The following is a 57,671-nucleotide window of genomic DNA, read 5'->3' on the forward strand; positions in this document are numbered from 1 at the left end:
CTCCAGGATGCACAGACTGTAGCGCCATAACGCTGCCCGCGCATCCCTTCCTACTGATCAACAATGTCAAAGAACTTAAAGGACCGAAGCCCCGTCCCGACCGCCCCGCGTCGCCGTCTCGTTGGCGCCGCACTGCGTCGGTGGAGGCGGGTTATAGGGCCCACTCCCAAAACTGTCAAACACCTTTTTGCAAAAAAATGACAGAAATGTTGTTACGCAAAATTTTTGCGCAAAACCATATATAGGTTGCACTTTTATGACCTGCAAGGGTGCCTTTGACCCAAAATTCAGGCCGATGATGATTGCTGTACGCGATATGGGCGCTAAGATGTTCGCGCCCACCCGCCGTAAATCAATGACGAGGCCCCATGCCCAAGATCAATTCCGCCCCATTTTGCCCAGATGATTCGCAAATCCCCCCTCAGTATCCCGACCGGTCAGCACCGATTGAGGTGATCGACATGCATACCGGCGGTGAACCGCTGCGAATCATCACGGCAGGCTATCCTGATATTCCAGGCGATAACATCCTGTCCAAGCGCCGATATGCCAAAAACCATCTTGATCATCTCAGACGGTTTTTGATGTTCGAGCCGCGCGGGCATTACGACATGTATGGCGCGATCCTGGTTCCCCCCAGCCTGCCAGATGCGGATCTGGCCGTGCTGTTCATTCATAACGAGGGTTATTCGACCATGTGCGGCCATGCGATCATGGCCCTTGGGCGGTATGCGATTGATTATGGTTTGGTCAAAGCCATGGAACCCACCACGCCGGTCAATATTGAATGTCCGTGCGGATTGGTGCGCGCCGAGGTCGAAGTTACCAATGGCCAAACCGGCAAGGTCCGGTTTTCATCCGTGCCATCCTTTATGTTTGCCGATGACCTTGAGTTAACCTTGCCTGATGGCCGGGGGTTTAAAACCGATATTGGATATGGCGGCGCATTTTATGCGGTTCTTGATGCCGGGCAATTTGATACGGAGGTCACGCCAGATAATGTCCCCAAGCTGACCGCCCTTTCACAAGAGATCTGTCAGGTGGTGAATGACAGCATCACGCTTGCCCATCCTGATCATGATGATCTGGCGTTTCTGTATGGCGCGATCCTGACCGACGGGCGGGATGCCTATGGTACGGTACCGACCCGTAATATATGTGTGTTTGCCAAAAATCAGGTCGACCGCAGCCCGACCGGATCGGGTGTGAGTGCCCGCCTTGCCATCCAACACGCCAAGGGCCTGATCAAAAAGGGCCAGACACGCCCGTTTGAAAGCGTCATCGGTTCAGGATTTGACGGCGCGGTTAAAGAGGTTACCACCTGCGGGCCACACCCGGCCATTATCGCATCGGTCACAGGTCAGGCCCATTACAGCGGCACAGCCCGTTTTTGGCATGAAGACGGTGACGATGTCGGGCGAGGCTTTACTGTCGGTTCGGTCTGACGCAGAAACACCCGGCGGAAACCACAAAGGGATGCAAACCGCATCCCTTTGTTCTTTTCGGCTTTATATATATAACGCCGAACTATTCGCGGGCCTTGCGCAGACATTCCATCAGACTGTCGGCCGAGCTTTGAATGTGCTGGCCGAGAAGTTCAACCGCTTCGTCAACATTGCCGGCCTTGCAGGCTTCGAAGATCTGGTGATGTTCGCGTTCGGCACGGTCGGTCGCCCCGGACAGGGCAAGCTGCGCCTGGGTAAAGCGTACCGTGTTATTCCCGATCATGCGCACAATTTCCAACGTCTTGGGACGGTTCGAGGCGCGGTAAAGCCGATCATGGAATTCGCGGTTCAGCTCCCCCCATTTGGAAATATCGCCCGACCGGAAAGCTTCATCATAGACCAGCAGGATATCTTCGACCGATTTAAGGTCTTCGGCGGTCAGGCGCGGCACCGCATGACGCAACAAATCACATTCAAGGAGCTTGCGAACTTCAAACAGTTCCTCGATCTCATCGAGCGACAGGTGAGAGACAATCGCGCCCTTGTGCGGCTGAAAGGATACCAGCCCTTCGGCATCCAGACGCTGCAGCGCTTCGCGGACCGGAATGCGCGAGACATTATATTCACCGGCAATGGCATCCTGTCGCAATTGAAAACCGGCAGGGAAATCGCCTGTCAGAATGCGTGCCCGAAGATCTTCGGTCACCTGATCGGTGATGGTGCGGCGGGTAAAGCGCGGTGATGCGGTCATTTCAGCTCTTTTGTAATGTTACCCGACAGAATGGCGTTTGCGGTTTGCATTGCTGTGATCACAAGGGCAGCAGATCTTTAATTTAACAAGAGTCATACCCTTGCGACCAGCAAGTCGCAATACAATTGCATACTGTATAATCCACCCCCAATACCCGATATACGACAAAGGGGGCATAAAGCCCCCTTTTCACAGACTTTCGGTAATGTGACCTATTTTACAATGAAGCCATGCGCGTAAGGGTCACGGTCATCAATGAAGATCGTGTTGTATCCATGCTTGCGCGCCCAGCCTTCAATGCCCGGTACAACCGCATCAAAACCACCGACCTTTGTCTTTTCAACCACCGAGACGCGGAATTGCGAGCCGATGATGCTTTCATGAACCAGCTCGTCCTTGGGGTTCCATTGACCTTTGGCAACCAACTGGGCCAAACGTGCGGAAGACCCGGTGCCACACGGAGAGCGATCAATTCCCTTATCCCCATAAAACACAGCATTGCGATGGGTGCTGTCGGCCTGCGTTGGTTTGCCAGTCCACTGAATGTGTGAAAGCCCCTTGATGTCGGGGTGAAGCGGGTGAACAAAGTCGTTTTCCGCATTCAGACGACGCCGGAGTTCCGGGCTGATACGTTGCAGGTCACCGGCAGAGAAATCTGCCATGTCGTTATAATTTTCCTGCGGTTCGACAATCGCATAGAAATTGCCGCCATAGGCAACATCGACCCTGATCAAACCAATATCCGGACAATCGACTTCGATATCGGTTTTATACAGGAATGAGGGCACATTGGTGAGCTTGACCGATTCAACATAATCGCCAACCTGATTATATTCGGCAATGACGAGGCCCGCCGGTGTTTCAAGGCGCAGACGACCGGGTATTTTGGGCTTCACCAAGCCTTCTTCGATCGCCATGGTCACCGTGCCGATGGTGCCATGCCCACACATTGGCAAGCAGCCCGACGTTTCAATAAACAGCACAGCAACATCATAGTCATCGGACGTCGGATCATACAGAATTGATCCCGACATAACGTCATGGCCGCGCGGCTCGAACATCAGTCCGGTACGGATCCAGTCAAATTCACGCAGAAAATGCGCACGCTTTTCAAGCATGGTCGCACCTTCAAGCTTGGGACCACCGCCCGCCACCAGGCGTACCGGATTGCCGCAAGTATGACCGTCAACGCAAAAGAAACTGCTTTTCGCCATGGATGGGAGCCCTTAGAAGCCGGTGAAATCAGAGAAACGATTGATGCGATACGGGGTCATGTCGACCGGCGGCTGGTTCCCGGCGACAAGGTCTGAAATCAGGCGCCCTGTGGTTGCGGCCATGGTCAGACCAAGATGGCCGTGACCAAAGGCAAAGAATGTATTGGAATGCCTTGGGCTTTTGGAGATCACCGGCTTTGAGTCCGGCATTGAGGGCCGAAAGCCCATCCATTCGGTGCCGCCTTCGGCGTTTAGTTTCGGCAAAATTTCCTTGCCCTTTGCAAACAGGGCCTTTGCACGTTCGTAGTTCGGCGCCGCAACGAGACCACCTAGCTCCACCGCACCGCCGACACGAATACCGTGCTCAAGCGGGGTCAGAACAAAACCGTCATCGGCACAGATCAACATCCGCGACAGTTTGGCATCATGGTAGGGTACGGTCGTGTTGTAACCGCGTTCCGTATCGAGCGGAACAGGAGATCCCAGCCGCTTGGCCAGCGATTTTGACCATGCGCCGCAGGCAACCACAACCACATCAAAAGTGATTTGATCGCCTGTACTTGTCATGGCAGCACGGGGTTTGCCATCACGATAGACAAAGTCCGTGACATCGGCCGTTTTGAATTCACCCCCACGATCAAGAAAATGCTGATAGATGCCCTTCACGATCTTGTAGGGATCAAGCACGCGTCCCCAGTCTTCGTCCAAGACACCGCAAGAAAAGATCGGTGCAATGCCCGGTTCGAGGTCAAGAACCTCGTCTTTGGTCAAATCGCGAATTTTGATACCGTTGCGACGGTTGAGATCAATTTCATATTCGGCGTCCCGGCGCGAGGCTTCTGACCGATAGACGGCGATTGCGCCTTCTTTTTTAAACACAGCATCAGAAAGACCGGCACGTGCGATGACGGGATCGTAATCTTCCCACGCGCGATTGAGCAAAACAGCAATTTCTGTTGCGATCTGCTCAACACGACTTTTGGAGCTGGCGGCAACAAATCGCAACAACCAAGGAAGCATTTTGGGCAAGTAGGACCATCGCACAGAAAGAGGACCGAGAGGGTCCATCAGCCAGCCCGGGACATTCATGAGTGTTCCGGGCATTGCGATGGGGGCACATTTGCTAACAGCAATCCCGCCAGCATTGCCAAAGGACGCCCCCATACCGGGCTCCCCGCGATCAAGAATGGTAACGTCATACCCCTTGTCTTGAAGGGCAAGAGCAATATTCACACCGACAATACCCGCCCCGATGACAACGGCTTTTTGTCCGTTCTTTTTTTGCGACTGGGTTTCAGCTCTCGACTTCGTCATTTCGGTGTCTCGCCTGTCTGGGATGCGCAAATGGCTTTTTAAACAACCACTTAGATGGCCTTAGGCTTCCCTCGTGACAATCACAAGGGAAGCCCACTGTTCCATCAAATATGCCGCCAATGCAATGCCCGTTTTACTGTGCAAGCACCGAACATTACAGGCAATCAGGCAGCACTCAAAGCGATGGGCGCGTATCAATTGCTTTTTGAATGGTGGCCTTGATGGTTTCAAGTTCCTCGCCCACCAGCGGCAGACGCGGTGCGCGAACATGAGGTTTGCCAACACCGGTCATTTCCTGGGCCAGTTTGATGTATTGCACCAGCTTGGCATGTACATCCATGTGCAGAACCGGGGTAAACCAGCGATAGATATCAAGGGCTTCCTTGTACTTGCCCTCGGAAAGCAACTTCCAAAGTGCGACCGATTCTTTCGGGAAAGCATCGGTGAAGCCCGAAATCCATCCAACTGCGCCCAGAACCTGCGTTTCCATGACAAGGTCATCCATGCCGCAGAACAGAACGAAACGATCACCGCATGCGTTATAGATATCGGTAATGCGACGCGGGTCTCCCGAGCTTTCCTTGATCGCAACCAGATTTTCAACGTCTGCAAGCTGATTGAATTCATCCGGCTTGATGTCGATGCGATAAGCACCCGGATTGTTGTAAATCATGATCGGCAGCTTGGTCGTGCCAGCAACAGTGCGGAAATGTTCGATGTTTTCACGCGGATCGGCAGTATAGACCATGCCCGGCAGCAGCATCAGGCCATCTGCACCAAGTTTTTCGCATTCCTGAACATAGCGAATGGCCGCACGGGTCGAGCTTTCGGCAACACCGGACAGAACCGGGATGCGGCCCTTGGTCACTTCGACTGCAAGCTTGAGAACGGCGATTTTCTCTTCCGGGTCGAGGGCTGTGTTTTCACCGACAGACCCCAACATAACAAGACCATCAACGCCGGCATCAATCAGCGCTTCGATCTGTTCTGCGGTCATATCGAAATCAATCGAACCGTCTTCGTTCATCTGGGTTGCAACGGCGGGGAAAACGCCAGTCCAGTTTACCTGCATGGGAAAGAAACCTCCTGATGGGGCGCAGCGACATTGATGCGCCTTTACGCTCTGGCAGCCCGCTTTGTATCGGGCCACGTGCAATATATGTATATTGTATACAAAACTTAAAATGGCGATGCAACGGGTTTCTTTTGGACAAGAAAAAGGGCCCGAAACCGGGCCCCTGGAAGATTATCTGAAAGACGATTCTGCTGAGTGACAGGCGGAGACCGCAACGACACAGTCATGCAGGTACTGTGCGTGGTCGTAATTTTGGCTCTCCCCCTTCGGTCACCGGATCCCCCGTCACAACAGACAATGTCTTGGCGATGATGACAGCGTCGCATAGCTCGCGCTCCACCAAACTGCGGGCTGCCTTGCCATAGGCATCGCGTTTTGGGTCATCCTCAAGAAGGTTTTCGATGGCATCCGCAAGCGCCTTGCTGTCGCGCAAAGGCACCAACAGGCCATTTTCATCAGGACGGACAATTTCGCGGCATCCCGGAACGTCTGTTGCGACCATCGCCAGACCACATGATGCGGCTTCAAGCAACGCCTTGGGCAGACCTTCGCGCCAAGACGGCAAAACAGCCAAATCAGCCTTTGTCATCAGATCGGGAATATCGGCCCGCTTGCCAAGCCAGTCGATCAATCCTTCCTGCTGCCAAGCACGAAGATCTTCTTCGGTTGCGCTATCAGGATTGGCAAGATCCACATCCCCGACCAGCAAAAGCCGGTATTCCCGCCCGCGCGCCTTTAACAGGCGTGATGCTTCAATCAACTCGCCCAGTCCCTTGGACCACAACATGCGCGCAACGAATATTGCTGTTTTCGGTTGGGATGATGTTTTTTCGGACGGTGCAAATACAGAGGCATCAACACCCGACCCACGGATCAACGCCAAGCGGCTTTGGTTAAAGCCAAGCTTGGCCATCAAGGCATAATCATCTGAATTTTGCACGATTACGCGGAGTGAAGGGCACCGGGCATACCACCGCAACACCATCAAAACCACACTACGTACAAAACGCACTTTTGCACCGCCTGATACAAACAGGAAGCCAAGCCCCGTCACCATATTGACCGAATGCCTTGCCCCAACCAGCAAACCGGCAAAGGCCGATAAAACCACACACTGTATCGCGACATTCACGATCACATCGGGGTTTTCACGCCGGATCACACAAGCCAATGCCATGATTGTCTTAAGGGACTTCATCGGGCTAAGGCCGCCACGCGCTATGGGCACATCGACAACACGAAAGCCTTCACGGCGAAGTTCCTCTGTCGCCGCACCCGTGTTACAGGCAACAACAACCTCATCCCCGCGCACCAGTGCGGCACGCCCAAGCCCAATGCGGTGAGATACGAAAGACCAGTCTTCCGCACAAACAATCATGTTTTTTCGGCGTTTGGGCCCCGCCTGTTTGGCGATCATTTTCTCGCGCCGTAAAAAGGCCAGTGCGAACGTCAACATGACGACACCAAACCACCAGGACGTCCAGAACGAATAGTTAAACAGCCCAGCAAACCAGTAGGCTGCAGGCATCATCAAGGTCAGGCCAGCCGCAACAATCCCCTTATGGCGCACATCCTTCACCGCCGTCAGGCCGATCAGCAAAGATAAGGGGACAACCGTCACCAACCCCAAAATGCCGGCTTCAAGCCAGATTTCCATGAACCAGCTATGCGGGTGACCTGGAAGGACGGATTGCGTTGACCCCCCTGCAAGGTCATTGGCGCCTGGAACCCAAGGTGCAGCATTGATCCCATAGCCAATCAAGGGATGATCAAAGACGTGACTGAAAGTAAACTGCCAAATGATTTGACGGTGGATATCCACAAGCCAGATCGGCAAGTAAGCTTCGAAACCACGCAAACTGCCCGAGTTACTCGTAACGAAACTGAGCCAAACCAAAACGCAAATGCAAAACACCCCCACCCCGGCAAGCACAGTAAACTTCAATGCCCTAGATTTTATCAGTAGGATGCCACCGATACCCACTGCGCAGGCAGCTGCCATCAAGGCAGCAACATTTGCCCGGCCTTCAGACACCTCAAGGATTGGAAGAACGCCAAGGGCCAAAGCAATCGAGAAAAACCGGGTAAATCCTTTGCGATCAATCCCGTCAAAAACAAGGATCATCGCACCAAAGATAAGAAAACTCCCCGTGGGTTTCAGACGGCGCGTGATGTCAAATCGGAAATCGGGCTCCATCATTGCCTTGAGCGACAAAATTTCTGGCTGAAACACGATGGCAATCAGGCAGTATGCCACCAGTATCCAGGTCGCATAAACGCAGGCGTCCCACGCCCATTTTGCCTTGGGAGCGATCAGACGCATCAGATACCAGATCCCGGCAAGCATCGAAAAGCGCGCCGCCCAGGTCCCAAGTGATTTCTCTGGCACAACAGAAAAAATCGCCGAAATCAGAAAGACCACCAATGTTGCGACGATCAACAGACCAATGGGCGTTGCAACATCACGCCGCATCTTGCGCCAGGCATCGCCATGATCGGCGGAAACCACCGCGCATATCAGCGACAAACCAAGTCCGATCCCGAGTGCGGCACGCCCCAGAAAGAACAAAGGGGCCGAAATACCAAACAAAATGGCGGCGATACCAAGCACGTTGTCGCGCCAATGCCGGGTCGAGACGGTTTGTTGCATGATGGGCGTTCCAAATTGAAGTCTGTCGTCTTGCTAAACGGGTGCAGCCCGCACGTCAATCGTCATTGACAATAACGGTTCGACCAAAAGCTGCGACATATGATTTAATCATACCCCACACCTTTCAACTTATCAGGGTTATGAGGGCAACGATGACGGAGATGAAAGCACTGCTGCGTTTTCCCGGCGCGCGAAAACTTGTCCTGACGGACTGCCCTATCCCAACCCCAGACAATAACGCATTACTGATCAAAACCAATTTTTCGGTAATCAGCCCCGGAACAGAGTTTACACAGGTTAGTCAAACCCGTGCGTCTTTGCTTAAGAAAGCCTGGCAACGCCCGGACCTTGTTGCCCTTACCCTGCGACATTTGGCAAACGAAGGCGTTTCGCGAACACTCACGCGGGTTGATAACCGTCTCTCGCGCCCCATGCCGATGGGCTATTGTGCAATGGGAACTGTTGAGGCCACCGGCAGTCTGGTAACTGGCTTCGCGACCGGGCAACGGGTTGCCATTGCGGGCATGGGACAGGCCAATCACGCGCAATGGAACACGGTTTCTGTCAATCTGGCGTGCCCGGTTCCGGATGCGGTGCCTGATCGACACGCGGCGTTCACGACACTTTATGCGCTTGCACTACATGCCCTGCGTCAAGGTGACACCACGATTGGTCATCAGGTTGCGATCATCGGTGCTGGTTTAATTGGCCAGATTGTTGCCCAAACCGCCCGTGCAGCAGGTGCGTTGGTCACAATCATTGAGCCCAACGCAAAACGACGAAACCTTGCCAACAGAAATACAAAAGCAGACTGCCATGCATCTGCCGGCAATGCGCCTGACGATCACTATGACAGCGTCTATATCTGCGCGCCCGGCCATGGCCGTCACCCACTTATTGATACCGCAGCAACACTGTGTCGTGATCGCGGCTTAATTGTCTGTGTTGGCGATGTTGCAATCAGCGGCACCCGCAAAGCCCTTTTTGAAAAGGAAATCACACTTCGGCAAGTCCGGTCCTATGGGCCGGGGCGCTATGACCCCAATTACGAGGACCACGGAGTAGACTACCCGCTTGGTCATGTGCGCTGGACAATCAATCGCAACATGCAGGCTGCACTTGCTCTGATGGCGGATGGCAGACTTGATCCGTCCCCACTGATCACATCAGAAATCAGTTTTGAAAATATCGCCGATCATTTTGCCAAGGACCAAAACCCTGACGATCTGGCAACCCTCGTCAATTACCGTATACCTCAAAATCCACCTGCCAAGCCCCCTGTCCCCGCACGGGATAAACCACCAATACCAGCAGGCGTCATCCGGGTTGGCGTGATCGGGACCGGCAATTATTTTGGCGGCAGCTTGCTTCCTCATCTGGCGAAACGAGGTGATGTTGAAATCACAGCCTGCTGTTCAAAAAACGGCTTGTCTGCCATGGCCCTTGCGCGCAACCCCCCCGGTGCGCGGGCTTTGACATCTGCCGAGGAACTCTTTAACGCGCGCAATATTAACAGCATTATCATCACCACCCGTCATGACAGTCACGCTGAACTGGCAGCAGCAGCAATTGCCGCCCAAAAGCACGTCTGGCTGGAAAAGCCAATCGCAATTGATCACGCAGGCCTTGATCAATTGCACGAACAGGCAATGACTTCTTCGACAAACTGCATTTTCATGGTTGGGCATAATCGACGCTATGCGCCGATGAGCGCACATTTACGCGCATCCCTGCCCCAAGGCAGCAAACAGTTCCGATATCGGGTACGCATTCGCCCCCTGCCCGACGATCATTGGATTTGTGATCGCCGTCAGGGCGGGCGCACTATTAGCGAAATCAGTCATTTCATCGATCTGATCAAAAGCCTGACCGATAGCGCGCTTTTGGAAATCACCTGTCACTGGCTGGACCGCACAGCAGGCGACAGTATCTGGCACATGCATTTTGCCGACGGGTCCATTGGCGAAGTCAGTTATCTGCAGGGCAATCGGCGGGAACCCAAAGAACGCCTGGAAATTGATGCACCGAATTTTACTGCCAGCCTGATTGATTGGAAAAAACTGCAGATCAATGGCCGAACCGTTCTGCGTACACGTTTTTCTCAGGACAAAGGCCAAAGTGCCGCAATCGATACATTTGCCGAGGCAGTATCAACTGGTCGCCGCCCTGAATTGATCCCGAGCTTACCAGATGAAATCAATTTGATGTCGCGCATCCTGAATGCCGCCAATCACCATTCGGATCAGTGCGGCCCGACATAAAGGATTAGCAGCGGCAAGGTCAGCATACTGATGATGGTCGTCAAAAGGATGGTGGTCGACGTCCGATCAATGCAGACATTATAGCTGCCTGCAACAATCGCAACATTGGCCCCGCTCGGCAAAGCGGCCACCAGCGTCACAATCATCAGCCACAAGGGCGGCAGGTCAAACACAAAATGCCCGATGGCGAAAACAAGAAGCGGCTGCACAAACATCTTGCCGCAAGTACACAACAGGCTTGCACTGAGGTTGCCGCGCACCGACTGGCCATAAAGCCCCGCCCCCACAAGCAACAGGGCAACCGTCGGCCCGGCAATTTTAAACCGCTCCAGCGTCCCGTCGACCATTTCCGGCATGCGGATTTCAAACAGCGATGCCAAAACACCGAGCACAATCGCAATGATGATGGGGTTTTTCGCGACCCGAAGAACACTTCTCAGAACCTTGGGGATCCAATGACCATCCCCACCGCGGCTGCCTTCGACAATCATGATGGTCATTCCCATCAAGGTCAGAGGATGGATTGCCAGAACGATCAAAAGCGGCACCAGCCCATCTGCACCATACACAGCCTGGACCAGCGGAATTCCCAGAAGAACGATATTGGAGAACACCCCGCCCATTGCGGTAACCGCGGCTTCATCGGTCTTCGCACGAAGCCAGATCCGGGCGATGAAAAAGATCAGCGCGAAGTTTACCAACACCCCGGAATAATAACTTCCCCAAAGGCGCAAATCGAAATGGGCACTGATATCGGATTGCGCCAGGGTCTGAAACAGCATCGCCGGGATAAAGGCGTTCATGGCAATCTTTGCCAGAAACGGAATGCCTTCACGCTTGATGACCTTAACGTAGGTCAGAAGGAACCCGCACAGGATCGTCAAAAAGACAGGTCCAACTTTTCCGACAATCAGATCAAGCATGTTTCCCCCGGGGCCTTATTGGGCAAGAACGCAAATTGATACGCAACACACCGGTAAAACAATGCCGACATTTACGCATACAGAAAGGACAGCATCATTGACGCTGTCCTGAAATAGTACAAAGCAATTGCCGCACTTACCAGCCCCACCCACAAAAACACGGGCAAGGCAGCCATGCATATCAAGTAGTTGGGTCTGTTCGAACCCGACGCACGGCATCTTTCCAACCGTTCAAAAGGCCTGCGCGGCGGCCCGGTTCGATATCCGGTTCAAAGCTGGCATCAAGGTGCCAGTTTTCAGCAATATGATCGAGGTCGCGGTAAATACCGGCCTGCAACCCGGCAAGATAGGCCGCCCCAAGGGCTGTGGTTTCGGTTACTTCCGGGCGTTCCACCGAAATCGCCAAAACATCTGACAGTGTCTGACACATCCAGTCGTTGGCAACCATGCCACCATCCACCCTGACAGCTTTGGGCGAAACGCCATCAGCTGCCATGGCTTCGAACAGGTCAAACGTCTGATAACAGACACTTTCAAGGGCAGCGCGCACGAATTCACGCGGTCCGGTATCACGCGTCAGGCCAAAGATCGCCCCACGGGCGTCCGGGTCCCAATATGGCGCACCGAGCCCGGTAAAGGCCGGCACCAGATAGACTCCGTGATTGTCATCAAGGGATTTGGCCAATCCTTCGGTTTCAGCGGCTGATTTGATAATACCCAAACCATCGCGCAGCCATTGAACGGCGGCCCCGGCGACAAAAATGGCTCCTTCGATGGCATAGCTTGTTTTGCCATTCAGGCGATAGCCAACCGTGGTCAACAGACGATGCTGCGACGTTACCGCCTCATCGCCGGTATTGAGGATAACAAAGCAGCCCGTGCCATAAGTGCTTTTGATATCGCCCGGCTCAAAGCAGCACTGGCCAAAGGCTGCGGCCTGCTGATCACCTGCCATGCCAAGAACCGGGATTTCAGCACCAAACAGATCGGGGTCGGTTACGCCAAAATCAGCCGCGCAGTCCTTGACGTCAGGCAGCATGTTGCGCGGTACGCGGAAGATGTCACAAAGCTGATCATCCCAGGCGTTTTCGCGGATATTGAAAAGATTTGTACGCGCCGCATTGGTTGCATCCGTTGCGTGCGACTTGCCACCGGTCAAACGCCACAGAAGGAAACTGTCCACCGTGCCAAATGCAAGATCCCCCTGATCGGCCCGTGCGCGTGCCCCGGTAACATGATCCAAAATCCACGCAACCTTGGTTGCCGAGAAATATGGATCAATCAAAAGACCCGATTTCGCATTGACCGCTTCTTCAAGCTTGGGATCGCGTTTTTTTAGGTCATGACAAAGGGATGCCGTGCGACGGTCCTGCCAGACAATCGCGTTATAAATCGCCTTGCCGGTCTTGCGGTCCCAGACAACGGTTGTCTCGCGTTGGTTGGTGATGCCAATTGCGGCGACCTGCTTGATGTCAATGCGGCCCAATGCCTCTTTGCAGACGGCAACCACCGTATTCCACAGATCTTCCGGATCATGTTCGACCCATCCGCTATTGGGGAAATGTTGGGGAAATTCCTGCTGTGCGACAGAAACTGACTGGCCGTTTTCATTGAAGACAATCGCACGTGAACTTGTTGTTCCCTGATCAATAGCAAGGATATAGCGCGTTTCTGACATTTCTGTTTTCCTCCCGAGCCGGCAGTTTTCCTGCCATCCGACCCTGCATAATATCATGCGGTGAGCCTGTCTTTGCGACAAGGCCATTGGTTTTATCGCTCTATTTAGAAAAAAAATGCAGTGAAAAACAATTCGTTTTCGAAAATTTTTCTGCCTCTTGATCCCATCGACCTGTTTTAAAGGGAAAAATCTGTTCGGGCAAAACAGAACCCACACGGCAAAAACAACCACATGTGTTGCGGCATGTCTTTTGCAACGATTGCGCGAGAATGACTTCTAACCGGCATCTTTTTCCCATGGAGGGCTTGTATGGGCGTGTATGACACATTGATGAGCGTGACCAATACCGCGCAAAGCACCAAGGTTGCAGCCGAACAGGCGCGCACAATTGCATCAAACAGCCAGCCCCTTCCCGAAGACAAGAAGGAAGAAAATGCCGAGCTGGCCTATATCCGCGAACACGGCTTTACCACCTATGTAAAGGAAATCGAGGAACGTAAAATCGAAGAATTGCGCGCCAAGATCCTTAAAAGCATGGGGCTGGATGAAGAAACGCTTGCAAAAATGGATGCCGAAGATCGCCAGGCCATTGAAAAGGCCATTGCCGAAACCATTGAGCAACGCTTGAATGGCAACACCCTTGCCGAAGCAGAGCTTGGCGCATCCAAGGATGGCGACGAATCCCCAGACGAACGCCGTGACCGTTTACAGGCGCAGATCGCCTTTAACCCAAACATGTTTGATGTCTTTACCGAACTGCAAACAGAACTGCCTGCCGGATCAAGCCAGTCAATCACCGGCACACAGGAAGACAATGATCAAACTGCTGGCGCACGTAAAAAAGATATCTTTGCGGCCTGATTACCGGCCATAACACCCGCAAACGAATAAAGGGCGCTGCAAATTGCAGCGCCCTTCTTGTTGATCAGCAAAGTGTTGGTTGATTATTCGTCAACACCACCAATGCAAACATATTTGACTTCAAGGTAATCCTCGACGCCGTATTTGGAGCCTTCTCGGCCAACGCCAGACTGTTTGAAACCACCGAACGGTGCAACCTCGGTCGCCATCACACCGACATTCACCCCGACCAGGCCACTTTCAAGTCCCTCGGCCAGCTTCCAGATGCGCGAGATATCGCGCGAATAGAAGTAGGATGCCAAGCCGAACTCGGAATCATTGGCCATTTCAAGCACCTCATCATCGCTGCTAAAGCGGATCAGTGGTGCCATCGGACCAAAGGTTTCCTCGCGGAAGACGATCATGTCGCGGTTGGCATCGGCAATCACGGTCGGCTGGAAGAACGAACCACCTTTTTCATGACGCTTGCCACCGGTCAGGATACGGCCGCCCTTCGACAGGGCATCGGCCACCTGTTTTTCGACTTTTTCAACCGCCTTTTCATTGATCAGCGGACCAATCACAACACCATCGTCAAAGCCACTGCCAACCGGCATTTCGGCGACCTTGGCGGCGTATTTTTCAGCAAATTCATCATAGACCGCGTCATGAACAAACAGGCGGTTTGCACAAACACAGGTTTGACCGGCATTGCGGTATTTCGAGGCAATCGCCCCTTCGACCGCCGCATCAATATCGGCATCTTCGCAAACGATGAACGGGGCGTTGCCGCCAAGCTCAAGGCTGATTTTTTTGACCGTGTCGGCACACTGACGCATCAGCAAACGCCCAACCGGAGTCGAGCCGGTAAAGGTCAGCTTGCGTACCTTCGGGTTTTCGGTCATCTCGCCACCGATATCAACCGCTTCGCCGGTGACAATCGACAAAAGACCTTTTGGCAAGCCTGCACGTTCGGCCAAAATCGCCATGGCAAGCGCCGAATAAGGCGTTTCCATTGCCGGTTTCACCACCATCGCACAACCAACAGCAAGGGCCGGGGCCGCTTTACGCGTGATCATGGCGGTTGGGAAGTTCCAGGGCGTGATGGCCGCACATACACCGACCGGCTCCTTCAGAACCATCACACGGCGGCCTTCGGCAAAGGTCGGGATCACATCGCCATAGATGCGCTTGCCTTCTTCGGCAAACCACTGCAGGAAGCTTGACGCATAGGCGATCTCGCCCTTGGCTTCGGCAAGGGGCTTGCCCTGCTCGGCGGTCATCAGGGTCGCAAGATCATCCTGATTTTCCATCATCAGGTCATACCATTTCATCAAAATGGCTGAGCGTTCCTTGGCGGTGCGTTTTTTCCAAAGTTTCTGCGCCTTTTCGGCGACATCAACTGCGTGGGCCACGGCTTCCCGACCAAGCACCGGGACCGTGCCGATTACGTCGCCGGTCGCCGGATTGGTGACTTGTTCGGTTTTACCGTCTGGGGCATCGACCCATTCACCGCCGACATAGGCCTGCTGGGTGAACAATGACGGGTCTTTGAGCGAAATCATGTAAGTGCCTCCGGAAATCTTTAGTGGGAACGACAAGATCGGATACCTACCATCTAGTCTGCTCCGTAGTGGATGCCACATACTCGCGAGATATTTCTTCCGTGGCAATCGCAAACAGGGCCTGAGGACCGCTTTGCTAGAAGATTGCAATCAGATGCACCGCCGTGGCGTGTTTTAACAGAACCTTCGCTGAAAAGCGGTTTGGCGCTTGTTCCTGGCGCGCACATATCGCACACGCGCACCAAAGCAGCGTGGACAACGCAAAGCGCACTAATTTTTCATTTTCAACCGATTCCGATCGATCAATCCACCTGATCAAAACCGAAATAACGACCACTTTCACGAACCTGACCTGAAGATTTTAATAGAATATAGAGCAATAACAGTCTGTTAGACTCCCATTCACACAGTTCATTATCGAAAATTTCAAATCACTATAATTTTCGCTTGCAATTATTTTGGGGCGTTCGTAACGTTTATGAAAGAACAGAACGGCAGTTGAGAACAGCTGTCACAAATAAGAGCAATTGGGGAGGAAGCCGTTGCTCACTTCAGACACATACGACATCGCTGTTATCGGCGGTGGCATCAATGGTACCGGCATTGCGCGCGACGCTTCTGGCCGCGGGCTGAAGGTCTTTTTGTGTGAAAAAGATGACCTTGCTAGCGCGACGTCTTCGGCGAGCACGAAGCTGATCCATGGTGGTCTTCGCTATCTTGAACATTATGAATTCCGGCTGGTCCGCGAGGCGTTGATTGAACGCGAAGTTCTGCTGCGCGCCGCCCCGCACATTATCTGGCCGCTGCGTTTTGTTCTGCCCCACGTCAAGGGCCTGCGCCCGGCCTGGATGATCCGCCTTGGCCTGTTCCTATACGATCATCTGGGCGGGCGTGAAAAACTGCCCGGGTCAGAAGGCATCAAACTAAAATCCCACCCGGCAGGGGCACCGCTGGTCAGCGGTATGGACAAGGCATTTGTCTATTCCGATTGCTGGGTCCAGGACGCACGTCTTGTTGTTCTAAATGCCATGGATGCCCGCGATCGCGGCGCTGATATTGTTACACGTACCGAATGTGTGTCTGCCAAGCGCGACGGCGACCTTTGGGTCGTCACCACGCGCAACGTCGATGACGGGTCCGAACAAACGATCAAGGCCAAATCACTGGTCAATGCCGCCGGCCCCTGGTGCGCAGAACTTCTTGAAAATCGGGTCGAGGCCAAGAAGAAACAGGGCATTCGCATGGTTCAGGGCAGCCACATTGTGGTGCCAAAACTGTTTGACCATGACTATTGCTATATCTTCCAGAACCCGGACGGGCGGATTGTATTTGCCATCCCCTATGAGCAGGACTTTACCCTGATCGGCACGACCGATCGTGACTATAAGGGGGATCCGGCCAAGGTCGCCATCAGTGCGGATGAAACCAAATATCTGTGTGAACTGGCCAATACTTATTTCGAAAAGAAAATCACCACCGATGATGTCGTCTGGACCTATTCCGGTGTGCGTCCGCTTTATGGCGATGGCAGCGAAGACGCATCCCAGGTCACACGTGATTATGTTCTGGAAATCGACCGGGGCGATCACCCCGACAATGCTGCGCCGCTTCTAAACATCTATGGCGGCAAGATCACCACCTATCGCAAGCTTGCAGAATCCGCCATGAGCAAGCTGTGTCCGTTGTTGAAGAAAGATGATACGCGCTGGACGGCAACCAAGCCGCTGCCGGGTGGGGATATGCCCGATGCAGATTTCAAGCGTTACCTCACCGCGATGCAGCAGAAGTTTCCCTGGATTCCGGACGCACAAATCTACCGCTACGTGCAAAACTACGGCACACTCACCAATATGATCATTGGTGATGCCTCTGATCTGAATGGGCTTGGAACGCACTTTGGTGACGATGTATATGAGTGCGAATTGCGCTATCTGGTAGATCACGAATGGGCCAGAAAGGCCGACGATATTTTATGGCGTCGCTCCAAACTGGGGCTGCACCTATCGGATGAGACGCGTAATGCCATTGTCCAATGGTTCAAAACCGAACCGACATCAAAAAACACCGTGCAAACGGGCGAAGGAAACAGTGGAAAATGACCCTTACGCTTGAAAACATAACCAAGACCATGGGTGGGGAGACCCACATCGACGATGTGTCGATGACGCTGGAACCGGGATCATTCAACGTCCTTCTGGGACGGACCCTGGCCGGGAAAACCACCCTGATGCGGATCATGGCCGGGCTGGAACCTCCAACCACGGGCCGTATCCTTGTTGATAATGTCGATGTGACGGGCCAGGCTGTGCAAAAGCGCAATGTCGCCATGGTCTATCAGCAGTTCATCAACTACCCATCGATGAATGTCTTTGACAACATTGCGTCACCCTTGAAATTGCAAGGCGTGGACAAGTCCGAAATCGAAAAGCGTGTTCGCTCCACCGCGGAACTGATGCACATCGAACATCTTCTTGACCGCCTGCCACAGGAACTTTCCGGTGGTCAGCAGCAGCGCACCGCCATGGCGCGCGCCATGGTCAAGGATTGCAAGTTGCTGTTGCTCGATGAGCCGCTGGTTAACCTTGATTACAAATTGCGTGAAGAACTGCGCGAAGAAATCCCGAACCTTCTGGCCGAACGCGACACCATTGTTGTCTATGCCACGACCGAGCCGATGGAAGCCCTGTTGCTTGGCGGAAAATGTGCCGTGATGCATGAAGGTCGCATGACGCAGTTTGGCCCAACCACCGAGGTGTATCACAACCCGGCATGGGTTGAGACGGGGCTTATCTTCTCCGATCCGCCGATCAACCTTGTGGAAGCTGACGTGCGCGATGGCGCGATCTTTATGAAAAGCGGTCATCAAGTGCCCCTGACCGGGCATCTCGCGAACCTTGCGAACGGTAATTATACCCTTGGCATTCGTGCCAACCATCTTTCGGTTGATCCGACGGGTGACAATACGATTGCCATGCAGGGTCAGGTTGAACTTGCCGAAATCACCGGATCGGAAACCTTTGTGCACGTGCATTTCAATGACGTGTCCTGGGTGATTCAGGAAGAAGGCGTTCACAACCCGCGTCTGGGCGAAGCCACCCAATTCTATGTCGATCCGACACGTCTGTTTGCCTTTGATGCAAGCGGACAACTCGTGGCCGCCCCGCCGGTCGAAATATCAAACGGCAAAGCGGCGTGAGGGAAAGTAAGTAAAATGGCACGTATTGATCTTAAAAGCCTTGCGCATTCCTACTTCCCCGATCCGAAGACGGACGAGGATTATGCGCTCAGACGTATGGAACATGTTTGGGAAGATGGCGGTGCTTATGCACTTCTGGGTCCGTCAGGCTGTGGCAAGACCACGCTTCTCAACATCATTTCCGGTCTTTTGACCCCGTCACATGGTCAGGTCCTGTTTGATGGCAAGGATGTCACCCAACTGGCCCCGGAAGAGCGCAACATTGCGCAGGTTTTCCAATTCCCGGTGATCTATGACACCATGACGGTCTATGACAATCTGGCCTTCCCGCTGCGCAATCGCGGTATTGATGAAAAACGGGTCGATGCCCGTGTGCGCGAAATCGCAGGCATGCTGGATTTGACCGGGAAGCTCAAGCAAAAGGCACGCGGCCTTGGCGCAGATGAAAAACAGACGATCTCGCTTGGGCGTGGTCTGGTGCGCGACGATGTGTCGGCCATTCTGTTTGACGAACCGCTGACGGTGATTGACCCGCATCTGAAATGGGTTCTGCGCCGCAAGCTCAAGGAAATTCATAACAAGCTGCGCCCGACCATGGTGTATGTCACCCATGATCAGGTCGAAGCCCTGACGTTTGCCGACAAGGTCGTTGTCATGTATGGCGGCAAGGTCGTGCAGTTGGGCACCCCGCAGGAACTGTTTGAAAACCCGGCCCATACCTTTGTCGGGTATTTCATCGGCAGTCCGGGCATGAACATCATGGATTGCAAAATCGATGATGGGGCTGCCTGGGTTGATGGTCAGCGGATCGGTCTTTCGGACCGCCACCTTGAGGCCATTTCGAAACAAAGCGGCAAGATTGAACTGGGCATTCGCCCCGAATTCCTGACCCTTGAAACCGGCACGGACACCAAGGGCCCAGGGGGAGACGGGAGCGGAGTTGAAGTCAACATCACCAAGGTCGAAGACCTTGGCCAGTTCAAAATTGCAACGACCCGTTTCGGGGCATCTGAAATCAAGGTCAAGCTTGGCGAAGACGAACAGGTGACCGGTCAGTCCGGCGTTCTGCGTTTTGCGCCGGAATGGACCAAGCTTTACGCCGACAGTCAGTTGGTCGCGTAAGGGGGGATGGGGAAATGAACAAGATTACCAACAACAAGGCCTGGTTCCTCGTCCTGCCAGTGTTCTTTATCGTTGCCATCAGTGCGATCATTCCGCTGATGACGGTCGTGAACTATTCGGTTCAGGACATCTTTGATCCGCAGACGCGTTTCTTTGTTGGCACCGAATGGTTTGAACAGGTTCTGGCAGACCGCCGTCTGCATGACGCGCTGATCCGTCAGATCGTCTATACCATGAGCGTTCTATTCATCGAAGTTCCGCTGGGCATTGCGGTTGCACTGACCTTGCCGCGCAACGGCTGGGGCGTTTCGGCATCGATGGTTTTGCTCGCGCTGCCGCTGCTTATTCCATGGAACGTGGTTGGCACCATCTGGCAGATCTTTGGCCGTGCAGACATCGGTCTGGGTGGCTATGTGATCAATCTGATGGGCATTGACTATAACTACGCCCAGAACCCGATGGATGCCTGGCTGACCGTTCTGGTCATGGATGTCTGGCACTGGACCAGCCTGATTGTGCTGCTGTGCTATGCGGGTCTGCGTTCCATCCCGGATGCCTATTATCAGGCTGCCAAGATTGATGGTGCGTCGCGCTGGGCCGTGTTCCGCTTTATTCAGCTGCCCAAGATGCAGTCGGTTCTCGTGATCGGTGTTTTGCTGCGCTTCATGGACAGCTTCATGATTTATACCGAACCGTTCGTCCTGACAGGTGGCGGCCCGGGTAACGCAACCACCTTCCTCAGCCAGTTCCTGACACGGATGGCAGTCGGTCAGTTTGACCTTGGTCCTGCTGCGGCCTTCTCGCTGGTCTACTTCCTGATCATTCTGCTGGTTTGCTGGGTTTTCTATACCGTCGTGATGAACGCCGGAAAGCAGGGGGAACAATAAAATGCAGTTCCAGAAACGACATATCGGACTTCTTCTTTATATTCTGTTCCTGTTGCTGCCGATCTATTGGCTGTTCAACATGTCGATCAAGACCAATACGGAAATCCTGGGCGCAATGACCCTGTTCCCGGACAATCCGACATTGGCAAACTATGCTACGATCCTGACCGATCCGGCGTGGTACACGGGCTATATCAACTCGATGATCTATGTCGGGATCAATGTGGTGATTTCATTGCTTGTGGCCCTGCCAGCGGCCTATGCCTTCTCGCGGTTTAACTTTACAGGCGACAAGCATCTGTTTTTCTGGCTTCTGACGAACCGCATGGCACCGCCGGCCGTGTTCCTGCTGCCGTTTTTCCAGCTGTATTCAAGTGTCGGGCTGTTTGACACCCATATTGCTGTGGCACTTGCGCACTGCCTGTTTAACGTGCCGCTTGCGGTCTGGATCCTTGAAGGTTTCATGTCGGGTATTCCAAAGGAAATCGATGAAACCGCCTATGTCGACGGTTATTCGTTCCCGCGCTTCTTTACCACGATCTTCATTCCGCTGATCAGATCAGGCATCGGTGTGACAGCCTTCTTCTGCTTTATGTTTAGCTGGGTGGAACTTCTTCTGGCGCGCACACTGACCTCGGTTGAGGCCAAACCGATTGCCGCCACCATGACCCGTACCGTTTCGGCATCGGGTCTGGATTGGGGTGTTTTGGCCGCAGCTGGCGTTTTGACAATTGTCCCGGGCGCCTTGGTGATCTGGTTCGTTCGCAACTACATCGCCAAAGGTTTCGCGATGGGTCGCGTGTAATCGGAAAACAGGAGGAATATCAAAATGGCATGGATGGCCTGGACCCCGATTACCGCAGCATTTTTCAGCTGCATCATCCTGATGCTGATCGGGATGGGAGTTTGGCAAGCGGTTTCACCGACCGTACCGCGACGTGGCTTTTTGCCACTGACCACCACACGCGGTGATCGCCTATTTATCAGTTTGTTGGGCGCTGCCTACATTCATCTGGGCTGGCTGGCATTTACCGATGCCGCCCTTTGGATCGGCTCCATCATCGCACTTGTCTGGCTCATCATTGTGATGCGCTGGGGGTAGAAATCCGAGGCGGTACCGCGTCCTACAGCGGTGCCGTTTCGTTCGTACTCGTCACGTTGGGTTGTCCGTCTTCCCCCAACGTTGATGACCGGTTTTACCGGATGAGCAATAAGGAAGACGACCAGGGAGAAAACGATATGTTCGTTAAAGCCAAAGGCGCTACAAGCGTTGTTAAAGGCAGCGCTATTGCAGTCGCCCTTGGTCTTGCTGTGCTGGCAAACCCGGCCATGGCAGACCAATATACCGACGCAGCGAAGAAATGGATCGATAGCGAATTTCAGCCGTCGAGCCTGAATAAAGATGCCCAGATGGCCGAACTCGAATGGTTCATCAAAGCCGCAGAACCGTTCCGCGGCATGGACATCAACGTGGTGTCGGAAACCATCACCACGCACGAGTATGAGTCCAAGGTTCTGGCGAAGGCTTTCTCGGAAATCACCGGGATCAACATCACCCATGACCTGATCGGTGAAGGCGATGTGATCGAAAAACTGCAGACTCAGATGCAGTCGAACCGCAACATCTATGATGCCTTCATCAATGACTCGGATCTGATCGGGACCCACGCGCGCTATGACGCCGTTGTGCCGCTGACCGACTGGATGGCTGGCGACGGTGCTGATGTTACCTCCCCGACCCTGGATCTCGATGACTTCATCGGTCTGTCCTTCACCACCGGTCCGGATGGCAAGCTTTATCAGCTTCCTGACCAGCAGTTCGCGAACCTTTACTGGTTCCGCTATGACTGGTTCCAACGTGAAGACCTGCAGGCGCAGTTCAAAGAAAAGTATGGCTACGACCTTGGCGTTCCGGTCAACTGGTCGGCATACGAAGACATCGCCGAATTCTTCACCAATGACGTTGGTGAAATCGACGGTGAAAAAGTCTATGGCCACATGGACTATGGTAAAAAAGATCCGTCACTCGGTTGGCGCTTCACCGATGCGTGGCTGTCGATGGCTGGTGCTGGCGACAAGGGCATCCCGAACGGCCTTCCGGTCGACGAATGGGGTATCCGTGTTGAAGGTTGCGCACCGGCAGGTTCAAGCGTAACCCGTGGCGGTGCTGCAAACGGCCCGGCAGCTGTTTATGCCCTGACCAAATACATCGATTGGCTTAAGGCTTATGCTCCGCCAGAAGCGGCTGGCATGACCTTTGGTGAAGCTGGTCCGGTTCCGGCACAGGGCCAGATCGCACAGCAGATCTTCTGGTACACCGCCTTTACCGCCGACATGGCGAAAAAAGGTACCCCGGTTGTGAATGACGATGGCACGCCGAAATGGCGTATGGCGCCGTCCCCGCATGGCCCGTACTGGGAAGAAGGCATGAAGCTTGGTTATCAGGACGTGGGTTCCTGGACGCTGATGAAGTCCACCCCGATTGAGCGCCGCAAAGCTGCATGGCTCTATGCACAGTTCACCACCTCGAAAACCGTATCGCTGAAAAAGACCCTTACCGGTCTGACACCGATCCGTCAGTCTGACCTGGATACCCAGGCCATGACCGACATCGCGCCCAACTGGGGTGGTCTGGTTGAATTCTATCGTTCCCCGGCCCGTGTTCAGTGGTCGCCGACCGGTACCAACGTTCCGGATTATCCGAAACTGGCACAGCTCTGGTGGCAGAACGTTGCCGAAGCTGTTACCGGCGAACGGACCCCGCAGGAAGCCATGGACAACCTTGCGACCTCCATGGACCGTGTTCTGCAGCGTCTTGAGCGTGCAGGTATCGGTGGCGAATGCGCACCGAAGCTGAACGAAGAGCGTGATGCACAATACTGGTACGACCAGCCGGGTGCACCGAAACCGCTTCTCGACAACGAAAAACCGCAGGGTGAGACCGTCAAATACGACGATCTGATCGCGGAATGGCGTGCAGCCCAGTAATTCGGGCTACACTACTGGGGGTGTCGGGGGTGATTTATTCATCCCCGACCGTCCCTCCACCCTGATTGCACTCCTTTAAAATTCATATTGCCCACGCGTATTCCATTAGGTCATTGCACCCACGAAAACCCAAGACATCCGAAAAACGGATGCGCATATCCCACACAGGGATGTCTGCCCAACAGAAAAGAAAACACTGGGCACGACAGGGAGGAAACAGTGAATACCGCTATCAAAAAACGTCGCGCTGGCCTTGGCATTCAAGGTCGGCTCATGGCTTCTTTTGCCTTGATTCTGGTTCTGGCCGGAATTTCATCGGCCGTGTCCTGGGTTTCATTTGGCAACAGTCGCGATCTTGTTGCTGACATCACAACCGACAGCCTGCCATCCATCATTCGTCAGATGGAATTGGCGATGAATGGCGTCGGACTGGCCGCACAGGCCCCTGTTCTTGCCGCGTCGCGCGATACCGAAGAACTGGCTGCGACCGAAGCCCGGCTGGATCAACTGATCGCCGATGCCCGCGCCCGACTTCAGCAAATCACGGACGCGAACCCGGACTCCATCATCATTGACCTTGCTGCACGCAACAACGGCGAAGGCAACGCGGTTGGCACAGTTGACGCCAGCGAAATCAGCGACACGACAGATGCCACCTCCGACGTCACAGTCACCACTGACGTCGAAACAGACAGTGACGCTGCAGAAATTGCGGTGGCGGAGTCAGAACTCGTCGATGCCATTGTTATCCTAACAGAACACCTTGATAACATCGTCACCGGGCGTGAAAACCTTCATGACCTGACCACCCAACGCCTTGAGATCGAAAAACGGCGTGGTGACCTGACGCTTGATATGGTTTTCGCCTATGCCGATTTGTCGGAATTCCTCAACCCGCTGGTCGAAATCGTTGATCTGGATGTTTCGCGCGGGGTTTCACGGGTTGGAAATGGCAACAGTGACGCAGCTGCAAAGCTTGAAGAAACCATCGCATTTTCACAGTTGATCGCGGAAATCCGCGCCAATGTGAACCTTGCCTTTGGCATGTTGACTGCGGCCATCGCGGTGCCCGAAGGCGAAGCCATGGACGAAGTCCGCAATCAATGGAGCTGGGCGGAGCTTCGCATCACTGACGCACTTGAAGAATTGCCCGATAATGATGACGGAAACCGTATCCGTGATCTTGCCAAGGCGTTGTTGTCTTTTGGCACGGGGCGCAACAGTGTCTTTGATCTGCGCGAAACCGAATGGGATAATCAGTACGAAACCGAACAAACCCTTGATGCCACCCTGACCACCGCCGAAGCACTTTCGAAGTCGATCACCCTCATGGTCGAACAGAAACGTGATGAGGTTGACGCCAATGCCAGCGGTGCGCTCAACCAGGTTGTCAAGGATCAGCGCCTTATTGCAATCATTGGGATCGCGGTGTTGGTGATCTCGCTTCTGATCATGCTGTTCTATGTTCGCGGGAATCTGATCAAACGATTGCTTCGGGTGATTGATGGCATGCGACAGGTCGCCAATGGCGATCTATCGACCGAGGTCAAAGACAATGGCCGCGATGAAATCGGGCGTATGGCTGAAATCCTTGGTCAGTTCCGCGAAACCAGTCTTGCCGCCAATCAGGCAGAGGAAAAAGTCGCCCGCGAACGAGAACATGCTGAAACCGAACGCCGCCGTGCGATGCTTGATCTCGCGGATGCGTTTGAAGCATCGATCATGCAAGTCGCCGAAGGTGTCGCCCGCGAAGCCGAAAACATTCAAACGACATCCAATCAGGTACGGGACCGCGCACAGGTGGCATCGACCAACGCCACCGGTGTTGCCGGTGCGTCCGAAGAAATTTCGATCAACATGGCATCGGTTTCCGATGCAACCCAATCCTTGTCTGAACGGGTGCGCGACACCGGCCTGCGTGCTCAAAAATCAGTCGGGGCAGCCACCAGCGCAGTTGATGCCGCACAGCGTACAAACGCTACAATGCATGAACTTGAAAACGGCGCACAGGAAATCGGAGAAATCCTGAGCCTTATTCAGGATATCGCAGCCCAGACCAACCTTCTTGCACTTAATGCCACCATTGAGGCTGCCCGTGCGGGCGAAGCAGGCAAAGGCTTTGCCGTTGTCGCCCAAGAAGTCAAAAACCTTGCCAACCAGACCGGTACCGCGACCGACCGCATTTCTGAACGGATCAATGAAATCCAGTCAACCACCGGGGTTGCAGTTCAGGCTATTGCTGAAATTCGCGACAGCATCAATGGCATTCATGAAACCGTTGGCGAGATGTCCGATGCGGTAACCGAACAACAGGAATTCGTTGCCGAAATCGCCAGCAACGTCGAACAATCCGCCACCGCTGCCAGCGAGATGAATGGCACCATCGCACAGGTCAGCACGGCGGCTGATGACAACCTTGATGCCGTCGACGGGTTGCGCGATGCGACCGGGCGCCTGCGCCATCAATCCGATGATCTTGGCAACCGCGTGCGCGATTTCCTAAACACAATCCGATCCGAGCAACCAGAAAGTCAAAAATCCTCCCTGCAGTAGAGCAAACTTGCCGGGACAAACAGACCCGATCAAACGCCGAATGGTTCTTTTGTCCCGGCACTTTTTTTACCCTTGCTGCAAACAGAGTACAAAAATGATAAACGAGATTTCATGACACATATTATTGCCCGCTTATCAAAATCGTTCGCGAACAGCATTTCATCCCCGATCTGTCCAGCGACATTGGTCATGACAGCGCTTATGGCATTTTGCGCACCAACCATTGCCAGCGCATCTTCTGCTCTTGATGATGGTATCAATGCTTATCGTCATGGGGACTTTGAAAAGTCGGCAGGTATTTTTTCATCTCTTGCCAAAAACGGCGATGCCACCGCGCAGTATCTTCTGTCCTGTCAGACCATCAATGGCGTTGGCGTAACCGCCGACGAGGATGCGGGCTGGGCTCTGATGGAACAGGCATCTGACAGCAACAACCCTGACGCCAGCGTTGTCATGGCTAGGCGTCTTGAAGCCATGGGGGCGGATAAGGCCGATATTCGCGACCTCTATACCGTTGCCGCCCAACAAAACAACACACAGGCGATGCTGTGGCTGGCGCTCGATGCGCTGGATCGCGGCGAAGCGACAAAGGCCGAGGCCCATCTGAAACAGGCCTGGGAACTTGGCGATCCGCGTGCCGCCACCCTGCTTGCCAACCGGTTTGCCAAAAGCGATATTGATCGCCTGACCTATTTGCGTCGCGCCGCCCAACACGGCGAAATGCGTGCAGCCGCCTATCTTGCCGAAGAAGCCCGCACCGTTGATGACAAGGCCGAAGCCGTTGGCTGGTGCGCGATTGCGACCGGCATGCCCGGCCATAACGAAGATGTGGACTGGAAAACCATCGGCGATGCCGTCGAGGAAAACTGCGGCAAGTTTGACAAGGACCTTGAACCCAAAGACCGGGCAGCCAACCGCGAACGGGTTGATCAGTTTTTGGCCAGATTCTTTGCAGACTACGAACCTTGGCAGCCGTGGCGCGCCTGTGCGGTTGACTAACCCTGCCCTGTCAACGCCCCGGCAAACGCGCGGTTAATCAGCTTCAGATCATCCGGCGTATTGACGTTGGTAAAGGGTTCCAGTCCGGCAACGCGGTCCTCAAACACCACCCGCGGCGCATCAAGTGCCTGCAACGGGCCGCGCACGCGGCGATTATCGTTTGCCAGAAAATCCGCGATGACTTTGGTGGCATCGCGGTGCCAGATGCTTGAAAGGTAATGGTCACGGTCGGCGTGGCTGGCATAGGCCGCCTTCGCCCCGACACCTTCGGCAACAGTCAGCAAGCGGCCCACCATATCAAGCGGCACAACCGGGCAATCGACCGGAAACGTCATCAACCATTCTATACCGTTCGGCAAGGCGTTCAGTCCTGCCATCACCCCACCAAGCGGCCCCTGCCCCGGTTCGGGCACGTCTGCCACGACAGGCACATCATAGTCGCCAAAGGCATCCGCCCCAGCATTGGATGAAATCATCACATGGCTACATTGTGAACGTGCGACATCAATCACATGCGCAATCAGCGTTGTGTCACCAAACGCCCGAAACGGCTTGTTCCCGCCCATACGGCGCCCTTCGCCACCGGCAAGCACAAGACCGGCGATTTTCGCTGAGACAGGACGATGATTTTTTGCCGACATGAGTTTGCACCGTTCCGATTCAGGGTCAGGACACCATAACAGTATTGTCTGAATGGCAATTGTCTATCGGCTATTTTTTACCTATATCTTCCCAAGCACAATGGTGGCCTTGATCCAAAAGGCACCCCGAATGCCGGACGACCGGCATTCGCCATCAGATCACCGGGGACGGCCCCTTTTTAAAGGAGGCCGACAATGGCCTGGATTGCATTATTTATCGCTGGCGTTCTGGAAGTTTGCTGGGCATCTGGCCTGAAATATTCCGAAGGTTTCACCAAACCCGTCCCGACCGTCTTCACCCTTGTCACCATGGCCGGAAGCTTCTGGCTTTTGGCCCTTGCCATGCGCACCATTCCTCTGGGGACGGCCTATGCCATCTGGACCGGGATTGGCGCTGTTGGCGCGGTGATTTTTGGCATTGTCATGCTTGGCGAAGCAGCAAGCATCGGGCGTTTGGTCGCGATTTGCATGATCCTTGGTGGGATTATCATGCTGAAAATATTCAGCCCTGCCTGACGGCTTAATGCATCGCGTACATACAAACCGGGGCAGCCATTGACTGCCCCGGTTTTTCGTTCTGTCGGTGCGGCGTGGGTTAAACGCCAGCCGGAATGCCTTTGCGCTCGACCTTACGAGGCGACGTAATTTCTTTCCATTTGGAAAGCGCCTTATTCACCGCCGGATAAGGTTCGCGGGCGATGAATTCACCGTCACCACATTTGGCAACAACAACACCTTCTTCGGCAGCAATGCGACCACGACTGATGGTGTAACGCGGAAGGCCGGTGACATCGATGCCTTCGAACACGTTGTAGTCAATCGCAGACTGCTGGTGTTTGGCGGTGATGGTTTTCGATGCCTTCGGATCCCACACCACAAGATCGGCATCCGCCCCGACAAGGATTGCCCCTTTACGCGGATAGATGTTGAGGATCTTGGCAATGTTGGTCGAAGTCGCGGCCACGAATTCATTCGGGGTCAGACGACCGGTACCCACACCATAAGTCCACAGAAGCGGCATGCGGTCTTCAAGGCCACCGGTCCCGTTCGGGATTTTGGTGAAATCGCCAACGCCCATGCGTTTCTGTTCGGTAGTAAACGCACAGTGGTCGGTGGCAACAACCTGAAGGCTGCCAGATGCCAGGCCATTCCACAATCCATCCTGATGTTCCTTGCTGCGGAACGGCGGGGACATCACGCGACGTGCAGCGTGATCCCAATCGGTGTTTTTATATTCGCTGTCATCAAGAATAAGATGCTGGATCAGCGGTTCACCAAACACACGTTTGCCATTGGCGCGCGCACGACGGATGGCTTCATGGGCCGGTTCGCAAGATACATGGACGATATAAAGCGGCACATTGGCCATATCGGCAATCATGATCGCACGGTTACAGGCCTCGCCTTCGACATCGACGGGGCGGGAATAGGCATGGGCCTCTGGCCCGTTATTGCCTTCGGCCAAAAGTTTCGCCTGAAGCGTTGCAACAACGTCACCGTTTTCAGCATGAACAAGTGGCATCGCCCCCAGTTCCGAGCAGCGCGAGAAAGATGCGAACATTTCGTCATCATCGACCATCAGCGCGCCCTTATAGGCCATGAAGTGCTTGAAGGTATTGATGCCTTTTTCCTGCACGACGGTCTTCATTTCGTCAAAGACCTGCTCGCTCCACCAGGTGATCGCCATGTGGAAGGAATAGTCACATACTGCCTTGGATGATTTGTTATCCCACGCCTGCAGTGCTTCAAGCAGCGACTGGTTCGGGGCCGGCAGGCAGAAATCGACCACCATGGTCGTGCCACCGGCAACAGCTGCCTTGGTGCCACTTTCGAAATCGTCTTCGGAATAGGTGCCCATAAAGGGCATTTCCATATGGGTGTGCGGATCAATCCCGCCGGGCATCACATAGCAGCCGTCGGCGTCGATCACCTTGTCCCCGGTCAGGTTGTCCCCAATGGCGGCGATTTTGCCGTCTTCGACGAGGATATCGGATTTATATGTCAAATCGGCGGTAACAATGGTTCCGCCACGAATAACCATGGACATGGGTGGCTCCTTGTCTGTCTGAAGGGCGAAAAGTTGCGGGCCATCCCGGCATTTCGTCCCGTTTTCTCCCAAACACCCTGAGGGTATTTAATCTCGTCAATTTCAGAAGGTATCCCACCCGGCGAGGTCCCCGCCGGGTGGTCAAAGATCACAAGATGATCAAATTACATCGCGTCGGTCACAGCATGCGTCCAGGCACCTTCCGGTTCCTTGGTGATCACCGGATCGGAGCCGCCCGAAAGCAGGCTGTCGACGGTGCGCTGATAAGCGGCTTCGTCAAGAACAGCACTGTCGCCAAGCAGTTTGGCAATTTCGGTCATCATGCGGACCTGATGTTTTTCGGTCTGCGCACCGGTCATGTCGTTATCCAAAACGATCATGGCGGCGTCTTCCGGGTTTTCTTTTGCCCACATCCAGCCCTTCATGCTGGCATCGACAAAACGTGCCATCTTGTCAACGAACGCCGGGTCCGAAAGATTGTCTTCAAGCACATACAGACCATCTTCAAGGGTTGCGACACCCTGATCTTCGTATTTGAAAACATTAAGTTCTTCTGCCGGGATGCCAGCATCAAGAACCTGCCAATACTCGTTGTAGGTCATGGTCGACACACAGTCGGCCTGCTTCTGGATCAGCGGATCAACGTTAAAGCCCTGCTTGAGAACCGTCACGCCACCATCACCCCCGTCAGTCGGAATGCCAAGCTTCGACATCCAGCTCAAGAACGGATATTCGTTACCAAAGAACCAGACGCCAAGCGTGCTGCCGGGGAAATCATCCGGGCCTTCAATCCCGGTTTCCTTGCGGCACGTCAGCATCATGCCCGATTTGGCGAACGGCTGGGCGATATTGACCAGCGGCACACCTTTTTCGCGCGATGCCAATGCAGACGGCATCCAGTCAATGATCACATCCGCACCACCACCGGCAATCACCTGCGGCGGCGCAACATCCGGCCCGCCCGGATTGATGGTGACGTCAAGATCGGCTTCTTCGTAGAAACCTTTGTCCAGTGCCACATAGTACCCCGCGAACTGAGCCTGTGTGACCCATTTAAGCTGCAGGGTCACTTCGTCTGCTGCCATCGCAGAAAACGAAGCCAGCCCGAAACTCAACCCCATTGCAGTCGAAATCAATTTATTCATTCGTCGATGTCTCCTCAGGTTGTAGTCAAGTCCTCCCGGTGGGTCGTCTTGTTTTGTGCCTTTAATGGCGACGTACCCGAAATGACGGATGCCATGACGTCGCTTTTCTCTCGATATAAGCCACAGCCCCGTAAAAGGCGGTCCCTGCAAGGGCCGCCAATGCGATTTCCGCCCAAACCATATCGATGTTCATCCGGCCGACCTCGGTCGAGATGCGGAAGCCCATACCAACAATCGGGGTGCCGAAAAATTCGGCGACGATTGCGCCAATCAGCGCAAGCGTGGAATTGATTTTAAGTGCGTTGAAAACAAACGGCATCGCCGCCGGCAAGCGCAGTCGGAAAAGCGTCGACCAATAGCCCGACGCATAGGTCGCCATCAGATCCTTTTCCAGCTTCCCGGCCGCATTCAACCCGGTAACCGTATTTACCAGCATCGGGAAGAAGGTCATGATCACGATCACGGCGGCCTTGGATTGCCAGTCAAAGCCAAACCACATCACCATGATCGGCGCGACACCAATGATCGGCAGGGCCGAAACCATATTCCCCAGCGGCAAAAGTCCGCGTTTGAGAAACGGCACACGATCCACCGCAATCGCGACGATAAAGGCCGATCCACATCCCATGACATAGCCGCTCAGAACAGCCTTCACGAAGGTCTGATAGAAGTCGGCTGCCAGGATGTCGGTCGAATTGACAAAGCGTTCGCCAATCATGCTGGGCGGCGGCAAAAGAACCTGCGGCACGCCAAATCCCGACACCAGAACTTCCCACAGGAACAAAAGCCAAACCCCAAATGCAATGGGCACCGTGATGTTGGCGACATGTTGTTTGGTGGGTTCAAGGCTGCGGAAATTGGCAATCACATCAATCCCGCGCCAGACAAACGCCCAAAGCGAGATGATAAACAACCAGAACCCAAGCCCGGCATATCCGGCAACCCCGTATTCATACAGAACACGGGTCGCCTGCCAGCACCCAAATACCGCAATGGCAAGGATGACAACACCGGCCTTGACCGATTTCACGCCAAGCCATGTGAAGGCCGCACCGGCAATCACACATAGCGCCATGGCAATCGCCAGGCCCGGAATATCCCCGACAAAGGCAACCTGCTTTCCGGTATCGGAATCAACACCGGAAAGTGGAAAGATCAGCGCCAGAAGAGCTGCAATCGCGGCCACCAGACAGAATCTATCAAGTTTCATCTGGGTCATGCCTTTACCCCCATGCGAACAAGGACACGACGTTCAATCCATCCAACGATCACCACCAGAAGGGCGGCAACAAAGGCCGCTGTCAGAAGCGCCGACCAGATTTGAATGGTTTGTCCATAGTACGACCCTGCGAGCAAACGCGCACCAAGTCCTGCCTGGGCACCGGTCGGCAGTTCGCCAACGATGGCCCCGACCAGACTGATCGCAATCGCCACCTTCAGGCTGGCGAACAGATACGGCATGGCCGATGGCAACCGCAATTGCCAGAATGTCTGCCATTTCGAAGCATTATAGGTCCGCATCAGGTCAAGCTGGATCACCTGCGGGGATCGAAGCCCCTTAACCATGCTGATCGTGACCGGGAAGAAACACAAATAGGTCGAAATAACCGCCTTTGGCACCAATCCCTTGATCCCGATTGCCCCCAGAACAACGATGATCATCGGTGCGATGGCAAGGATGGGAATGGTTTGCGATGAAATCACCCACGGCATCAGGCTTTTTTCCAGCGTCATGACATGAACAATGCCGACAGCCAGAAGAACACCCAGCAATGTTCCAATCCCGAACCCAAGCAGGGTCGAGGAAAGCGTCACCCAGCTGTGATAAACCAGCGACCGCTTGGATGTGATCTTGATGGCAAAGATGGTTTTATACATCTCGACCGCCACCTGATGGGGGGCGGGCAGGATCGGGCGATCCTGTGCCAGGGTATCTTCGATCAACTGGCCCGTGGTCCAGGCCTGATCGGCCCGTTCGTAACGGTCAATCTGGGTGGGCGCATTCATGAAGACCGCACCGACATACCACAGAACAAAAAGAGCAAGCAAAACAACGCAGACCGGCCCGGTTTGACCCGACATCATGCGTGTCCAAAGCGATGGTCCGGCAACAGCGCCGGTCATGGTGGCAGAATTACTCGTCATTGCTGTGCCCCGCGCGCAGCCCTTCACGAACCCGGTGGGCAATCTCGAGGAATTCCGGCGTTTCGCGGATATCGAGTGTCCGGTCTTTCGGGAAGTTGGTTTCGATCACATCAATGATACGTCCGGGACGCGGTGACATGACGACAATCTTGCTTGAAAGATACACCGCCTCGGGGATCGAATGGGTGACAAACGCGACCGTTTTGTTGGTCCGCGCCCACAGCTTCAACAGCTGTTCGTTCAGATGGTCACGGACGATCTCGTCAAGGGCACCGAACGGCTCATCCATCAACAGCAAATCGGCATCAAACGACAATGCACGCGCAATCGATGCACGTTGCTGCATGCCCCCTGAAAGCTGCCATGGGAATTTCTTTTCAAACCCGTTCAGCTCAACCAGCTTGAGCGCTTCCTGCGCACGTTTGACCCGTTCTTCCTTGGAAAGTTCCATGATTTCCAGCGGCAGGGTCACATTGCGTTCGATGGAACGCCACGGCAGCAAGGCGGGTGCCTGAAACACATAGCCATATGCACGCTGTTCGCGGGCGGCCTCGGGTGACACACCATTGATGGAAATATGACCATCCGTGGCACGTTCCAGATCGGCAATCACACGCAAAAGCGTGGTTTTGCCACAGCCAGACGGGCCGATAAAGGAAACGAAATCGCCCTCCTCGATGGTCAGATCGACCTCGGAAAGCGCGTAAACAGGACCATCTGCCGTTTGAAACGTCAGCGACAGGTTTTTGATATCAACAACGGCGTTCTTTGATGCGGGCATCTCGGCAACATTATTGACGACTTCTTTTAGCGTCATGGGGTTTCCCCTGATCGTATGTCTCTCTTCCGCACCAGAAACGGTATTCTTCTGGCACGACCTATTGGAAGCCTCCTTCAGGGACGTTGCCCTGAACCTTGCCAACATTCAAACAGATGCACTTTGGGCATCTGCCCGGTCATTGCCGGGATGGCGGATGTTTTCGCGCCGATGTTGGTCAAGGCAAAACGGCGAGCAGCATTTTGACCGCTCGCCGGTATCAAAAATCAGTTCCCGTCCGTCAAACGGGTATAGGTTGACGGGCGACGATCGCGGAAGAACTGCCAGTTATTGCGAATTTCGCGGACCATCGACATATCCATGTCATGGACCAGCAATTCATCCTGATCGCGTGATGCCTGTGCTTCGATCTCGCCACGCGGATTGACGAAATAGCTCTGACCGTAAAATTCACCAATATCCCACGGGGCTTCTGTACCCACGCGGTTGATCGCACCGATAAAGCAGCCATTGGCCACCGCCGATGCAGGCTGTTCGAGTTTCCAGATATATTCCGAAACCCCGGCAACGGTTGCCGACGGATTGACGATATATTCCGCCCCGTTAAGTGCCAGCGCACGCCAGCCTTCCGGGAAGTGGCGATCATAGCAGATATAAACGCCAAGCTTGCAATATTGGGTATCAAAGACCGGCCAATCCGATGCGCCCGGCTTGAAGAAGAATTTCTCCCAGAAACCGGCGACATGCGGGATATGGGTTTTGCGGTATTTCCCAAGGTAGGTCCCGTCAGCGTCGATCACGGCAGCAGTGTTGTAATACACACCGGTGATGTCTTCCTCATAGATCGGAACAACGATCACCATTTTGTATTTGGCTGCCAGTTCACACATCAGCTGCGTGGTGGGGCCATCGGGGATTTTTTCCGCGGCTGCATACCATTTCTTGTCCTGACTGGGACAAAAATACGGCTGGGTGAATACTTCCTGAAAGCACAGGACCTGGACACCTTTTTTGGCTGCCTCTTCAATATAGGGCAGGTGCGCCTCGATCATGGCCTGGCGGATTTCTTCGGGGGTCTGATCGGTTGAACCTTTCAGGCTCATTTGAATCAGGCCGCCTCTCAGCATCGACATCCGAGATACCTCCTTGATCTGATATTTTTATGTCCGTTTGCCGGCTTATGCCGATCTTTGGACTTATGTCCTTTCGCGCCCCAAGAACCCTGTTTGTTTTTTTAAGGGTCCATTCCCAGACGGGACGCGATTGGAAAAATCGCGAAACAGATGTTTCCTCCGCAGCGTTACAGAACCGTTTTCTTTTTTGGTTCCGTAAGCCAGTACCCCCTGCCCGTTTGAAACAGGCAGGGGGCAATTTCTTCGATCTTAATCGATCTCTTTAAGCACTTCGCGCAGCGTACCAAACAGCTGATCAATGTGTGATTTTTCAATGATCAGCGGCGGCGACAGCGCAATAATATCTCCTGTGGTCCGGATCAGAATACCCTTCTCGAACGCCTTGAGGAAGGCATTGAAGGCACGCTTGGTCGGGAAACCTTCAATCGGCTCCAGCTCGATCGCGCCGATCAGGCCCAGATTACGCACATCCTTGACCAGCGGCAGGTCAATCAGGCTGTGAACCGCATCTTCCCAATACTGACCAAGTTCCTTGCCCTTGCCATACAGACCTTCGTCTTCATAGGTCTCAAGCGTTGCCATGGCCGCAGCACAGGCAACCGGGCTTCCGGAATAGGTATAGCCGTGGAACAACTCGATCATGTTGTCCGGGCCGGTCATGAAGGCATCGTGAATATCGTCGGTGGCAAATACGGCCCCCATCGGAATGGTACCGTTGGTAAGCCCCTTGGCGGTCGTGACCAGATCAGGCTGCACACCAAAGTAATCCACGGCAAACGGCGCACCGAGGCGACCGAAACCGGTGATGACTTCATCAAAGATCAGCAAAATGCCGTGCTTGGTGCAGATCTCGCGCAGGCGTTCAAGATAGCCTTTTGGCGGGATCAGAACACCGGTGGAACCGGCAACAGGTTCAACAATCACGGCTGCGATTGTTGATGGATCATGCAATGCGCAGATGCGTTCCAGATCATCGGCAAGGAAGGCGCCATGTTCGGGCATGCCACGGGTTACGCCATTTTCTTCTGGCAAATAGGTGTGACGCATATGGTCCACACCGCCCAGCATCTGACCGAATGTTTTGCGGTTACCGGAAATACCACCAACCGAAATACCGCCGAAGTTCACACCATGATAGCCGCGTTCACGACCGATCAGACGGGTACGTTGCCCATCGCCGCGTGCACGGTGATAGGCCAGCGCGATCTTAAGCGCGGTCTCAACCGATTCAGAACCGGAGTTGGTATAGAACACATGGTTGAGGTTGCCCGGCATCAATTGTGCCAGACGGCTTGCCAGTTCAAACGCCTTGGGGTGGCCCATCTGGAATGCCGGGGCATAATCCAGCTCATCCATCTGCGCTTTAACGGCTTCGACGATTTTCGGGCGCTTGTGACCGGCGTTGCAGCACCAAAGACCTGCAGTCCCGTCAAGGATATCGCGGTTATCGTCGGTTTTGTAATACATGCCGTCGGCAGAAACCAGCATACGCGGGGTCTGCTTGAACTGGCGGTTGGCCGTGAAAGGCATCCAGAATGCCGAAAGATCGTTCGGACGGCTGATTTTCGTGGTGGCTGTCATTAAAAGGTCTCCCGTACCTTTTTAGTGCTTCTCTCGACCGGGTCGGGTGGCGGGCACCACGCACCGGCATCTGAATTTATACATTCCGTTTTGCAACACCCGTCTGGCTCAATGACCAACTGGCTCAATGACCAATATGTCGCACACTTCGCAATCGGAACGGCCCAAAACACGGGCAAGCAAAATCGTTAGCATGAGGCATGCCCATGCACTAGCGCTTTAACACCACCGCGGAACTGTTTCGAATATTCGACCGTTAAACACCATTTCAGCGACTCTGTTTTTTGTTTACCGCGTCATTTTTGTGTTTATCTTTCATCGGTGCTGTTCGATATTTTGGACAAAACCGACTCTTGACCATGGTCAAGATCAACGCGCATAAAAAAGTTTCTTCTTCATATTTGTGGTAGAGGTTATTTTAACCTGACCAAACGGTCAAGATAAATGACACAAATCAGAGAACGCGAATGACCTCCATTCAAAGCGGCGCGAAACGGGACATGGAAATGAGCACAAAACCCGCAGCAAACGGGGCACACAAGGCCGCGATACGTCAGGAAAATGAAGAACAAATTCTGGCAGCTGCAGAGCGCGTTTTTGCCGATTACGGCTTCAAGGGTGCAACCACGGCGCGGATTGCAGAAATCGCCAAGGTGCCCAAGGCCAATGTGCATTATTATTTCAGCACCAAAGAGGCCCTTTATCGCCGCATTATGGAAGATGTCTGTGACCATTGGCTTGAAGCGGCCATGACATTTGATAACAGTGCCGACCCGGCGGTTATTTTGCGTGGCTACATCGAAGCCAAGATGGATTTATCGCGCGCGCGTCCTTACGGGTCGCGTCTTTGGGCACATGAAATCATCCGTGGGGCCAAATTTTCGTCTGAATATATCTCGACCACCGTCAAGGATTGGCTTGATAGTCGGGTTATCGTGATCAAGGGATGGATCGACGAAGGCAAGATGGACGATATCGAGCCCTATTCGCTGATGTATATGATCTTTGCAACGACCCAGCATTATGCCGATTTTGGTCGCCAGATCGAAATCTTCAACAATGACCAGCCACTTAGCGAGGAACAATTCGCAGAGGCCAAGGAAAACGTTGTTCGGATCATCCTTAAAGGTGTCGGCCTTAACGAAACCCACCCCTAAGACATCCCGTTCACCACCTCTGGATAGTTGTATTTCCGTCCACCAGCGCAGATTTATAAGGGAATCCTAAGTTACCACAACTCAGAGGCCCAGATGGCGCGCCCCAGGTCGATCACTTGTGCCGTTCGCAAAGCAATAAGCGCGACCCTGACAGGCGGTCTGGTTGCCATGTTTTCGACAGCGGTCTTCGCAACTGAAAAAGCGCCCCGATCGTCAGAAAGCCAGTCTCCCTTCACATGCCACACCCTTTCTGTTGGCGGGGCAAATGGCTGGGAGCCCATCAGCTACGTCCGCGAAGATGGTCAGCATACCGGACTTGGCATCGACATTTTGCAAGACTATGCCAAGCACCATAACATCCGGCTCAAACGGCACCTGGATATTCCATGGACCCGCACGTTACAGATGCTGCGCAAAGGTGAACTTGATGTCCTCACCGGGGCATATTTCACCAACGAACGTGATCAGAGTTACTTTTACAGTGCCCCATTTGCCAATGACGACATCATGGTGTTTCAACACCGTGAACGTGACTTTGCAGTCAAGGACCTTAATGATTTGATTGGGCACCGTGGTGCCCGTCCGCAAGGGGGCAGCTATGGCGAATATATTGATCAGTTTGCCGAACAGCGACTTGATATGATTTTCTCGCCGACGGGTGATCGCATTTTCGATGTCCTGCTAAGCGGGCGGGTCGATTACGTCATGCTGGGGCGCTTTGACGGGATGACCAATTTGCATCGCGACAAGGTGGTTGACCAAATCAAAATGATCGAGCCCCCCATCGACAGAAACGAGGTTTATTTCCTGTTTTCCCGCCAAAGCCCCTGTATGCGTCATGTTAAAAACATCAACCTGCACATCGAAAAACTTGCTCAAGACGGCACCCTGGCAAAATGGACTGAAAACCATCTGATCGACCTGACATCAGATTCCGGCAGCTAATCCCCCTTGCCCACCAGCACAAAAAAACAGGACGGGGATGAACCCCGCCCTGCCTTGGGTGGCTAGATTGTCAGCCACGGGAGGTTGGCTTGATTTTAGTCGGATTTTGCCATCACGGTCTCATCGGCCTTGGCCAAGACCGCACTGAGCATCACTTGCCCACCGGCATCAGACCAAGGTTTGTGAACCTCTTCGATTTCGTTGTGCGAAATGCCGTCCACGCATGGGATGAAAATCATTGCGGTCGGGCACACTTGCGCCAGATAGCAGGCATCATGCCCGGCCCCAGAAACGATTTCACGTGACGAGAACCCGCCAAGTTCAGCACCTTTGCGCACCGCATCAACGCATGATTCATCAAACGGGATCGGCGCATAATAGAAGATATTATCCAACTCGCACTCAAGCCCGATGTCCTTGGCGATTTTTTCCACCCCTTCACGCAGCGCCTTGTCCATATCAGACAGAACCGCATCGTCGGGATGGCGGAAATCAACCGTGAAGGAGACTTCACCGGGAATCACATTGCGTGAATTCGGATGGATTTGCATCATGCCAACCGTGGCGCACGCAAGCGGGGATCGATCCAGACCGATCTTGTTGACCAGTTCGACCACACGCGACGCGCCAAGCAACGCGTCCTTACGCGTTTTCATCGGGGTCGGACCTGCGTGGGCCTCGACACCGGTGAATTTGATTTCATACCAGCGCTGACCTTGCGCATCGGTAACGATGCCAACATCCTTGCCTTCGTCCTCAAGGATCGGGCCCTGTTCGATATGAGCTTCGAAATAGGCCCCCATCGGATGGGCATCAATGGTTGGATCATCCGGCCCCAAATAGCCGATACGCTCCAGCTCCTCGCCCATGGTTTTGCCATCGATATCTGCGCGTGAATGACCGTATTCAAGGTCAAACACCTTGGCAAAGACGCCTGATGACACCATCGCCGGGGCAAAACGTGAGCCTTCCTCATTTGTCCAGCAAACGACTTCCAGCGGGGCTTCGGTTTCATACTTGGCTTCGTTCAATGTGCGGATGACTTCAAGTCCGGTCAGCACACCATACACGCCATCATATTTGCCACCCGTGGGCTGGCTATCAAGGTGGCTTCCCATCACGACCGGGGGCAGATCGGGATTGCGGCCTTCGCGACGGGCAAAGATGTTGCCCATCTTGTCGATCCGGATCGAACACCCTTCGGCCTTGCACCATTTGATGAACAGATCGCGGCTTTCGCGGTCAAGATCGGTCAGCGCCAGACGGCATACGCCGTCCTTTGCGGTTTTGCCGATCTTGGCCATTTCCATCAGGCTGTCCCAAAGGCGGTCCCCGTCAATTGACAGGTTTCGAACACTGGGTTGAACGGTCATTAATCAAGTCCTTTCGTTCTGGTGGCGCTGATGGATTATTCTGCAGCCATGCGCATCGGATTAAGCGGATGTTCCGGCCAGGTCATGGGCGGCTTGTCGGTTTTGACCGGCTCCATGGTGATGCAATCAGGCACCGGACAAATGTGGTAGCACAGGTTACAGCCCACGCATTCCTCGTCGACGACTTCGAACAAACGGCCGCCTTCGGGCTTGTCGGTCATGGTAATCGCCTGATGTGAGGTATCCTCACATGCGATGTGGCAACGTCCGCACTCGATGCAGTTATCAGGGTTGATCACCGCCTTGGTGTCGAAGTTCATGTTAAGCTCGTTCCAGTCAGCAACCTGCGGAACGGCCGCACGGGTGAACTGTTCGACACTGGTGTAGCCCTTGTCATCCATCCATTGGCTCATGCCATCGATCAGATCATCGACCACACGGAAACCATAGATCATCGCTGCGGTACATACCTGAACAGCGTTCGATCCTAGCGCCATGAACTCCACCGCATCTTTCCAGGTGGTGATGCCACCAATCCCGGAAATCTCAAGATCGCGGGTTTCCGGTGTGCGGGCAATTTCGGCCACCATGTTCAGCGCAATCGGCTTGACCGCCGACCCGCAATAGCCACCGTGCGTACCTTTGCCGTCAACAACAGGTTCGGGCACCATACTGTCGAGATCGACTGAGATGATCGAGTTAACAGTGTTAATCAGCGACACCGCATCCGCCCCGCCCTTAAGCGCTGCTTCGGCAGACCAGAGGATATTGGTGATGTTGGGCGTCAGTTTGGTAAAGACCGGAATATCAACGCTGTCTTTGACCCAACGGGTGACCTGCTCAACCATTTCAGGCACCTGACCAATGGCCGACCCCATGCCGCGTTCGCACATGCCGTGCGGGCAACCAAGGTTCAGCTCAAGACCATGCACACCGCTTTCGGCGATTTGTTGGGCAAGGTCCTTCCAGGCGCGTTCCTCGATCGGGGCCATCATTGATCCGATGATGACGTGATCGGGATATTCAACCCGGCATTCGCGGATTTCCTGAAGGTTGGTTTGAAGCGGTCGGTCGGAAATCAGCTCGATATTGTTGATGCCCAGAAGACGACGGTTCTGGTCATGGTGCGCGCCATAGCGCGAGGACACATTGACCACGGGCGGATCAATACCAAGTGTTTTCCAAACAACCCCACCCCAGCCTGCTTCAAAGGCACGAACAACGTTGTATTTCTTGTCCGTCGGCGGCGCGGACGCCAGCCAGAACGGGTTTAGCGAATCAATCCCGGCGATTTTGCAGCTTAGATCAGCCATTTTTCTCTCTCCCTTTGCTGGCGTTTCAGGCGGATTTCAGGAATGCATCAATGGCAATCGCGGCTTGTTTGCCGTCCTCGACCGATTGCACGGTCAAATCTTCACCGCTTTTGATGCAGTCCCCACCGGCGAACACGCCCGGGGCGGTTGTCTGATAAGTTTCATCGACCACGATTTTGCCGCCGGTGATCCCCATCCCGGCAAGGTCATCGGTTTTGATTTTTTGTCCGATGGCCTTCAAAATCTGATCTGCAGGCACGTCAAAGGTCTCGCCTGTGCCGACAAGTTTGCCATTGGCATCAAGTTCGGTTTTTTCAAACGACATGCCCATCAGCTTGCCATTCGCCTTGATCGCAACCGGCTTGGCCCAATAGCGCACAACGACACCGTTGGTTTTGGCCAAATCCTGTTCGAACTCGGTCGCAGACATATTTTCAGGACCACGGCGATAGACGAGGGTGACTTCCTCTGCCCCCAGACGCTTGGCCTGAACGGCGGCATCAATAGCAGTGTTACCCCCACCAATGACGATCACATTGTTGCCAACCGGCATATCGGATTTCGGTTCGGTCTGACGCAGTTGTTCGATGAAGGAAATCGCATCATCAACGCCCGGGAACTCTTCGCCCTTAAGGCCAAGATTGTTGGTCGATCCAAGGCCGACACCGACAAAGACGGCATCATATTTTGCTTTCAGGTCCGCAAGATTGATGTCCTTGCCAAGCGCCTTGTTATATTCGATTTCAATCCCGCCAATGCCCATCAGGAACTCAACTTCGCGCTGGGCGAAATCTTCGGTCATTTTATAGGCAGCCAGACCATATTCATTAAGCCCGCCCGGTTTCGGTTTGGCTTCGAACACGACAACATCGTGCCCCAGCATCGCCGCGCGGTGCGCGCACGACAGGCCTGCCGGACCGGCACCGATCACGGCAATCGTTTTGCCGGTTTTCGGCGCACGTTTGAATGGATGGGGCAGATCGCGTTCCATCAGATGATCAACGGCAAAGCGCTGCAGGCTTCCGATTTCAACAGCGGTATCTTCGGCGACGTTGCGAACGCAGGCCTCTTCACACAGAACTTCGGTCGGGCAGGCACGCGCACAGGTGCCACCCATGATGTTGGCCGACAAAATGGTTTTTGCCGCCCCGTCCGGGTTGCCGGTGCTGATTTTGCGAATGAAGCTTGGAATATCAATTGATGTCGGGCATGCGGTCACGCATGGCGCGTCATAGCAATACAGGCAGCGGTTGCTTTCCGCCATGGCCTGTAACTCGGAATAGGCCGGATGCAGATCGGAAAAACCGTCGTCGCTATGATTGTGACCGGCATTCCCGTGAACGGCACCGGATTTTGAAACTTGCTTGGCCTGCAAGGTGGTCATTGGTTTGTCTCCCTGCCAAAAAGGCGTCCTCTCCTGACGTCATCGAGAGACAAAACAAGAATGAAAATACAATCGACCCGTGGCCAGATAGATCGCACAATTGATGCGATCAGAATGCACTTATGGCGTCACGCAGCCGGGCGGGCCCGACCAACTATGGGTCTCGTGTACTGACATTCTTGGCGTATCCGTCCGGCTTTTGCCGGTTCCCAGTATTTAATCTGCCGCGCATTTATAGTTTCGGGGTTATCCCCGGTTGATTACACGTGCAGATGCCTCTCTCTGACGGATACAGCATGTCCAATCCTGATCATTTGGTCAAGATTAAAAATTCGAATTCTTGTTCGGCCCGCAAAACACCAGCATTTTCGGCAAATACGTGCCGTTCAGCCGCACCAAAACCGCGCCATCCCAACACAGGAATAGGTCGGCCATGTTGCTGATTTGGCAATATTTTTACTGGCTTTCGCAAGATCAGTTACAGTAACGTCATATTCCTCAGGCCCATTTTGGAAAATCTTTGATGTCGCAAACAGTTGACGCAACGGAAACCCCGCCCAACCGGCAACCGTCGGTTCGCGCCGTTGCCATGCCCGCAGACACCAACCCGACCGGGGATATATTTGGTGGCTGGTTGATGTCACAAATGGACCTGGCCGCGGGAACCGCAGCGGCACGGCGCGCCAAGGGGCGAACTGCAACCGTTTTTGTCGACAGCATGTCGTTCTTGCGCCCGGTTCATGTCGGTGATGAAGTCTCGATTTTTACCGACATAATCCACGTCGGGCGCACGTCACTTCGCATCAACGTCGAAGCGTGGCGCCAAACCCGATATGAAGAAACATCAGAGAAAGTGACAGAAGGCATATTTACCTTTGTCGCGCTAAACGAAGATGGCAAGTCCCGCCCACTTGATCGCGAAGCGGAAGATCAGGCCTGATCAAGCGGCGGACTTTGCAAATAGGCCACCAGCAAATCCGCAACCGCGACAAAACTGTCGATATGCGCACGCTCATGCCCGTGTGATGCATCCAGCCCAAAACAGATCAATGATCCACGTGCGTCATAGCCCGCCTTAAGCGCGGCTGAAACATCGCTTAGATAAAACTTGAACACGTCACGCGCATGTTCAATCCCATTTGCTTCGCACAGATCAAGCAAATGACGGTTCAATTTGCGATCAAACGGGCCAGACATATCCTTCATGGCAATCGTCACACCATATTCGCTGGTATTTTGTTCGGGCGCGACTGTTCCGTTATCAACCGCAACCAGTTCAGCAATATCATCATCAAGAATATGGGGCGCACCAAGGCCGACTTCCTCGGCAATGGTAAACAGGAACTTGCATGTGACCGGCAGGGTCATTGTGCCCGTAACAACCGAACGGATCGCCGCCAGAACGGCAGCAACACCGGCCTTGTCATCCAAGTGGCGCGATACGACAAACCCGCTGTCGGTGAATTCGGCATTGGTGTCGACTGCGACCATATCCCCGACATTGACGCCAAGTGCGCGCACATCATCGCCATTTGACACCCGCGCATCCAGACGCAGTTCCAGCTGTTCCCACGTAACCGGCTGGCTTTCAATTTCGGTGTTATAGGTATGACCCGATGCCTTGATCGTCAGGATGGTGCCGCGCACGGTTTTGCCATTATCGGTATAAACCGTAACCCGCGCCCCTTCAGCGAAACGCGATGACCAGTGCCCGATCATCGAAACTTCCAACCGGCCATTATCCTTGATCTGTTTGACCATGGCACCCAGCGTATCAAGATGCACGGCAACCGCCCGGTGATCGACCTGCTGTGTGCCAGGTACGGTTGCACGGATGGCCCCCCGCCGGGTCAATTCAAACGAAATGCCCATATCGCGCAGCTCCTCACAGACGAAGGCGACCGCGGCCTCGGTCATGCCGGTCGGACTGTCAATCGTCAGAAGTTTTGCCAGAACAGCACTAAGATATTGGCGATCGATATGGGAAACAGACATGATATTGGTCCTGAAGGACGTGGTGGTGCGTCTAGTGTTTGGTTGCGATGCCCGACAATGCGCGCAATTCCGCACTTGGTGACAGGTCGCGCGGCAAATCAATATTGCCAGAACGGAAGAAACGGTTTTCCACCACCGCTTCCTGTTCTTCCATCAACCGCTGGGCTGCACACATATGCTGATAGGTTACCGCACGGGCGGTTTCGCCATCGGCCTTGCGTAATGCTTCGATCAGGCGGAATTGGTAGTTGCGTCCGATTTCACGAAGTTCTGTATTGGGCTGGTCATAGATCTTTTTGCAAACCGTCAAATTCATCAAAAGATCAATCATGAACCGGCAGATAAACGACAACAGCGGATTGGGGCACAACTCCACCAGCATCAGATGAAATTCAAGTTCCTTGACACGCTGACGGCGCGCTTCCTCAATCGATTGCGGGTGGCTTGCATACCAGGTCATGACTTCTTCAAGACGTTCGAAATCATCGTCGCTGATATGACCAATACAGGCCGCCGCCATTTCCGGTTCCAGCAGAATGCGCAGCTCGTATATATCGCGGATCGAAAGATTCTTGAAAAAGAAGTAGTTGGCCAAAAGTTCGACCGCACGGCCTTCGGACACGGTATCTATAAATGCCCCACCACCCGGCCCGGTGCGCGTCGCAATCAGGCCCTGTGTTTCCATTGACTTCAAGGCTTCGCGCACTGTGCCCTTTGACGCGCCAAGAAGGGTGATCAGTTCAGCTTCCTGGGGCAGACGTTCGCCCGGACGCAGTCCCTTTTGGGCAATGTAATCCTTTAGCGCATCGGCAATGATATCGGATCTTTTACGCTCTCGCTTGCGCGGGCGTGTCTTAAGTTCCAAGTCCTGATCCGGCCCCTTGATCGGGTTTTTTGTCATTTTAATTTCCCTGTCGCGCCACAACCCATCTTGGCATGCATATTAGTCTGTTTTACCGCGTTGTCACCGGGTTGAGCGGGTGGAAACATGCCGCATCATGATTATCAAGGCCATAATGTGCATCGGGCACCTTGGCAACGCAATCATCCTGTGCGCGTGAACAGCGCGGCGCAAAGGCACATCCCGGTGGTGGTGCCAAGGGGTCGGGCAGTTCTGCCGTGGCATCCTCGACCGTCAGCCCGCGCTTGCCGGGCACCGGCGCGCTATCAAGCAACAAACGGGTATAAGGATGGCGGGGTTTTTCAAACAGGGCCCGGCCCGGTGCCTGTTCGACCACGCGGCCAAAATACATCACCGCGACCCGGTCACTGACGGCTTCAACCACCGAAAGATCATGACTGATGAAGATATAGGTCAGGCCAAATTGATCTTTCAAGTCCGACAACAGGTTCAAAACCTGTGCCTGAACGGAAACATCAAGGGCAGAAACCGGCTCATCCAGCACAATGATTTCCGGCTCAGCCGCAAGGGCACGGGCAATGCCAATGCGCTGTGCCTGCCCGCCGGAAAATTCATGCGGATAACGATCCAGGAATTCCGGACGCAGGTTCACCGCATCCATCAGTTCCTTCATCCGGGCTTCAAGTGCATCGCCCGAAAGACCACGCAAATAGCGTAGCGGTGCCGCCAGTGTTTCACGGATCAATTTACGCGGGTTAAGCGAACTGATCGGATCCTGAAACACATATTGAATACGCTTGGACAGCGCGTGGCGATCGTCGGAAATCAGATCATTCATATCCGATCCGGTCAGGGTGATGTTACCTTCGGTCGGGCGATCCAACCCCACCAACATCCGCGCCAAAGTCGACTTGCCACACCCGGACTCACCAACAATGCCAAGGGTTTCGCCCTTGCGCACCGCCACATCAATCCCGCGCACGGCATAAACCGTCGGCTTTTTGCCACCCAACAACGTCCTGCCGCCACCAAAGGTGCGGACAAGATCGCTTGTTTGCAAAACGACGTCAGACACATCAGACATTTGCACCCTCCATCGGTTTGATACACCGCACACCATGACCATCGCCCAGATCATCAAATGCGATGGAACCAACCCGACATTTTTCCTCAGCCCGATCACAACGATCGGCAAAGGCACAGCCCGCAGGCAGATTATTGACCGCCGGTGGCAGCCCCGGAATGGCAGATGTCCGCCGGTCGGGCTCGCCCAGACGTGGCACACAATCAATCAGACGCTTGGTATAGGGATGAGCTGGATGTTTCAGCACCTGTTCGGTGGTGCCCATTTCAACAATCCGCCCGGCATACATCACCGCCACCCGATCACAGATTTCCGACACCACACCAAAATCATGGGTGATGAACAAAACCGACGTTCCGTGATCGGTACGCAGATCATTCATCAATTTCAAAATCTGCGCCTGCACGGTGACATCAAGGGCCGTGGTCGGTTCGTCGGCAATGATCAGGCGCGGCTCATTGGCAAGCGCCATTGCAATGCCAACACGCTGACGCATCCCGCCTGACAGCTGATGGGGATAATTATTGGCCCGGCTTTCGGGGTTGGGAATGCGGACCATGCCCAGCAATTTGACCGCCTTGGCCCAGGCATCCCTGTAGCTCACCGCATTATGGGCGCGGATGGCTTCGACCAACTGATCGCCAATTGAGAACAGCGGATGCAGCGTCGATAACGGATCCTGAAAAACATAGGCCGCCTTGCCACCGCGAATGTCACGCACCTGATTTTCAGTCATGTCATAGACATCCTTGCCATCAAACATGACACGCCCGCCGACAATCGTGCCCGGTGGCGACGCCACAAGTCCAAGCAGGGAAAGTGCGGTTACCGACTTGCCCGAACCGGACTCACCAACCAGACCAACGCATTCGTTTTTGCCGACATCAAAGCTGACGCCGCCGACCGCCTTATAGGTGTCATCACCCAAGACAAATTCGGTGCGCAAGTCATCAACAGCAAGAACGGTTTCATCGGCAATCTGGTTGCTTGTACCTTGGTCGCTGCGGTCAATTTTGGTCAGCGGCGCCGGGCGGGCCAAAGCACCCGATTTCAAACGTGGATCAAGCACATCGCGAATGCCATCGCCCAGTAAATTGATGCTCATGACCAGAATAAAGATCATCGCCCCGGGAATGGCCGAAAGATGCTGTGCGGTCGTGATCAGCTTGCGCCCCTCGCCCAGCATGGAGCCCAAATCTGCCTGTGGTGGTTGTGCCCCAAGCCCGAGGAAACTAAGCCCCGCCGTTTCAAGGATCATCCAGCCGACGGTGGTCGAAATCGTAATCACGATGACCGGCATTACATTCGGCAAAATTTCGGTCAAAAGGATACGAATATGTCCCTTGCCGGAAAGTTTGGCCGCATCGACAAATTCCCGATGGGCAATCCCCACTGTGACGCCGCGAATGTTACGCGCAAAGAACGGAATATTGACCACCGCAATCGCATAGAGCGCATTCATCAACCCCGGACCAAGTGCGGCGACAATCGCCAAGGCCAGCAGGATATAGGGGAAGGCCATCAACATATCGATGCCGCGCATCATGATGTTATCGGTTCGCCCGCCAAAATAGCCCGACACAATCCCGATGGTTGATCCAAACAAAGCCGCGACAAGCGATGCGGAAATCCCGACCGCAAGACTGACCCGTGTGCCCCAAAGCAAGCGTGACAGCAAATCACGCCCCAAATGATCCGTGCCCAACAAATGTCCGTCGGAGAAGGGCGGCAAAAGCCGCTGTGCCGGGTTGGTCACATCCGGGTCTGGCAGGGGCAGAATGGGTGTGATCAGAACGATCAAGACCACAAGGGCCAAAATCACGGCCCCCATCAGGGCAAGCTGATTACGCGCCAAAAGCTTAAAGGCTGATGGCCGTGCCGATCGCTTTTTAGTTTTGATTTCGGATGCTGTTGCTGTGTTGCTGGTCATGCCTTCACCCTCGGATCAAGCAGATGCTGGATGACATCGGCAAACAGGTTAAACAGGACATAACTACCCGCGACCAGAACCACCCCACCCTGCACCAGCAGAATGTCGCGCGTGGAAATCGCATTGACCAGCATGCGGCCAATGCCGGGCCACTGAAACACAGTTTCAATATAAACTGCCCCGCCCAGAACAAAGCCCGCCTGAACGCCAATCACCGGAATGACATTGACCAGGGCGGCCTTAAACGCGTGGCGGTAAATCACCCGGTTTTCATCAAGCCCCTTGGCCCGTGCTGTGCGAATGAAGTCCTGTCGCAGCACTTCAAGCATGTTCGACCGTGTCAGCCGGGCAATGATCCCGGTGGCGACAACGGCAAGCGTGATGGACGGCAAAATCAAATGACGGATCAAATCGGGCAAATCCCCGCCGCCATAAATGGCATACATGCCACTGACCGGAAGCCAGCGCAGCTCCACGGCAAAAAACATCATCAACAAAAGCCCCAGCCAGAAACTTGGCACGGAAATCCCGATCAGAACGGCAAAGGTCAGTGCCTTGTCGGCCCAGCCATATTGGCGCACCGCCGATACAACCCCGGTCAGAAGACCAAAGATCGTACAAAGGACAAGCGACGTTCCCGCCAAAATCAGCGTCGCACCAAACCGTTCAAGAATTTCGTCAAGAACCGGACGATTGAGGCTATAGGATCGCCCGAAATCGCCCTGAAGCATATTGGTCAGCCAGATCCAGTATTGTTCAACCATGGTTTTGTCCAAACCAAGATCGGCGCGCAATTTCGCGACATTGTCCGGCGTGGCATAGGATCCAAGGATCGCCAATGCCGGATCACCGGGGATCATCGACATAATCAGAAAAACGATCACGGTCAGGCCCAGTAAAACCGGCACCATCAGGATCAATCGACGTAAAATATAGACGTGCATGGCAAGGCTCGTCTGGCTATGTGCGGGAAACGGGCTTTACAGTAAAATAGCCGGGGCAAGGCACCTTACCCCGGCTATTTTGATCAGATCAGTTCTTTACGACGTCATCAAGCAGCAGGAAGAAGGACGGCTGCAATTTGAAGCCATCAACCATCGTGCTTGAAACCGCGTTCTGTTTCCAGTTGGCGATAAAGGCCCAGGGCGCATCGTCATAAACGATTTCCTGCATCTCGCGATACAGCTTGGCGCGTTCTGCCTGATCGGTCGAAGAACGGGCTGCCTCAAGAAGCTTGTCAACTTCCGGGTTGGAATAATACCCGGAGTTAAAGCCCCCCTTGTCCGGCCATGCATCGGTGCGCAGTGCCAGATACGGAAGCGTATCGGGATCATTGGTCATCCATGCCATTTCGGCCATGTCCGCCTTGCCCTCAAGCCCCGGATTCACCTTGCCAAGGAAGGTGTTCCATTCATAGGTCTCAATGGCAACGGTCAGACCGATCTGGGCAAGGTCTGCCTGAATGGCAGCGCCCATCGGCACCGGATCAAGCATGCCCGAACCGCCTTCGGTAACATAGAAGGTCACTTCTGCGCCCTCGGCACCGGCTTCCTTGATCAGCTGCTTGGCCTTTTCAATATCATGCGGATACGGCTGAAGCTGTTCGTTATAGGCCCATGCGAATGCAGGCGGGGTCGGACCGGTTGCGATTTCGGCAGTGCCCTGCAGGACGTTTTCAACCAGTGCCTTTTTGTCGATGGCATAATTGATCGCCTGACGGACGCGCTTGTCCTGGAATGGACCTTCTTTCAGGTTCAGGATCAGGAACCAAAGGTGCGGACCGGCCTGTTCATAGACGCTGAAGTTCGCATCACCGGATAGCTGGGTCAGGCTGTCTGGCGGCACTTCGACCATCAGATCAATCCCGCCGGCCATCAGTTCGGCAACACGGGTGTTGGCATCGGTGATCGGGCGGAACACAACCGCTTCAAGCTTGGCGGCATCTTCCCAGTAATCATCGTTGCGCACGACAACCACCTTGGCGTTGCTTTCCCATTCGGCAAATTTGAACGGACCCGTTCCAACCGGGTTACGGCCATAATCCGCGCCCCCTTCGCGCACCGCACTTGGCGATACGATCAGACCTGTGGGATAGGCAAGATTGGACAGGAACGGCGCATAGGGCGCATTCAGTTGGAATTTGACCGTAAGGTCATCAACGACCTCGACCTCTTCCACCGCGCTAAAGAAGAACGAAAGCGGGAAAGGACCGGTGTCATGTTCCGGGTGATTTTCATCAAGCATACGGTCGAAATTGTATTTCACCGCGTCGGCGTTGAACGGCGTTCCGTCGTGGAAGGTCACACCTTCGCGCAAGGAAAAGGTATATACCGTGCCGTCATCTGAGATCGTCCAGCTTTCTGCAAGGGCGGGCTCAACTTCGAGCGTGCCGTCCTTGTAGCGCACCAGACCATCATAAACATTCATCAGAATACGGAAATCATTCACGGCGGTCACGGCCGCCGGATCAAGTGATTTGGGTTCTGCAATCTGACCAACCACCAGAACACCTGGTGGAGTCTGTGCTTCGGCCGTCGGGCCAAAACCAATTGCCGAAACCGCGAGGGCTGCTGCTGCAAGCACCCCTTTAAACAGGCTTTTCATTCAAGCCTCCCTTGTTGAAACCTTCCTGTTACCCCCGGCTCATACCGAACCGCTCGACAACGCACCGTTTGCAAGGTGGTCTTTTTTTGATTGGACGTTCCCCGTTTTCCGAACCCGTTGTCGATGCATTCGGATGTCACGGTTGCAAATCCTATTTATAATGATAAATTTGATTTGAGCAAATATTTATCATGATAAATTTAAAACAGCGCACCTTTGACGTTGTCAGACAGGCGGGAACAATGACCTACACCATCGTCGCCAGAGACCCGAAAACCGAAGCATTGGGCATCGCCAGTGCGACGGGAAATCTGGCTGTTGGCGGGTTTGTCCCCCACATCAGACCAGGTGTCGGTGCCATCGCCACCCAAGGGTTTTCGACAAATTACTGGTACGGGATCAACGGCTTAAACATGCTCAACGAACGGAAAAATGCCGAGTCGGTGCGCGATGAACTTGTTGGCGCCGACAATGGATCCCATTGGCGACAACTTCTTGTCCTTGATCAAACCGGCAAAACTGCCGTCTGGACCGGTGATAAAAACCGGCCGGAAACCGCGCATATCGCAACAAATAACCTGGTGATCGGGGGTAACATGCTGGCACATCGCGCTGTGCCGGAAACCATGCAGGCACGATTTGACGCCATGATGAAATCGTCCGAACCGTTCGAAACATGCATGATGGAATCCCTGATCGCAGGCTTTGAGGCCGGGGGGGATGTCCGCGGCACCACATCGGCCATGATCAAGATTGTCGCACCTGATAGCCTGCCGCTTGATCTGCGTGTGGATGACCATGCCACCCCCATCACAGAGCTTAAACGTCTTTATGACATGACCCGTGATCCTGAATATCGCCGGTTCTTTGATCGACTGCCCACCCCGAACAAGCCCCACCAATACTAGCGTCAGGACCATATTCCATGCTTGGCCAAATTGTTTTTGACCGTCTCGAAGAAGCCGCCGCCCACAGCCAACCCGGTCCCGGCGTTACCCGCCTGTTTCTAAGCAATGAACATCGCGCCGTAACCCCATTGATCCGGGGCTGGATGACCAAGGCCGGGCTGATCAGCGAAATTGACGCCGCAGGCAATATCGTCGGGCGCGATCAAAAGGCCCTTGATGGTGCCCCCACCCTTATTTTGGGGTCGCATCAGGACACCGTTGTATCGGGTGGAAAATATGACGGGATGCTGGGTGTCGCCCTGCCGATTGCGGTGATTGAGCACCTCAGGGCATCGGGTGTTGAACTTCCGTTCGGGATTGAAATTGTCGCCTTTGGTGATGAGGAAGGCACACGTTTTCAGTCCACCCTTGTCGGATCACGCGCACTTGCCGGAAAGCATGATCCCAAATCGCTTGAGGCCACGGATGACAAGGGCATTTCGGTTGCCCAAGCCCTGCGTGATTTTGGCTGTACGCCCGAAGATATTCCAGCGTTAAAGCGCGATAAAAAGACCGTTCTGGGCTTTGTCGAAACCCATATCGAACAGGGACCGGTTCTTGAAAAGCGTGATCTTCCGGTTGGTGTGGTCACCGCACTCACCGGTATTGAACGCCACCGCATCCGCATTCAGGGCAAGGCCAGCCATGCCGGAACCACGCCGATGAATGACCGTCATGACGCGCTGGTTGCCGCCGCCGATGTCATTCATCAGGTCGAAGCGGTTTGCTCCGCGACCGAGGGCATGGTCGGTGTTGTCGGCAAGATCGAAGTCAACCCCAATGCCGTTAATGTCATACCCGATCACGTTGATCTGACGATTGAGCTACGTGCCCCTGAACGGATTGTTCGGGTCAATGGCCGGGGTGGAATCTTGTCTACCCTTCCCAATATCGCCAACAATCGTCGGGTCGAAATCGCCGCAGACCTGACCTATGAGGCAGAAGGAGTGCCGTGCGCAAACTGGATCATGGATGGACTGGGACAGGCGATTGGCGAACAGGGGATTGAACCCTATCGCCTGTTTAGTGGTGCTGGCCACGACGGCCTTGCCATGCATGACCTGTGCGACATTGGCATGTTGTTTGTACGATGCCGCGACGGATTAAGTCACCATCCCGATGAGTCCGTCACACCGCACGACATTGATGTTGCCGCACATGTCCTGATCGACTTTCTGCAGATGGTTGGCCCGATGAAGGGTTTGTAATTACGGCCAGAATCAGGAACCTTCAACCGGTTACACCCACTTTTTTTCCAACATTTCACGATATTTTACAGTGCCAGCTGGTCAAATCAGCGGGCATTGTTTTGTTTTGGGGCCCAAAACGCCAACCTTTAGAACTACATAATTTTTTCATATTCAACTTTTTGGCGAATTTATTTCATTTTTATGTATGATTTTCAGGTCGCCTTGGGTGGCGGCGGCAAATGCATATCGGGGGAACCGTCGTATCGCCGTCACAAACCAAGCGACAGGTGCAGGGAGGAACTGCATTACATCCGTGGGGGAATTTGCCTTAATTTTCAGTCTCTGATCAGGAGAAGCACATGACCGATCAGCCAATTCTTGTGGGCTATGACGGAACAGATGCCGCACAGCGTGCCGCAGAGTTTGCGGGCAAACGCGCAGCAGCCGAAGGCTGTGCAGTCCATCTGGTTTACGTTCTTGAATGGTCCCCGTACAGCTTCCTGTCAACACAGGAACTTGAAGAACGCCATCAACGGCGAACAGAAGAATTGTCGCGAGCAGAGCAAACGCTCAAGCCCGCGCTGGAGGCATTAAACAAGCTTAAAATACCGGTTACTTCGGAAGTCCGTTACGGCCACTCCGGCGAACTGATCTGCAAAATCGCCGAAGACAAAGGCGCGTGTCAGATCATTGTTGGCCGCAAAGGTGGTTCTGCTTTGGGTGCAAGACTGCTGGGCAGTTTGCCGCTCACGCTGGTACAGGCATCGCCTGTTCCGGTCACAGTCGTTCCGTAAGGCATTCACGAATATAAACCGGAGAAGCATCATGTTCTGGAACAAAACAGTGACGGCAAGCGCCGTTGCATTGCTGTCGGCCATCCTGCCTCAAATCGCGCAAGCGCAGGAAGTCGGCCTTGATCAACGAATCAACGAAGCAATTGCACCAATTTCAAACGTAATTGCCGGGACCATGTTTTATTCCGTGCCCATCGCGGGTACGGCCTTTCCACTGATTGTCGGCTGGCTGGTGGTGGCCGCGACGATCTTTACCCTTTATTTCGGCTTTGTTCAGTTCCGCAAATTCGGCCATGCGATTTCGCTGGTCAAGGGGGACTACTCCCATCCTGATGATGCCGGTGAAGTTTCGCACTTCCAAGCGTTGGCCACTGCCCTTTCGGGTACGGTCGGTCTTGGTAATATCGCCGGTGTGGCGGTTGCCGTTTCCATCGGCGGGCCGGGTGCAACATTCTGGATGATCCTTGCAGGCCTTCTTGGCATGGCATCGAAATTCACCGAATGTACGCTGGGTGTTAAATACCGTAACGAATTGCCCGACGGGCGCGTTTCCGGTGGACCGATGTATTACCTGTCCAAGGGTTTGGCAGAAAAAGGCAAACCGGGCCTTGGCAAGGTTCTGGCCATTCTGTTTTCGGTCTGCTGTATCGGTGGTGCTGTTGGCGGGGGCAATATGTTCCAGGCCAATCAGGCCTTCCAGCAGGTTCTCAATGTAACGGGCGGTGAAAACAGCTTCCTTGCCGGTTCCGGCTGGTTGTTTGGCCTTGTCATGGCGATCATCGTTGGCGTCGTGATCATTGGCGGGATTAAATCCATCGCCAAGGTGACCGAAAAAATCGTGCCCTTCATGGCCATCATCTATGTCACCGCAGGCATGATCATCATCATTTCCAACATCTCGATGGTTGGTGATGCCTTTGCCCAGATCTTTGTCGGGGCCTTTACCGGTGCCGGTGTTGCCGGTGGTGTGGTGGGTGCCCTTATCCAGGGCTTCAAACGTGCTGCCTTCTCCAACGAAGCAGGTATCGGTTCTGCGGCCATTGCCCACGCGGCGGTACGCACCAAGGAACCGGTTACCGAGGGCTATGTCGCCCTTTTGGAGCCGTTCATCGATACGGTGGTGATCTGCACTATGACCGCCCTTGTCATTACCATCAGTGGCGAGTTGAATTCCGGCCTGACCGGTGTTGAGCTGACCTCGGCGGCATTTGCATCGGCCTTCACATGGTTCCCGCTTATTCTGGCGCTTGCTGTTGTGCTGTTTGCTTTCTCCACCATGCTGTCATGGTCCTATTACGGGCTGAAAAGCTGGACCTATCTGGTCGGTGAAGGCAAAGGCAAGGAGATCATCTTCAAACTGTTCTTCTGCCTGTGCGTGATCGTTGGTTCATCCATGAGCCTCGGTCCGGTGATTGACTTCTCGGACTCCATGATCTTTGCCATGGCGATCCCCAACATCATTGGTCTTTATTTCCTGATGTCGGTCGTTCGCGGCGAGATCAATCAGTACTGGGAAAAGATCGAAAGCGGCGAGATCAAAAAGGTCAAATAGGCCCTTGCCCAAACAATCTGAATTCAAACACCCCTGCCTTTTCTGGCGGGGGTGTTTTTTGTGACCTGTGCGAATGGCATGGCAGGTGATCAGCAGTCAACCTATGCAAAGCAACGCAAATGTGCGATTTTAATCGGCAACATAGACGCGCCATGTTATGAAGCGCGCCAAAGTCCCAGATGAATTGGGACAAAGAGATTTCCCGCAGACGACGAACAGAAAAGACCCGCAAGTGATGAGTGTTCAACCGCGCCGTTCCGAATTATTGATGCCCGCAGGCTCGCTCGAGAAGCTAAAGGTTGCTGTGCTGTATGGCGCAGATGCCGTTTACATGGGCACGCCGGACTTGTCCCTTCGGGTGAAAAGCCAGATGTCGCTTGAGGACGTGGTCGAGGGCATTGATTTCGCCCACGAACATGGCGTGCGCGTTTACCTGACGCTTAACCTGTTCTCGCACAACAAGGACATCGACAAGCTTCCGGAATATGTCGATACCGTGCGGAAGGTGAACCCCGATGGTTTGATCGTGGCTGATCCGGGTGTTTTCATGTTTGTGCGCGAACATGCGCCGGAACTTGATTTGCATGTTTCAACACAGGCGAACGTCTGTTCCTGGCAAAGCGTGAAGTTCTGGCAAAGCATCGGGGCCAAGCTTGTCGTGCTGGGCCGTGAGGTTTCCTATGAGGAACTCACCGAAATCCGTGCAAAATGCCCCGACATCAAGATCGAGGCATTTGTGCATGGGTCGATGTGCATGACCTATTCCGGGCGTTGTTTGCTGTCGAACTTCATGGCCGAACGCGGGGCCAATCAGGGCGCATGCGCCAACAGCTGCCGCTGGAAATACAAAGTCCACATGAAGCTGAAAGACGGCACGGTCAAGGAACTCAAACTGACCGAAGAAAACCTGGAAATGTTTGATTTCTTCCTTGAAGAAGAAATGCGTCCGGGCGAGCTGATGGAAATTCAGGAAGACGAACGCGGGTCTTATATCCTGAATTCACGTGATCTTTGCATCATGCCGAAACTTGAAGACTACCTGAAAATCGGGGTTGATAGCCTCAAGGTCGAAGGGCGAGGCAAAAGTGCCTATTACGCAGGTCTGGTGGCGCGCGCATACCGCATGGCAATTGATGACTGGTACGAAGACCCGGAAAACTGGTCGGCTGACGACTATATGAAGGAACTCGCCACCATTCCCAACCGTGGCTATACCCTTGCCTTCCACGAAGGCCGTCTGACCAACTATGCGCACGGCTATGACAGCAACAACAACGTATCTGACTGGGAATTTGCCGGGCAGATCGAAACCGTCGAAGACGATGCGTTCATCATGACGGTGAAAAACCGCATGCTGGCAGGGGATGTGATTGAAATCGTCCCGCCGCGCGGTCGCAAAACCGTCTTTATCCGCATGTATGAATTCATCGATGCCAAAACCGGCAAGGTCGGCGAAGCAGTGCATGCGGGCAAACAACCGCTGGTGCGCATTCCCTTCTCGCTGCTTGATCAGGAAGACCCGGAATATCTGCGCACCGCCTTCCCGCCGATGACCATCATCCGCAAGGAAAAGGCGCTGACCGAAGACGAATGGCAGCGCCTGAAACTTG

The 57,671-nt window shown here is 54.1% G+C and carries 46 protein-coding genes (1 of these 46 running past the window's edge); 21 read left to right on the forward strand and 25 right to left on the reverse strand.

Annotated elements, in window-relative coordinates; genetic code table 11:
• The first annotated feature begins 368 nt into the window (after nucleotides 1-368).
• Entirely contained in the window at nucleotides 369-1,445 is a 1,077-nt protein-coding gene (locus tag JF44_RS0109155; RefSeq protein WP_081944389.1) for a proline racemase family protein, read from the forward strand.
• An 82-nt stretch (nucleotides 1,446-1,527) separates the two neighbouring features.
• On the opposite strand, the gene JF44_RS0109160 is transcribed toward JF44_RS0109155, so the two are convergent.
• From JF44_RS0109160 to JF44_RS19930, 5 genes are all read right to left on the reverse strand, one after another.
• The gene (locus JF44_RS0109160; RefSeq protein ID WP_033068686.1) at nucleotides 1,528-2,196 is read right to left on the reverse strand and encodes a GntR family transcriptional regulator; all 669 of its coding nucleotides are present in this window, start codon (nucleotides 2,194-2,196) and stop codon (nucleotides 1,528-1,530) included.
• Between the two features lie 212 nt (nucleotides 2,197-2,408).
• Nucleotides 2,409-3,410, reverse strand: a complete 1,002-nt coding sequence (locus JF44_RS0109165; RefSeq protein ID WP_033068687.1) for a 4-hydroxyproline epimerase — start codon at nucleotides 3,408-3,410, stop codon at nucleotides 2,409-2,411.
• 12 nt (nucleotides 3,411-3,422) lie between these two features.
• Nucleotides 3,423-4,724, reverse strand: coding sequence for an NAD(P)/FAD-dependent oxidoreductase (locus tag JF44_RS0109170; RefSeq protein WP_052065681.1), 1,302 nt, complete (start codon nucleotides 4,722-4,724; stop codon nucleotides 3,423-3,425).
• 175 nt (nucleotides 4,725-4,899) lie between these two features.
• Entirely contained in the window at nucleotides 4,900-5,796 is an 897-nt protein-coding gene (locus JF44_RS0109175) for a dihydrodipicolinate synthase family protein (RefSeq protein ID WP_033068688.1), read from the reverse strand.
• Between the two features lie 226 nt (nucleotides 5,797-6,022).
• Nucleotides 6,023-8,449, reverse strand: coding sequence for a glycosyltransferase (locus JF44_RS19930; protein ID WP_052065683.1), 2,427 nt, complete (start codon nucleotides 8,447-8,449; stop codon nucleotides 6,023-6,025).
• A 152-nt stretch (nucleotides 8,450-8,601) separates the two neighbouring features.
• Here JF44_RS19930 and JF44_RS0109185 point away from each other — a divergent pair, with 152 nt between their 5' ends.
• Nucleotides 8,602-10,710, forward strand: a complete 2,109-nt coding sequence (locus JF44_RS0109185) for a bi-domain-containing oxidoreductase (RefSeq protein WP_162181396.1) — start codon at nucleotides 8,602-8,604, stop codon at nucleotides 10,708-10,710.
• Here JF44_RS0109185 and JF44_RS0109190 read toward each other — a convergent pair.
• Together JF44_RS0109190 and glpK are read right to left on the reverse strand one after the other, a co-directional pair.
• Nucleotides 10,692-11,633: an AEC family transporter gene (locus tag JF44_RS0109190; protein WP_033068690.1), complete on the reverse strand. Its 942-nt coding sequence runs from the start codon at nucleotides 11,631-11,633 to the stop codon at nucleotides 10,692-10,694. The two genes, JF44_RS0109185 and JF44_RS0109190, sit on opposite strands and share 19 nt — an antisense overlap.
• 181 nt (nucleotides 11,634-11,814) lie before the next feature.
• A complete protein-coding gene (glpK, locus tag JF44_RS0109195) occupies nucleotides 11,815-13,311 on the reverse strand; it encodes a glycerol kinase GlpK (protein WP_033068691.1) in 1,497 nt (498 codons plus the stop codon).
• A 309-nt stretch (nucleotides 13,312-13,620) separates the two neighbouring features.
• Here glpK and JF44_RS0109200 point away from each other — a divergent pair, with 309 nt between their 5' ends.
• Nucleotides 13,621-14,172 carry a hypothetical protein gene (locus tag JF44_RS0109200; RefSeq protein WP_033068692.1) on the forward strand — a complete coding sequence of 184 codons (552 nt, stop codon included), beginning with the start codon at nucleotides 13,621-13,623 and terminating at the stop codon, nucleotides 14,170-14,172.
• Between the two features lie 83 nt (nucleotides 14,173-14,255).
• Here JF44_RS0109200 and JF44_RS0109205 read toward each other — a convergent pair whose 3' ends face one another.
• On the reverse strand, nucleotides 14,256-15,716 hold the full coding sequence (locus JF44_RS0109205) for an NAD-dependent succinate-semialdehyde dehydrogenase (RefSeq protein ID WP_033068693.1): 1,461 nt from the start codon (nucleotides 15,714-15,716) through the stop codon (nucleotides 14,256-14,258).
• A gap of 542 nt (nucleotides 15,717-16,258) precedes the next feature.
• Between JF44_RS0109205 and glpD the strand changes: the two genes are divergently transcribed.
• The 9 genes from glpD to JF44_RS0109260 all read left to right on the forward strand — a co-directional run bounded on the left by glpD (nucleotide 16,259) and on the right by JF44_RS0109260 (nucleotide 27,461).
• Nucleotides 16,259-17,815 (forward strand): glycerol-3-phosphate dehydrogenase, encoded by a 1,557-nt coding sequence (gene glpD / locus JF44_RS0109215; protein ID WP_033068695.1) that lies wholly within the window; start codon nucleotides 16,259-16,261, stop codon nucleotides 17,813-17,815.
• On the forward strand, nucleotides 17,812-18,912 hold the full coding sequence (locus JF44_RS0109220; RefSeq protein WP_033068696.1) for an ABC transporter ATP-binding protein: 1,101 nt from the start codon (nucleotides 17,812-17,814) through the stop codon (nucleotides 18,910-18,912). Before glpD ends, JF44_RS0109220 begins: the two co-directional genes overlap by 4 nt.
• 15 nt (nucleotides 18,913-18,927) lie before the next feature.
• Nucleotides 18,928-20,034, forward strand: coding sequence for an ABC transporter ATP-binding protein (locus JF44_RS0109225; RefSeq protein WP_033068697.1), 1,107 nt, complete (start codon nucleotides 18,928-18,930; stop codon nucleotides 20,032-20,034).
• A 14-nt stretch (nucleotides 20,035-20,048) separates the two neighbouring features.
• Nucleotides 20,049-20,921, forward strand: coding sequence for a carbohydrate ABC transporter permease (locus JF44_RS0109230; protein ID WP_033068698.1), 873 nt, complete (start codon nucleotides 20,049-20,051; stop codon nucleotides 20,919-20,921).
• 1 nt (nucleotide 20,922) lies between these two features.
• Nucleotides 20,923-21,726 carry a carbohydrate ABC transporter permease gene (locus tag JF44_RS0109235; RefSeq protein ID WP_033068699.1) on the forward strand — a complete coding sequence of 268 codons (804 nt, stop codon included), beginning with the start codon at nucleotides 20,923-20,925 and terminating at the stop codon, nucleotides 21,724-21,726.
• 24 nt (nucleotides 21,727-21,750) lie between these two features.
• Entirely contained in the window at nucleotides 21,751-22,023 is a 273-nt protein-coding gene (locus JF44_RS0109240; protein WP_033068700.1) for a DUF2160 domain-containing protein, read from the forward strand.
• A gap of 137 nt (nucleotides 22,024-22,160) precedes the next feature.
• Nucleotides 22,161-23,909, forward strand: coding sequence for an ABC transporter substrate-binding protein (locus tag JF44_RS0109245; protein WP_033068928.1), 1,749 nt, complete (start codon nucleotides 22,161-22,163; stop codon nucleotides 23,907-23,909).
• A 219-nt stretch (nucleotides 23,910-24,128) separates the two neighbouring features.
• Nucleotides 24,129-26,462, forward strand: a complete 2,334-nt coding sequence (locus JF44_RS0109250) for a methyl-accepting chemotaxis protein (protein WP_156111640.1) — start codon at nucleotides 24,129-24,131, stop codon at nucleotides 26,460-26,462.
• Nucleotides 26,463-26,651: 189 nt separating this feature from the next.
• Nucleotides 26,652-27,461: a tetratricopeptide repeat protein gene (locus JF44_RS0109260; RefSeq protein ID WP_238318414.1), complete on the forward strand. Its 810-nt coding sequence runs from the start codon at nucleotides 26,652-26,654 to the stop codon at nucleotides 27,459-27,461.
• Here the strand turns inward: JF44_RS0109260 and mobA are convergent.
• Nucleotides 27,458-28,102: a molybdenum cofactor guanylyltransferase MobA gene (mobA, locus tag JF44_RS0109265; RefSeq protein ID WP_033068704.1), complete on the reverse strand. Its 645-nt coding sequence runs from the start codon at nucleotides 28,100-28,102 to the stop codon at nucleotides 27,458-27,460. The two genes, JF44_RS0109260 and mobA, sit on opposite strands and share 4 nt — an antisense overlap.
• 195 nt (nucleotides 28,103-28,297) lie before the next feature.
• Between mobA and JF44_RS0109270 the strand changes: the two genes are divergently transcribed.
• Nucleotides 28,298-28,618, forward strand: coding sequence for a DMT family transporter (locus tag JF44_RS0109270; RefSeq protein WP_033068705.1), 321 nt, complete (start codon nucleotides 28,298-28,300; stop codon nucleotides 28,616-28,618).
• 79 nt (nucleotides 28,619-28,697) lie between these two features.
• Here JF44_RS0109270 and hydA read toward each other — a convergent pair whose 3' ends face one another.
• From hydA to aptA, 7 genes are all read right to left on the reverse strand, one after another.
• Nucleotides 28,698-30,149 carry a dihydropyrimidinase gene (gene hydA / locus JF44_RS0109275; RefSeq protein ID WP_033068706.1) on the reverse strand — a complete coding sequence of 484 codons (1,452 nt, stop codon included), beginning with the start codon at nucleotides 30,147-30,149 and terminating at the stop codon, nucleotides 28,698-28,700.
• A 164-nt stretch (nucleotides 30,150-30,313) separates the two neighbouring features.
• Nucleotides 30,314-31,294: an ABC transporter substrate-binding protein gene (locus JF44_RS0109280; protein ID WP_033068707.1), complete on the reverse strand. Its 981-nt coding sequence runs from the start codon at nucleotides 31,292-31,294 to the stop codon at nucleotides 30,314-30,316.
• A 61-nt stretch (nucleotides 31,295-31,355) separates the two neighbouring features.
• Nucleotides 31,356-32,513 carry an ABC transporter permease gene (locus tag JF44_RS0109285; RefSeq protein ID WP_033068708.1) on the reverse strand — a complete coding sequence of 386 codons (1,158 nt, stop codon included), beginning with the start codon at nucleotides 32,511-32,513 and terminating at the stop codon, nucleotides 31,356-31,358.
• Complete coding sequence (locus JF44_RS0109290) at nucleotides 32,510-33,439, reverse strand: ABC transporter permease (RefSeq protein WP_033068709.1); 930 nt, start codon at nucleotides 33,437-33,439, stop codon at nucleotides 32,510-32,512. Before JF44_RS0109290 ends, JF44_RS0109285 begins: the two co-directional genes overlap by 4 nt.
• Nucleotides 33,429-34,220 carry an ABC transporter ATP-binding protein gene (locus JF44_RS0109295; RefSeq protein ID WP_033068929.1) on the reverse strand — a complete coding sequence of 264 codons (792 nt, stop codon included), beginning with the start codon at nucleotides 34,218-34,220 and terminating at the stop codon, nucleotides 33,429-33,431. The genes JF44_RS0109290 and JF44_RS0109295 overlap by 11 nt, the downstream gene beginning before the upstream one ends.
• A 263-nt stretch (nucleotides 34,221-34,483) precedes the next feature.
• Nucleotides 34,484-35,350, reverse strand: a complete 867-nt coding sequence (locus tag JF44_RS0109300; protein WP_033068710.1) for a nitrilase-related carbon-nitrogen hydrolase — start codon at nucleotides 35,348-35,350, stop codon at nucleotides 34,484-34,486.
• Nucleotides 35,351-35,599: 249 nt separating this feature from the next.
• Entirely contained in the window at nucleotides 35,600-36,931 is a 1,332-nt protein-coding gene (gene aptA / locus JF44_RS0109305; protein WP_033068711.1) for an omega-aminotransferase AptA, read from the reverse strand.
• A gap of 506 nt (nucleotides 36,932-37,437) precedes the next feature.
• Between aptA and JF44_RS0109310 the strand changes: the two genes are divergently transcribed.
• A complete protein-coding gene (locus JF44_RS0109310; protein WP_033068930.1) occupies nucleotides 37,438-38,088 on the forward strand; it encodes a TetR/AcrR family transcriptional regulator in 651 nt (216 codons plus the stop codon).
• Nucleotides 38,089-38,181: 93 nt separating this feature from the next.
• Nucleotides 38,182-39,033, forward strand: coding sequence for a substrate-binding periplasmic protein (locus JF44_RS0109315; protein WP_238318415.1), 852 nt, complete (start codon nucleotides 38,182-38,184; stop codon nucleotides 39,031-39,033).
• Between the two features lie 95 nt (nucleotides 39,034-39,128).
• On the opposite strand, the gene JF44_RS0109320 is transcribed toward JF44_RS0109315, so the two are convergent.
• The 3 genes from JF44_RS0109320 to JF44_RS0109330 are packed head-to-tail and all read right to left on the reverse strand — an operon-like array spanning nucleotide 39,129 to nucleotide 43,103.
• A complete protein-coding gene (locus tag JF44_RS0109320) occupies nucleotides 39,129-40,406 on the reverse strand; it encodes a Zn-dependent hydrolase (RefSeq protein WP_033068712.1) in 1,278 nt (425 codons plus the stop codon).
• Between the two features lie 35 nt (nucleotides 40,407-40,441).
• Nucleotides 40,442-41,719, reverse strand: coding sequence for an NAD-dependent dihydropyrimidine dehydrogenase subunit PreA (gene preA, locus JF44_RS0109325; RefSeq protein ID WP_033068713.1), 1,278 nt, complete (start codon nucleotides 41,717-41,719; stop codon nucleotides 40,442-40,444).
• 25 nt (nucleotides 41,720-41,744) lie between these two features.
• Nucleotides 41,745-43,103 (reverse strand): NAD(P)-dependent oxidoreductase, encoded by a 1,359-nt coding sequence (locus tag JF44_RS0109330; protein WP_033068714.1) that lies wholly within the window; start codon nucleotides 43,101-43,103, stop codon nucleotides 41,745-41,747.
• 523 nt (nucleotides 43,104-43,626) lie between these two features.
• Here JF44_RS0109330 and JF44_RS0109335 point away from each other — a divergent pair.
• Nucleotides 43,627-44,043: an acyl-CoA thioesterase gene (locus tag JF44_RS0109335; RefSeq protein WP_033068715.1), complete on the forward strand. Its 417-nt coding sequence runs from the start codon at nucleotides 43,627-43,629 to the stop codon at nucleotides 44,041-44,043.
• Here JF44_RS0109335 and JF44_RS0109340 read toward each other — a convergent pair.
• The 6 genes from JF44_RS0109340 to JF44_RS0109365 all read right to left on the reverse strand — a co-directional run bounded on the left by JF44_RS0109340 (nucleotide 44,034) and on the right by JF44_RS0109365 (nucleotide 51,578).
• A complete protein-coding gene (locus tag JF44_RS0109340; RefSeq protein WP_033068716.1) occupies nucleotides 44,034-45,098 on the reverse strand; it encodes an osmoprotectant NAGGN system M42 family peptidase in 1,065 nt (354 codons plus the stop codon). The genes JF44_RS0109335 and JF44_RS0109340 overlap by 10 nt on opposite strands.
• Nucleotides 45,099-45,129: 31 nt before the next feature.
• A complete protein-coding gene (locus JF44_RS0109345) occupies nucleotides 45,130-45,999 on the reverse strand; it encodes a FadR/GntR family transcriptional regulator (protein WP_081944391.1) in 870 nt (289 codons plus the stop codon).
• A gap of 52 nt (nucleotides 46,000-46,051) precedes the next feature.
• Nucleotides 46,052-47,044 (reverse strand): ABC transporter ATP-binding protein, encoded by a 993-nt coding sequence (locus JF44_RS0109350; RefSeq protein WP_033068717.1) that lies wholly within the window; start codon nucleotides 47,042-47,044, stop codon nucleotides 46,052-46,054.
• Entirely contained in the window at nucleotides 47,037-48,974 is a 1,938-nt protein-coding gene (locus tag JF44_RS0109355) for a dipeptide/oligopeptide/nickel ABC transporter permease/ATP-binding protein (RefSeq protein WP_081944392.1), read from the reverse strand. The genes JF44_RS0109350 and JF44_RS0109355 overlap by 8 nt, the downstream gene beginning before the upstream one ends.
• The gene (locus tag JF44_RS0109360; protein WP_033068718.1) at nucleotides 48,971-49,918 is read right to left on the reverse strand and encodes an ABC transporter permease; all 948 of its coding nucleotides are present in this window, start codon (nucleotides 49,916-49,918) and stop codon (nucleotides 48,971-48,973) included. The genes JF44_RS0109355 and JF44_RS0109360 overlap by 4 nt, the downstream gene beginning before the upstream one ends.
• Before the next feature lie 88 nt (nucleotides 49,919-50,006).
• Nucleotides 50,007-51,578 carry an ABC transporter substrate-binding protein gene (locus tag JF44_RS0109365; protein ID WP_033068719.1) on the reverse strand — a complete coding sequence of 524 codons (1,572 nt, stop codon included), beginning with the start codon at nucleotides 51,576-51,578 and terminating at the stop codon, nucleotides 50,007-50,009.
• A gap of 242 nt (nucleotides 51,579-51,820) precedes the next feature.
• On the opposite strand from JF44_RS0109365, the gene JF44_RS0109370 reads away from it, so the two are divergent.
• From JF44_RS0109370 to JF44_RS0109390, 5 genes are all read left to right on the forward strand, one after another.
• Entirely contained in the window at nucleotides 51,821-52,486 is a 666-nt protein-coding gene (locus JF44_RS0109370) for a DUF1028 domain-containing protein (protein WP_033068934.1), read from the forward strand.
• Between the two features lie 17 nt (nucleotides 52,487-52,503).
• Nucleotides 52,504-53,733: an allantoate amidohydrolase gene (locus JF44_RS0109375; RefSeq protein ID WP_033068720.1), complete on the forward strand. Its 1,230-nt coding sequence runs from the start codon at nucleotides 52,504-52,506 to the stop codon at nucleotides 53,731-53,733.
• 341 nt (nucleotides 53,734-54,074) lie between these two features.
• On the forward strand, nucleotides 54,075-54,509 hold the full coding sequence (locus tag JF44_RS0109380; RefSeq protein WP_033068721.1) for a universal stress protein: 435 nt from the start codon (nucleotides 54,075-54,077) through the stop codon (nucleotides 54,507-54,509).
• A gap of 31 nt (nucleotides 54,510-54,540) precedes the next feature.
• Nucleotides 54,541-56,061, forward strand: a complete 1,521-nt coding sequence (locus tag JF44_RS0109385) for an alanine/glycine:cation symporter family protein (protein WP_033068722.1) — start codon at nucleotides 54,541-54,543, stop codon at nucleotides 56,059-56,061.
• A gap of 235 nt (nucleotides 56,062-56,296) precedes the next feature.
• On the forward strand, nucleotides 56,297-57,671 hold the 5' portion of the coding sequence (locus JF44_RS0109390; protein ID WP_033068723.1) for a U32 family peptidase C-terminal domain-containing protein. 272 nt of this gene lie beyond the right edge of the window; 1,375 of the gene's 1,647 nt are visible here — the first part of the coding sequence; its start codon is at nucleotides 56,297-56,299; its stop codon lies beyond the right edge, outside the window.

The organism is Thalassospira australica, from assembly GCF_000763295.1.
GTDB classification, from domain to species: domain Bacteria; phylum Pseudomonadota; class Alphaproteobacteria; order Rhodospirillales; family Thalassospiraceae; genus Thalassospira; species Thalassospira australica.

Bases quoted from the DNA above. Each gene is read 5' to 3' on its own strand.
- JF44_RS0109155 (WP_081944389.1), top strand. From the start codon at position 369: ATGCCCAAGATCAATTCCGCCCCATTTTGCCCAGATGATTCGCAAATC.
- JF44_RS0109160 (WP_033068686.1), bottom strand. From the start codon at position 2,196: ATGACCGCATCACCGCGCTTTACCCGCCGCACCATCACCGATCAGGTG.
- JF44_RS0109165 (WP_033068687.1), bottom strand. From the start codon at position 3,410: ATGGCGAAAAGCAGTTTCTTTTGCGTTGACGGTCATACTTGCGGCAAT.
- JF44_RS0109170 (WP_052065681.1), bottom strand. From the start codon at position 4,724: ATGACGAAGTCGAGAGCTGAAACCCAGTCGCAAAAAAAGAACGGACAA.
- JF44_RS0109175 (WP_033068688.1), bottom strand. From the start codon at position 5,796: ATGCAGGTAAACTGGACTGGCGTTTTCCCCGCCGTTGCAACCCAGATG.
- JF44_RS19930 (WP_052065683.1), bottom strand. From the start codon at position 8,449: ATGCAACAAACCGTCTCGACCCGGCATTGGCGCGACAACGTGCTTGGT.
- JF44_RS0109185 (WP_162181396.1), top strand. From the start codon at position 8,602: ATGACGGAGATGAAAGCACTGCTGCGTTTTCCCGGCGCGCGAAAACTT.
- JF44_RS0109190 (WP_033068690.1), bottom strand. From the start codon at position 11,633: ATGCTTGATCTGATTGTCGGAAAAGTTGGACCTGTCTTTTTGACGATC.
- glpK (WP_033068691.1), bottom strand. From the start codon at position 13,311: ATGTCAGAAACGCGCTATATCCTTGCTATTGATCAGGGAACAACAAGT.
- JF44_RS0109200 (WP_033068692.1), top strand. From the start codon at position 13,621: ATGGGCGTGTATGACACATTGATGAGCGTGACCAATACCGCGCAAAGC.
- JF44_RS0109205 (WP_033068693.1), bottom strand. From the start codon at position 15,716: ATGATTTCGCTCAAAGACCCGTCATTGTTCACCCAGCAGGCCTATGTC.
- JF44_RS0109220 (WP_033068696.1), top strand. From the start codon at position 17,812: ATGACCCTTACGCTTGAAAACATAACCAAGACCATGGGTGGGGAGACC.
- JF44_RS0109225 (WP_033068697.1), top strand. From the start codon at position 18,928: ATGGCACGTATTGATCTTAAAAGCCTTGCGCATTCCTACTTCCCCGAT.
- JF44_RS0109230 (WP_033068698.1), top strand. From the start codon at position 20,049: ATGAACAAGATTACCAACAACAAGGCCTGGTTCCTCGTCCTGCCAGTG.
- JF44_RS0109235 (WP_033068699.1), top strand. From the start codon at position 20,923: ATGCAGTTCCAGAAACGACATATCGGACTTCTTCTTTATATTCTGTTC.
- JF44_RS0109240 (WP_033068700.1), top strand. From the start codon at position 21,751: ATGGCATGGATGGCCTGGACCCCGATTACCGCAGCATTTTTCAGCTGC.
- JF44_RS0109245 (WP_033068928.1), top strand. From the start codon at position 22,161: ATGTTCGTTAAAGCCAAAGGCGCTACAAGCGTTGTTAAAGGCAGCGCT.
- JF44_RS0109260 (WP_238318414.1), top strand. From the start codon at position 26,652: ATGACAGCGCTTATGGCATTTTGCGCACCAACCATTGCCAGCGCATCT.
- mobA (WP_033068704.1), bottom strand. From the start codon at position 28,102: ATGTCGGCAAAAAATCATCGTCCTGTCTCAGCGAAAATCGCCGGTCTT.
- JF44_RS0109270 (WP_033068705.1), top strand. From the start codon at position 28,298: ATGGCCTGGATTGCATTATTTATCGCTGGCGTTCTGGAAGTTTGCTGG.
- hydA (WP_033068706.1), bottom strand. From the start codon at position 30,149: ATGTCCATGGTTATTCGTGGCGGAACCATTGTTACCGCCGATTTGACA.
- JF44_RS0109280 (WP_033068707.1), bottom strand. From the start codon at position 31,294: ATGAATAAATTGATTTCGACTGCAATGGGGTTGAGTTTCGGGCTGGCT.
- JF44_RS0109285 (WP_033068708.1), bottom strand. From the start codon at position 32,513: ATGACCCAGATGAAACTTGATAGATTCTGTCTGGTGGCCGCGATTGCA.
- JF44_RS0109290 (WP_033068709.1), bottom strand. From the start codon at position 33,439: ATGACGAGTAATTCTGCCACCATGACCGGCGCTGTTGCCGGACCATCG.
- JF44_RS0109295 (WP_033068929.1), bottom strand. From the start codon at position 34,220: ATGCCCGCATCAAAGAACGCCGTTGTTGATATCAAAAACCTGTCGCTG.
- JF44_RS0109300 (WP_033068710.1), bottom strand. From the start codon at position 35,350: ATGTCGATGCTGAGAGGCGGCCTGATTCAAATGAGCCTGAAAGGTTCA.
- aptA (WP_033068711.1), bottom strand. From the start codon at position 36,931: ATGACAGCCACCACGAAAATCAGCCGTCCGAACGATCTTTCGGCATTC.
- JF44_RS0109310 (WP_033068930.1), top strand. From the start codon at position 37,438: ATGAGCACAAAACCCGCAGCAAACGGGGCACACAAGGCCGCGATACGT.
- JF44_RS0109315 (WP_238318415.1), top strand. From the start codon at position 38,182: ATGGCGCGCCCCAGGTCGATCACTTGTGCCGTTCGCAAAGCAATAAGC.
- JF44_RS0109320 (WP_033068712.1), bottom strand. From the start codon at position 40,406: ATGACCGTTCAACCCAGTGTTCGAAACCTGTCAATTGACGGGGACCGC.
- preA (WP_033068713.1), bottom strand. From the start codon at position 41,719: ATGGCTGATCTAAGCTGCAAAATCGCCGGGATTGATTCGCTAAACCCG.
- JF44_RS0109330 (WP_033068714.1), bottom strand. From the start codon at position 43,103: ATGACCACCTTGCAGGCCAAGCAAGTTTCAAAATCCGGTGCCGTTCAC.
- JF44_RS0109335 (WP_033068715.1), top strand. From the start codon at position 43,627: ATGTCGCAAACAGTTGACGCAACGGAAACCCCGCCCAACCGGCAACCG.
- JF44_RS0109340 (WP_033068716.1), bottom strand. From the start codon at position 45,098: ATGTCTGTTTCCCATATCGATCGCCAATATCTTAGTGCTGTTCTGGCA.
- JF44_RS0109345 (WP_081944391.1), bottom strand. From the start codon at position 45,999: ATGACAAAAAACCCGATCAAGGGGCCGGATCAGGACTTGGAACTTAAG.
- JF44_RS0109350 (WP_033068717.1), bottom strand. From the start codon at position 47,044: ATGTCTGATGTGTCTGACGTCGTTTTGCAAACAAGCGATCTTGTCCGC.
- JF44_RS0109355 (WP_081944392.1), bottom strand. From the start codon at position 48,974: ATGACCAGCAACACAGCAACAGCATCCGAAATCAAAACTAAAAAGCGA.
- JF44_RS0109360 (WP_033068718.1), bottom strand. From the start codon at position 49,918: ATGCACGTCTATATTTTACGTCGATTGATCCTGATGGTGCCGGTTTTA.
- JF44_RS0109365 (WP_033068719.1), bottom strand. From the start codon at position 51,578: ATGAAAAGCCTGTTTAAAGGGGTGCTTGCAGCAGCAGCCCTCGCGGTT.
- JF44_RS0109370 (WP_033068934.1), top strand. From the start codon at position 51,821: ATGACCTACACCATCGTCGCCAGAGACCCGAAAACCGAAGCATTGGGC.
- JF44_RS0109375 (WP_033068720.1), top strand. From the start codon at position 52,504: ATGCTTGGCCAAATTGTTTTTGACCGTCTCGAAGAAGCCGCCGCCCAC.
- JF44_RS0109380 (WP_033068721.1), top strand. From the start codon at position 54,075: ATGACCGATCAGCCAATTCTTGTGGGCTATGACGGAACAGATGCCGCA.
- JF44_RS0109385 (WP_033068722.1), top strand. From the start codon at position 54,541: ATGTTCTGGAACAAAACAGTGACGGCAAGCGCCGTTGCATTGCTGTCG.